Genomic DNA, 56,836 nt, shown 5'->3' with positions numbered 1-56,836 from the left:
GAGCGAACTCGGCACGGTGGTCACCACCTGGACGCCGTTTCTGCTGTTGGGTGTCGCGCTGCTGATTGCCTTGGGCTTTGAGTTCGTCAACGGCTTTCACGACACCGCCAACGCCGTGGCGACGGTGATCTACACCAACTCCCTGCCGCCGAATTTCGCCGTGGCCTGGTCCGGGTTCTTCAACTTCCTGGGGGTGTTGCTGTCGAGCGGCGCGGTGGCGTTCGGCATCATCGCCCTGCTGCCCGTAGAGCTGATTCTGCAAGTCGGTTCCTCCGCCGGTTTCGCGATGATCTTCGCGCTGTTGATCGCCGCGATCCTGTGGAACCTGGGCACCTGGTGGTTGGGTTTGCCGGCGTCTTCGTCGCACACCCTGATCGGCTCGATCATTGGTGTCGGCGTGGCCAATGCCCTGATGCACGGCCGTGACGGCACCAGTGGCGTGGATTGGGCTCAGGCGACCAAAGTCGGTTACGCGTTGCTGCTGTCGCCGCTGATCGGCTTCGCCTTTGCTGCGCTGTTGCTGCTGGCGTTGCGCGTCTTTGTCAAAAATCGCGCGTTGTACAAGGCGCCGAAGGGCGACACTCCGCCACCGTGGTGGATTCGCGGCATGTTGATTCTGACCTGCACCGGCGTGTCGTTTGCCCACGGCTCCAACGATGGCCAGAAAGGCATGGGCCTGATCATGCTGATTCTGGTCGGTACCCTGCCAATGGCGTATGCGCTGAACCGGACCATGCCAGCGGATCAGGCGTTGCAGTTCGCGGCCGTGGCCGAAGTCACCCAGCAAGCATTGATGAAAAATTCGCCACTGCCGGCACCCGCCGATCCACGCCCAGTGCTGACCGATTACATGCGCAGCAAGGAAGCCTCGCCGCAATTGATCCCCGCCCTCGCCGCACTGGCAGGCCACATCGGTAACGAAGTGAAGGGGTATGGCTCTCTGTCGAAAGTCCCGGCCGAAGCGATGGGCAACGTGCGTAACGACATGTACCTGACCAGTGAAACCATTCGCCTGATGGACAAGAACAAGGTCGGCAACTTCGACGCCGACACCACCGGCAAGCTGCAACTGTTCAAGCAACAAATCGACAACGCCACGCGGTTCATTCCGCTGTGGGTAAAAATCGCGGTGGCCATCGCACTGGGGCTGGGCACCATGGTTGGCTGGAAACGCATTGTGGTGACGGTCGGCGAAAAAATCGGCAAGACGCACCTGACCTACGCCCAGGGCGCCTCGGCAGAAACCGTGGCAATGCTGACCATCGGCGCCGCCGACATATTCGGCCTGCCGGTGTCGACCACCCATGTGTTGTCTTCAGGCGTGGCCGGGACCATGGTCGCCAACGGTGGTGGCTTGCAGATGAAGACCATCCGCAACCTGCTGATGGCCTGGGTGCTGACCTTGCCGGCGGCAATTGTGTTGTCGGGCAGTCTTTACTGGTTGTTCACCAAACTGTTCTGACCACACCGAACCTGTAGGAGCGAGGCTTGCCCGCGAAAGCGGTCTAACAGTCAATATCATCGTTGAATGTGAAGACGCCTTCGCGGGCAAGCCTCGCTCCTACAGGGATTTTTTTTGCCTGGCGAAAGCATTTCGTCGCAAATTCAGGGGATTGCGCCTTTATTGATCCACCACCCGCCGGATTGCACTTCAGTTTGCTAACGTGTGGCCGACTCATAAGAGACTCGATGCATTCAGGAGTGGAATCGTGAATCTGTATATCAATCAGCTTCAGCACAAAGCTGACTTTAAAGAAGCCATCTACGCCGGCGACATCTTCCTGAACACTCAGCTGCGAGCCGCCAAAGAGCTGTGCGCGTTCGCCCAGGAAAGCATCACCGCCGCCTTCGACGGCGAGACCAATCACCAGGCGCTGCACACGCTGATGCCGGTGGAAGAATTCGTGGTATTGGTGACTCGCCTCAAAGGCCAGTTCACCAACAGCCAGCGCGCCAAGGATCTGATCCTGTCGTTTATCGACGAGATCGGTGTCGACCCGCGTGAGTACATTTTCGACGTGCCGCGCATTCGCGTGGTGCCGAACTATGACTACTTGCACGCCGGTGTCAGCTACGCCTACAAGCCTCATCGCGACACGTGGTACGGCAGCGTCGATTGCCAGATCAACACCTGGATGCCGGTGCATACCATTCGCCCCGACCAGACCATGATGATCAACGCTGGCTACTTCGACGTGCCCGTGAAGAACACCTCCAGCGAATGGAGCCTCAACGACTGGATCAACAACCAGCGGCACAAGGCCAAGGACAACCTCAAAGAGGAAGTCCGCGTGCACCCGGTGCCGCTGGAGGCGATCAATACCGCGTCTGAAGTGCGCATCGCTGGCAATACCGGCGAGATGCTGATCTTCTCCGGCTCGCATCTGCACGGCACGGTCGCCAATCACACCGAACAAACCCGCTTCAGCGTGGACTTCCGCCTGATGCACCTCGACGACCTCAAGCACAAGCGCGGCGCGATCAACGTCGACAGTGCCTGCCCTGACGTCGGCGCCGGTTTCAAAGACTATTTCCACGCCCACGACTTTTCGAATTTCCAAGGAATTGACCAATGACCAAGCGTCGCATCACGCCTGCCGAGGCCCAGTACAACGAAACCCGTGCCAATGTCCTGAAACGGGTCGATGCCGAGTACGTGGCCGACGCGCCGTTCGTCTTCGCCAACCGCATCGGCGTGACCGCTGCTCTGTCGCGCATGGAACTGTTCAAGAAAGTCGCCGAAATTCCGGGCGCGATCATTGAGTGCGGCGTGTACAAGGGCAACTCGTTGATGCTCTACATGCACCTGTCGATGATCCTGGAACCCTACGCGATCAACCGTTCGATTATCGGCTTCGATACCTTCGAAGGCTTCCAGAGTATCGACAAGAAAGAAGACCCGGCAGACGTCAACGAAACCATGTTCTCCGACACCGACCAGTCGCTGATCCAGGACATGATCGATGCCAACGACCTGCTGCGCCCGGTCAACCGTATCCCGCGCTGCGAGCTGGTCAAAGGCGACATCGTCAAGACTGTGCCGGAGTGGGTCCAGACCCGTCCGGACCTGGTGGTAGCGATGCTGATCCTCGACACCGACCTGTACGAGTCGACCAAAGTCGCGCTGGAAACTTTCCTGCCGTACATGCCAAAAGGCGCGATCGTGGTACTCGACGAAGTGGCTTACCGCAACTTCCCGGGCGAAACCAAAGCCCTGCGCGAAGTACTCGACCTGAACAAGATCGAACTCAAGCGCCTGCCGTTCGATTCGTGCGTGGGTTACTTCCACGTCTGACACATAAACCTGTGGGAGCGGGCTTGCCCGCGATGGCGGCATGACAGACAACATTGATGTTGAATGTGCCTGCCTAATCGCGGGCAAGCCCGCTCCCACAGGTTGTGTGTTGTTTTTCAGGTTGTGGATTGGATGACTTGACCCAGCCGGTCCAGGATCAAAAGATCGCAGCCTTCGGCAGCTCCTACGGCGTAGGAGCTGCCGAAGGCTGCGATCTTTGCTTTTAAACCTCGCAAGCCCTGCGCACCATCAACCGCTCACGCACCACGTCGTAACCCCAGTGATAGACGTAGGTGTAGGGCAGGAAAAACAGCAGTACGCCGATGTCCAGCAGGAACGCCTGCCACAGGCTGACCTTCAGCCACCAGGCAATCAACGGCACGCCAAACGCGACCAGCCCACCTTCGAACAACAGCGCATGCACCACACGCACCCAAGCGTTACGCACAATGGCAAAGCGCTTGAGCAGCCGGTCGAACAGGCCGTTGAAGACCACGTTCCAAGCTAGGGCCAGGGCTGCAATGGCCATGGTGACCGCGCCCATTTCCAGCATGGGTTTGTCCATGATCCAGGCCAGCAGCGGGGTACAGATCAATATCGCCAGCAGTTCGAAACCGATGGCCTGGAAAATTCGTTCAGTGATGGATTTGTTGGCGTTCATGGCCAGACTCCCTGAGTGACTATGGTTGCCATGATCCGTTATCACGCCGATACTTCATAACCAATAACCATCGATCAAGGCGATAGTTCATGGCTTCCCACGAAGTGCTGCTGGCGTTTGTCCAGGCGGCGACTCAAGGCTCGTTTTCCGCCGCGGCGCGCAAGCTCGGTCGCAGCCAGTCGACCATCAGCGCCGCCGTGGCCAGCCTGGAAATCGACCTGAACCTTGTCCTCTTCGACCGCAGCAGCCGCAAGCCGAGCCTGACCCCGGCCGGGCACGTCATGTTGCAGCGGGCCGAGGAGATTCTGGCCGCCACCAGCCGTCTGGAAATGACCGCCAGCCAACTGTCCCAAGGCGTCGAGCCGAAGCTGACCGTGGCGATTTCCGACACTTACCAGTCCGACCGTTTTGAAGCGGCGCTCAGTGCTTTCGAGCAGCGTTATCCGGACCTGGAATTGGAATGCCTGATCGCCGAATGCGATGACCTGGTGGCACTGGTGCAACGCGGTCGAGCGCATGTCGCCTTCGCCGAGATGCAGGACAGCTATCCACCGGATCTGGTCAGTTCGACGGTGGACGAACGCACGGAAATCGCTCTGTTCGTGTCCCATGCGCACCCGTTGGCGAAGCAGAACGCAATCGATCAGGACGTGCTGCAACAGCACCGCGAGCTGCGTCTGGCGACAATCGTCAATCCGTACGAAAGCCGGGCAAAGGGGCGCGTCTGGTCGGCACCGAGTTATCTGATGTTGCTGGAAATGGCCCAGGGCGGGTTCGGCTGGGCGCCGCTGCCCCGCTGGTTGGTGGGGCGGTTCGGGGCCGGCTCACTGGTGGAACTGAATGTGCGCGGCTGGCCGAAAGCGGTGTACGTCGATGCGCTGTGGTCGCGCCTGCATCCGCCGGGGCCGGCGGGGAGTTGGTTATTGAGCAAGATGCTGGAGTGAAGGTCTTGCGGGCCCCTTCGCGGGCAAGCCTCGCTCCTACAGATTCGGGTCGAATCGCAGAGGTGTGATCAACTCAATCCTGTAGGAGCGAGGCTTGCCCGCGAAGGGGCCCGCAGGATCACATCACTCCAACGCCCGCAGCCGCCCCTCAATAAACCGCTGCTCCGGCACCTGCTGCGTCAATTCCAGCGCCCGCTCATACGCCGCCCGCGCCTCTTTCACCCTCCCCAACTGCCGGTAAAACTCTGCCCGCGCCGAGTGCGCCAAGTGGTAATCCAGCAATTCGCCCCGCGCCAGAATCCCTTCGATCAACATCAACCCGGCCAGCGGGCCATCGCGCTTGGCCAGCGCCGCCGCGCGGTTGAGCTCGATCACCGGTGACGGCACGGCCCGCAGCAGCACGTCATACAGACCAACAATCTGCGGCCAGTCCGTCTCCGCCGCCGTCGGTGCTTCGGCATGCACCGCCGCAATTGCCGCTTGCAGGCAGTAAGGCCCGAAACGCCGCGTCGTCAGTGCCCGCTCTACCAATGCACAGCCTTCGGCAATCAGCTCGGCGTCCCACAACGAGCGATCCTGTTCATCCAGCACAATCAGTTCACCGCTTGATGAGGTCCTGGCCGGACGCCGGGACTCATGCAACAGCATCAGCGCCAGCAGCCCCATCACCTCCGGCTCGGGTAGCAATTCCATCAACAATCGACCGAGACGAATCGCTTCGCGCGTCAGGTCTTCGCGGGTCAATTCGTTGCCGATAGACGCCGAGTAGCCTTCGTTGAACACCAGGTAAATCACCCGCAGCACGCTGTCGAGACGTTCGGGCAGTTCCGTCAGGGTGGGCACCTGATAAGGGATTTTCGCGTCACGAATCTTCGCCTTGGCCCGCACGATGCGTTGGGCGATAGTAGCCGGCGCCGAGAGAAAGGCCCGGGCGATTTCTTCGGTGGTCAGGTCACAGACTTCGCGCAGGGTCAACGGCACTTGAGCGTCCGCCGCCAATGCCGGGTGACAACAGGTGAAGATCAGCCGCAGGCGATCGTCTTCCACATCTTCATCACTCCAGTCAGCCTGCTCCAGCGCTTCCAGTTGAGCGATCAACATCGGCCGGGACGCATTAAAACGCGCACGCCGGCGCAACACATCGATGGCCTTGAAACGCCCGGTGGACACCAGCCAGGTGCGTGGATTGTCCGGCACACCGTCACGCTGCCAGCGTTCGACCGCAACGAAGAACGCCTCGTGCAGCGCTTCTTCGGCGAGGTCGAAATCGCCGAGCAGACGGATCAGGGTCGCCAGAATCCGCCGTGAGTCTTCGCGGTAGACCTGCTCGACTCGCGCCCGTACCGACTCGCCGGGCATCAGTGCGGCATGCCTTCGACGGGCTTTCGTTGCACGGGTTGCGGACTCATGAAAGAACTCCTGTTGTGACGGTTATTCAGGGATTGAGCTGGCGAACGGGCCGCACCTCGACACAGCCGACCCGGGCCGCCGGGATGTTGCCGGCGACCTGGAGGGCTTCATTGAGGTCCTTGGCATCGATCAAATAGAAACCGGCCAACTGCTCCTTGGTTTCAGCGAACGGGCCATCGGTGACCGACATTTTGCCGTTGCGCATGCGCACGGTGGTCGCGGTCTGCACCGACTCCAGCGCTTCGGCGGCGATCATCCGCCCGCTGCCCTGGATCGATTCGGCGTAGGCCATGCACTCGGCGTCCTGGGGGCTTTCGGGCAGCGAGTGCAATTCCTGCTCATTGCTATAGACCAAGCATAAATACTTCATGGGGGCTCTCCATTTCTTGGGGACTGTGCCCTGATCGAACGGATCAACTATGGCTGCGGATTGGCATTTTGGCGCCCTTTCCCGACGATCAGCCCGACGATCAGGGTTCCAGGTTGAACAGCGCCGCGCCGCTTGTCATGTCGAACGGCGCCGACCAGTGTTCGTGGACGATCTGCCATAGCCCCGCTTCCTGGCGGTAGCACGCGGTGACGCGCATCCAGCAGGCCTGGGTTTCACCCTTTTCATTGGTGCCGCCGCAATGCGCCAGCCAGTGCGCGAAAGCGATCTCCTGCGACGGCACGATGTCGATCTCGTGGAACTCGAAAATGTGCGGGCCCGGGCACATCTCCATGCATTCCTGCCAATGGGCACGGTAGGCCGCCTTACCCTTGAATTGCAGGGCTTTGACCGCGTCGAAGGAGACGATGTCGTCGGCGTACAGGGCCATGACCTTTTCCACGTCCTTGGCGATGACCGCCTGGCGATAGTTCTCGATCAGGTTATGGATTTGTGTCTGGGCATTCATGATGGTTCTCCGTGGTTTTTTTGTTGAAGACACCCTTAGTCGTCTGGCGAAATGCCAAATCGACAGCCGAAATAAAAATAATCCATGGGAGCAAATTCGCTAGAATCCGAAGCTCATTTCCGTTGGAAAAAGGACACTCCAGTGACAGCCCGACTCGTGCCTTACGAAAGCCTGAACGCCCTGCAGCGTCAACAGGTCGAGGCGATCGAAATCCACGCCGAACAAATCCGATTCTCCGGCGACATTCATGGTGCGTTGCATACCTTGCTCTCCAAGCCAGGCCCTGGGGTCAAAGGCTTTGCGCTGCTGGTGGAAGATGCTCCGGTGGCCTTCCTGCTGCTCAAGCGCCCGCCGGTGCTGCCGGCCTGGGCCGACGAACACAGCGCCACCCTGCACGCCCTGCAAGTCGATCGCCGCGCCCAAGGCAAAGGCTATGGCAAAGCCTGCCTGCAAGCCCTGCCCAAGCTTGCGCGCCAGGCCTGGCCGGAAATCAAAGGGCTGGAGTTGTCGGTGGATGCGGACAACGAGTCGGCGATCGCCCTGTATGCTAAATATGGCTTTGTCGACAGCGGCGAAGCGTACAAAGGCCGGATCGGTTATGAACGGCGGATGGGGCTGGTTTTCTGATTCGTAGAGGGATGAACGATGTTGAATTCAATCGAAGCGCTGGAAGCGATCTACGGCCTGCCCCATGACCGCGCGGTGCGCAAGCAGATCCCGTTTCTGAACGAGGACTATCAGGCAATGGTCCGCGCCTCGCCACTGGTGATTATCAGCTCGGTCGGCGCCGACGGCATGGACTGCTCGCCGCGTGGCGATACGCCGGGTTTCGTGCGGATTATCGATGAGCGCACGCTGGCGATTCCGGATCGCCCGGGCAACAACCGCATCGACACGCTGCGCAATGTCGTGCTCGACTCGCGGGTATCGCTGCTGTTCATCATCCCGGGAATCGGCGAGACACTGCGGGTCAACGGCACAGCGCAGATCAGCGCTGATCCCGGGTTGCTGGAGAGTTTTGCGGTGAATGGCAAACCGGCGCGCACGGTGATGCTGGTGACGGTGCAAGCGGCGTATTTTCACTGCTCGAAAGCGATTGTGCGTTCGGATTTGTGGAACCCGCACAAACACCTCGAACGCTCTGCCCTGCCGACCGCCGGGGCGTTTCACAAGCGCCTGAACGATGGGCAGTTCGATGCCGAGACGTATGACCGGGAAGCGCCGGTGAGAGCGCTGGATAGTCTTTACTGACACGACGCCCCCAACTTTACTCCTACAGCCTCTCTGGCTATGAACTGTAGGAATAATCTCTCAAAGAAAAAACAAAATTTCTTTCCTAGATTGAATACCTGGAAATCAATCCCTGTAAGACACTTCTGATTTTTTGTATAAGTATTGACGACCTGCGCATATCGACACTAGGGTTCAGTACATGAGTGCTATTACCTCTGAGCGGTGAGACGGGCCCAAGTAAAATACTTGCCACCTATTCCTTTGAAGTGAAGCCTCTCATAACTTATAAAACCTCTTGAGTTATATTCTCGCCATTGCACAGGGAGTAATAGGCAATGACCGCGCTCATAAAAACTTCGCAATCGAAAATATTCGACAATGAAATCTCCATATTAGATGGAAAAATCTCAATCCCAAAAAAATATCTACGCGAAAGAGCTTTTTTAGAAAGCACAAGCATTCTCGTTATTTCAGGTTCTTTAATCGAGGGAATTGGGACCATTCATTCCGATATCGACTGCATTATTCTATGCGATAAACGACCTAAAGCTAACAACATCAAAAACAGCCAACACGCCTTGGTTACAGATATAAATTATCACTACATCACCCAAGATGAAGAGGTTCATAACACAACAGATTTTTACGGTAACACCAGCATCCACATTGATGCTGACTATATAACATTTTCCGAACTGGAAGATATTATTAACAAGATCGAGAAAGCATTTGATGAGATCACTTATGATCAGCGCTTCCTCTATGGTCCAGTGTTGTCAAACACTGAAAACAACGTCATTCATAGATCATTAATTGGGCATGCATTGGAGAACGAGGAGAAATTCAATCGATTGAAATCCGGGATACCTCTGGAGAAACATATTTATGTAGCTCATCGTGAAAAACTTCCCGTATTTTATGCATTCCAGGATATCCAAGGCTGTTGGCAGTCGGGAAACCTTTGGATGGGTTGTGAGATAGCCCGGGATATGATGCTAAAGACAACAATGAGCTTTACCTACTTAACAGGCACAACAAACAAGCACTACAAGTGGGTTTATTCAAACGTATTCAGAGTTAATGGATTTGATGAAATTAAAAATAGATTCTTTACCTTGGCCAGACAGGGGGCGGTCACAGAGGCTGAATGCCGATCATACATTCAAGAAACGCTGGAATATATGGACCTGGTATTTTTGGCAATCGAAGAACTGCTAAAAAAGTCCAAAATTTACCCATCAACACAAAAGTCTCTTTCTGCACTGGATAAAGAATTCAACAAACGAAAACAAACAAAACACAAAATATCGATGTGCGAGTACTACTTCAGGAAAAAATATTTTGCTGCGGAAGGAACACCCTCTTTAATTAGTCTACTCAAAGAATGGGATTGAGGAGAGCGACTTACAAACACGGCCAACCTCGATACTTTTCAGGCCTTAACTCTATATTTATGATAAACACGGGTGATCAAACATGGAAATTACCCGAATAGCTATTCCGCTGATATTTTCCAGACTTGGGGAGATGATTGCATCACTACTTTACTTTTCCTTTATTGGACATTTTATAGTTGATTCACTTAGCTATGCCTCACTCGCATGGGCATTAATTTCTTTTATAACAGTAGTAGGTATTGGATTTTTCTCAACATCGCTGGTAAAAATAGCTGGATCCACTGACTTAAATGCGGACGGCATTGCACTCGATTTGATTATTTCATTTAGACTTGCAATTTCACTTGGCACAATCATTATTTTTTCTATATACATATCGAGCACTAGCGCATCAATACCATTTACAGACTACGGCAATTTCGAAGAACTTAAAGTATTACTAATACTCTCACTCTCCATTCCAGCCTTATACTTACAGATAGTTATTTTCAATTTTTTCAACGCTATCAAAAAAGCTCAATACGAGTTGATATACACATGGTTATTCAATGCCACTCTTGCGTTAATCTGCATCCTTTTTGCTTCGACGAAATCAAACACAAATATAATTCACTTCATACTCGCATATTCTGGTTTAAGGTGTTTCTTTGCTGGCCTTGCGTTCGCTTTTTTTAATTTAAAAATTCATCAATACATCTCCCAGTTCAGGCATTCACGAAACATCCCGACCACAGCATATGTGAATTACTTTACTAACGGCCTTCCAATGGCACTTTGTTTCGGCGGTGAAAGCCTGCTATTTTTTATTCTATCTTTCATCTCAAAAAACTTAGGCGATACAAGCTTATCCGCGTATCAGGCATCGCTCCATTTTTTAAGCATCGTATACATGATCTCAATTGGAGCGGGAAATGCTACAGGGATAGTTGTCGCACGGCACTATACCGCAATGGACCTCCACTCATTGAGCACAACCTATATTCAAGGGATAAAGTTCGGTTTTTTTATACTGACTCCATTTTTGTTAGCTTGTTTTTTCTTGAATGAAAATATATCAGAAATTTATACATCCGATGCAACGACGAGGCGATTGATCGAGGGCAATATCCTGACATCAATCCCATTTTTAATATTTGAATACGTTTATGTTGTAACTCGAATGACGTTAAGAAGTATGGGAGATTTCTGGATTCCCACGCTATTTACTATATTGCTACTCAACATCCTTGGCTTAATTCTTTCTATCGGACTGTTATCATTTTATGAATATAGCGTCAACTCCATATTCTTAGCACTAGTGTTTTGTTCGCTTCTTTTGATGTTGTTTCTACTTTGGCGCCTAGGAAGCATTTTATCTAGAAAGGTATTAGATCAGAAAAGATGCGGCATAAAGCTCGACGTTTAAAATGAGTTTTTAATCTTGCACATTATCGCGAGGACGCAACTATGATTCACGCAGATCCCGTTCCACACTCACTAAATCAGCGCACCAAGTCCATAACTATCATTAGCGAGCATCATGGTTGGCGAACATTGAGCGGTGTACAAACCAGCGATTATTACGCTTATCGTAACGCCATACTTGATGGCTGCCATCTTCAAAGGGCTTCTTTCGATCTCCGACACCCAGAAGAAATGATTTGTGATTTGAGTAACCTCGAGCCAATTTATGATGGTATGTCCGCTGAGAACATTGTGCTTATATGGAATTACTTAAACTTAAGCACAAACAAAATTAAGTTACGAGAGATACGTAGAATTAAAGGAGATGGGCTATCCCCAGAAATAGCCATTTCTGGCCCATCAAAATCCCTCCTTGGCAACTTGAAAAACTCACTTATTAGCGAGGCGTTTGCACACCTTCATAATGATAAACTCTCAGTTCTTATGAAAGAAACTAGTCGAGGCATCACCAAGAGCAGATTACTTATAAATACAAATAATGAGACCATGGAATTCCATAATAGATTCTGCGCCTTCTATAGCAAATATATATCCCATGAACATTGGGACAGTAGTTTCATTCTCAACACAAGATTTGTTTACGAGGATCATGCAATTTGGTCCAAACTCGAAAAAATAGCAAAAAATAAACTATTTTTACTATCGGCTGGTTTACCGCTTGCCCTTGGCTACTTGGCGGCAACTGGAGATCATAATATTTTCTTTTCTGAAGTGCATCGGCAAAACGACTCTAGCCTGCTGAGTAGAGATGACGCTTTTCAAGATATTTTCCCTACCCCCACCTCATCAGACGGACCATGGCTGATTATAGATAAAGCCTATACCGGAGGTAGTCTCAGGCAGGCGGCAAACATGATTAGAAAAAAATTTGGTTATGACGTCGAAGTCAAAACTGTAGCGCTATTCCCAAAATCACTCAGTGCCTTCATGAGCGCGGATTACGCTGTTTATGCTGGAAAACTATTTGAAGTCAAGTCTTATGCCCCACGATTAGACAGGGACCGTTGGCACATACAATTAATAATGGAACAGTCGATATGAGACCATTATTTAGACGCGAACACGTTCCCGAGTTAGAGGAATGCCTCTACGAGGCTAGAAAACAATTACGTCGTTATTGGGCGGGAACCCTGGCTTGCCTACCAGATTCCAAAACAAGAAACAACCGCTGGAATAACTCGCAAACCCAGTATGACTTAGATTGCCAGAGAATACTATATGACTGTCTTTCTAAGATAAGCATACGAGTCACGATATATTCTGAAGAGAACACTTCAGCGGTCACATATGGTGATATTGGAGATTTTTACCTGCTTATAGACCCTCTAGATGGAACGCACAACGCAGTTTTAGGCTTTCCTGCTTATACATCTAGCGTGGCACTTTACCATGAGGGAGCCTATGTCTTTGGTTGGGTTTATGATTTTTCAAGAGATTTAGTATACACCGCCGCATTAGGTGAGGGAGCTTATCTTCAGTCATCGATTATTGTAAAAAGACTTCAGACTCGTAAAGTTAATCGTATGGAAGACATGCGTATTTCTTTCCACCGCCCCAAAGAGGATAGAGAGAAAGTTATAATTGAAAAGCTTATATGGATAGCAAGTAAAGTCCGCGTTTACTCATGTTCCTCATTGGAAATTTGCCTTATTGCTGCAGGAGTTCTTGATGCCTTTATTGATATCGACACACCAGGACATGAGCGTAGTTGCGATATTGCCGCAGCAGAGTTGATCTTGAGAGAAGCAGGAGGTGCGCTATTTGATAGGACAGGCCACTCTAGACTTCCCCTACCTCCTTCGCCGGCTTCTCTTTCAGACAACGGAACTTTGATTGCCTTATCCTCCGCAAAACTGATACGACTTTTTCTGTAGTGCAAGATCGACTTAACTGGAGACAAGCAGCATGCTAATCGAAACTGTAAGTCTGAAACTTGAATTATTGTGCAATGGGGTAAGTTTCACCAAGGACTTTCTAGAATATTATCAAGCTCGAACAGATCACATCGAAAAAAGACGGCCCTATGGGACAGGTGACAGCATCATTCTTAATTCGAGCACTCGCACTCCGCAAGAAATCATTCTTGACGGGCAGATTATCGCAGCTGCAAATTACAATCCAGACTCAGACTACCGCATAACCTTAGAGAAAGAAACTCCAGTGCTCAAGCATGGAAATAGAACGATGAGAATTACATTTCCAAATAGACCTAGATCTTATGGAAAATATTTGAGCAATGGCGAGCTCTTTGAGAAACATATAACCGCCTATGGAGATTCGACACTCGGAATTTTTTCCCCAGGTCACTGTTATTATTTTAATGATGGAAATGAATGCAAGTTCTGCTCTTTGGGATCAGCAAGAGAAACCCTGTCTGATCATAAAATGCGAATAAAGGGCGATGTAGCGGGCGAAGCAGTAGCTATGGCCATCAAGGAGGAAAATGGTCGATATAAGAGAGTGCTATTAAACGGTGGCACAATTCCAAACTATGACAAAGGATACTCAATACATTTGGATTTACTGGAACAGGTAAAAAATACAAACCCGCAAAGCAGTTTGGAGTATCACTTAATTTCTATGCCTCCTAAGGACTTTCGTCTTTTTGATCGATTCAAGAAAATTGGCAACAATATGTCAATGAGCCTAGAGGTATTCAACCCGGATTTATTTCCAGAAATTTGCCCAGGGAAAGCTCGTGATTATACCCGCGAACGTTTCTTGGCCGCTTTCGAGGCCGCAGTGGATGTTTTAGGTCGTGGCAACGTATATGCAGGATTTGTCGCCGGCATGGAGCCACTAGAGTCAATTATTGAAGGCATCGAGTATTTTGGAGATATGGGAGTTGTACCTGCTGTTGCTGCATTTCACCCTGACGCCGGCTCGCAATATTCTAACAGGCAGCGACCCTCAGTAGATTTCCTGATGAAGCTTGGAAAGAAAATGTCAGAAATATATCGCAAAGAAGGGTTTCAACCATTAATTGAGGGGAGCGGTAGAAACTCGTTAGATACCGAAGCGTATTTGGGAGGATTTTTATGAATTTTCCTGCGAGGAAAGCTATATTTATCGCATTTGAAGGCACTGACGGCGCAGGAAAATCTACAGTTGCAAGGGCAACATATGACAAGGTTTTTGAGTCCTATCCCGAATTGAATTATATAGATAAAAATCGACCGCCTGTATCATCAGGGTATACGGAGTTTCATATGTCCCGCATACGTGAAATCCTTTGGGATTACCCGGACAATGCCCCTCTGGACCAATTAGGCGACAGGCACTGGATAAGCTTAATCGCCGCTTGGTTTCAGGCCACAGATTATGCCGCCATCAGGCCGTTAATGAACGCTGGTGTTAGTTGCATCGCAGATGGTTGGTACTACAAATACCTAGCACGCTTTTTACTTAAAGACACATACTTGGCTGAAGAGGCATTAGCGATATTTTCAACCATTAGAAAACCTGATGCCGTCATTTTTTTGGATGTCGACCCAGTTCTTGCAGCGAAAAGAAAAGGATCTTTTCGTCTTAGCGAGAGTGGGGCCTATGATGGCGGCAATGAAGATCGACTTAAAAGTTTCATCGCGTATCAAAATCGAGTTCGATCCAGTTATGAACAATGTGGTTTGGCAAATTGGGTAAGGATCGATACGACCGACCTTAGTGAGGAAGCCGTACTCGATAGAGCGGTGAGTGCAGTAAATAATATACTCAGCAAAACATAGAGCACAGTAGATGAAGGCTGCAATCTTCAGTCATGCGCGAAAATCAGCCTTGCCGATAAGGCAAGGCAGTCTTCGCTTCTTCCGCATACCCCATGACCCCGACCCGCTCACGCTCAAGGAAGTCTTTCACTGCCGACTTCAAGCCCGGGTGGCGCAGGTAATGCCAGGAATGGGTGATCACCGGTTCAAACCCGCGAATCAGCTTGTGCTCGCCCTGAGCGCCGGCGTCGAAACGCTGGAAGCCGTTGGCAATCGCGTAATCCATGCCTTGATAGAAACAGGTCTCGAAGTGCAAACGATCAAACTCCGCGAGGCAGCCCCAGTAACGACCATAAAAACTGTCGCCCCCGACCAGACTGAAGGCCATGGCCACCGGTCGTGAGCCTTGTTTAGCCAAAACCACACGAATCGATTCCGGCATGCGCTCGGCCAGCAGACTGAAAAATTCCCGCGTCAGGTACGGCGCTTGCCGACGCACCGCGTAGGTATTGGCGTAGCAGGCATACACAAAGTCCCACTGCGCCTGATCCAGTTGCCGCCCCTCCAGCCATTCGAAGTCGATGCCCTGCCCCGCCACTTGCTCACGCTCCTTGCGCATTTGCTTGCGCTTGCGCGAACTGAGGGCGTCGAGGAAGTCCTGAAAATCCCGATAGCCGCGATTCTGCCAGTGATACTGACAGCCAATGCGCTGCAACCAGCCTGGCTGTTCGGCCAATGCCGCGTCGGTGAATGGATCGGTGAAGTTGATATGGGCGCTGGAGAGTCCTTCGATCTCAAGGTAACCCGGCAGGCTCTGCAGGAGTTCGAAACCGTCCTCGATTGTCGCCGCCAGCAATCGCGGCCCACTGACCGGGCTGAACGGTACCGCCGTCAACAGTTTGGGGTAGTAGTCGATGCCGGCACGCTCACAGGCTTCGGCCCAGCCATGGTCGAACACGTACTCGCCGTAGGAATGCCATTTTCGGTAACTGGGCAGTGCGGCGATCAGGCGATCGCCTTCAACATGCAACAGATGCTCGGGCTGCCAGCCGGAATGCGGGCCGAGGCTGGCGCTGTCTTCCAACGCACTCAGAAAGGCATGGCGCAGAAACGGCTGAGTTTCCGGCACCAGCGCGTCCCAGGTGTGCGGCGCGATTTCGGACAGACTTTCCAGACGTTGCAGCGGCATCAGTATCCCCGACCATCATTTTCTACAGATGGGAGGAGTATCGCTTATCTGATTGCCTAACCCGAAACAAAAAAAACCCCGCCGAAGCGGGGTTAAACGAGAGGAGCTTTAACGGATGAAGAAAGAGCTCTTACAGCGTTTACTGCAATTTAGAACACGTATTGAGCGCGGACCACGAAGCCGTCACCGCTGTCATCACCGGTGCGACGGGCAGGCGTCGTGCCGCTGGCCGCAGTGGCATTGGTCACGTTGTCCGTCTTGGCCTTGAGGTAGGCGCCAGTGATTTTCACCGCTTCGTTGGCGTACCAGTTGACGCCCAGGGTGTGCACCTTGGCTTCGGCATCGCCTACATCGCGGGTCAGGCTGGCGGTGGTGATGTTGTCGTCTTCGACGGTCAGGCTGTCGTAACGATAGAACAGCTCCCAGGCGCCGATGGATTTGTTGGCTGGCTTGATCGCGTCGAACTTGCCGACTTTATAGCCACGGGCTTCGCCGGTGAGGGTGTAGGCACCCTGAACGTAGAAACCGTGACCCTTGATGTCTTCAAGGTTGCTGGCATCGGCCTTGGTTTTGCGGGCGATGTATTCACCCTGGATCGAGGCCGGGCCCATGGCGAATGCGGCTTCCAGGCCGTAAGCGTCGTCACGGTCATAAGAGCCGGCAGCCGAAGTGGAACTGCCACCCAGCACCGGACGGTTGCCGTTGGTACCGGCATCGTTGCCGCCGAGGGTTTCAACGCCACGCATGCCCATGCGGGTGCGATAACGCGAATCGAAGGCCGTGTCGGAGACATCACGGGACGCGACGTTCACACCGAAGTGCAGCACGTTGCCGGCGTCATGCATCGGCGCGAATACAAAGCGGCCGTTGACCTGTTTAACGCTGTTGCCATCGGTATCGTCGGTGTCTTTGCTGAACACGCCGGCGGAAGCGTAGAACGAATCAGCGAAGGTACTGGAGGCTTGCAGGCCCAGGCCATTCTGGTGGCTGTTCGCCCAATCGACCATGTCGTACGCAATGTTGCGTTCTGGCGCAGTGACCCACTTGGAGCTGGTGGCTTTTTCCAGGCCGAAGTCCGGGTCGAAACGACCGACTTTGATCGAGACCGGTTTGAAGCCGTTGTAGGCCAACGACGCTTCGTCGAAGTAACCGTTGTCGGAATCACCGCTGTTGTGGGAGAAGTCGTAGTTGATGGTGTAAGCCCAATCCGTGTACAGCACACCAGACAGCTCCAGGAAGCCACGACGGATGTAGGCAGCGTCGGCGGTATCGCCGTTTCTGGTGTAGACACCATCGAATTGGCTGTAGTCAGCCTGCAAGCGACCGCCGAGTTTGAAGCTGAATTCTTTATCGGTGGTGGCGACTTCGAGGCCGCCCTTGGTTTTGACTACGATATCGGCGCCGTCAGTGGTGACGGTGCCAGCGAAAGCCTGGGCGGTTACTGCCATGGCCAATGCGCTGGCGGCAAAACCGGCGAAGTGCTTACGGATCATCGAAGAGTTCCCCTAATTGGTGGTCTGTAGCTTGGAAACACGCGGGTCTGGCCCGCTTGTGTTGGGAGGGAATCTTGGAGGCGGGGTATTTCAGCCGGGTTGCTGATAGATAAAGATTTTATGACAGGGGAACTTTTTTACTTCGAATCGAAATAACAGAAAAGCAGCGTCAAGGGATGAGCTGCAAGCCGCAAGTTAGAGCGGCTGAAGGGGGTATTACGCGCGGGGAAACTACGGTTTGTTCTTCAGATGTTCGTTGGCAAGCCGTTCAGCCAGCGCATCCAGATCAGGCACCGGCGGCTCGGGCATTACCTTCAGGGTGGCCTGCATCAACCGCATCTGCCGAATGAACCGTCGGCAATTGGGGCAGAACATCAAATGATGCCGCACCATCAGTCGCTCTCGAAAACTCAACTGGCCATCGAGATAATCACTGGAGCGCGCCACTTGTTCCTTGCAGGTCAACATTCGCCGGTTTCCTCAAAATGCTCCACGGTCGCAAAGACCTTCAATCGTGCCCGATGCAGCAGCACACGCACATTGGAGAGCGAGATCTCCAGAAGATTACAGATCTCCTCCAGCTCCAGCCCTTGTCGTTCGCGTAACAGCAAAACACTGCTTTGCAGTTCCGACAGGCTGAGCAACGTGTGCTCCAGACATTCGCGCAGTTCGTTTTCGGTCAACAGGGCCTCAGGCGTGTCCTGATGCCAGGCGTATGGCGCCACCAGCCAATGACCATCAGTCGATGAAAAACGATCGTCATCGAGCGTGCCGTGAGGCGACGGCAGGTCATCGAGCAGCACTTCCCGGCGGTTTTGCTTGTAGCGGCTCTTGGCCGAGTTGGCGGTGATGGTCAGCAGCCAGGTCTTGAGGCTCGAACGCCCCTCGAACCCGCCGAGATTGCGCACCACCGACAGCCAGGCATCCTGTACTACCTCGTCGACGTGTCGGTTGCCGACGATGGCATAGGCCACCGCGCGCATGGCGCTCTGGTAAGTGCTGACCAGTTCCTTGAAAGCCCTCTGCTCGCCCGCCAGCAGGCGTTCGAGCAATAGGGTGTCGTCAGCTGCGGCCATGCAAACCTCGTTTCAGAACCATCGATGTTCCAGCATCAGACAACATTGTGGCGAGGGGGCTCGGTGGCGAGGGGGCTTGCCCCCGTTGGGTGGCGAAGCCGCCCCAAAATCAGCCAGCGTGGACATTCAGGCAAATCGCGGTAATGGGTTTACGACTGCTTCGCAGCCGAACGGGGGCAAGCCCCCTCGCCACAACAGCCCACTCACCACAAGCCCACTCACCACACAAGCATCAGCGCTTGCGCAGAATCACGCTGCCAATCGAGTAACCGGCGCCGAACGAGCTGAGTACCGCCAGCGAACCGCTGACCAGATCGTCCTGATTCTTGTGAAACGAAATCACCGAACCGGCGGAGCTGGTGTTGGCATAGGTGTCGAGAATCACCGGGGCTTCTTCTTCGGTGGCTTCGCGGCCCAGCAGCTTCTTGACGATCAAGTGGTTCATGCTGAGGTTGGCCTGGTGCAGCCAGAAGCGCTTCACGTCGCTGACGTTGAGCTGGTTTTCTTCCAGGTGCGTGGCGATCAGCTCGGCGACCATCGGGCAGACATCGCGGAACACCTTGCGGCCTTCCTGCACGAACAGCTTGTCGGGGGCACCGATGCCCTCTTCCGCAGCGCGGTTGAGGAAGCCGAAGTTGTTGCGGATGTTGTTGGAGAACTTGGTCAGCAGTTTGGTGCTGACCACGTCGAACTGGTACTTGGACGTCGCCAGATCCGCACGTTCGATGATCACCGCCGTGGCGGCGTCGCCAAAGATGAAGTGGCTGTCGCGGTCGCGGAAATTCAGGTGACCGGTGCAGACTTCCGGGTTGACCATCAGGATCGCCCGAGCCTGGCCCAGTTGCACGCTGTTGGCCGCCGCCTGGATACCGAAAGTCGCCGAGGAACAGGCGACGTTCATGTCGAAACCGAAACCCTGGATGCCCAGCGCTTCCTGGACTTCGATGGCGATGGCCGGATAGGCGCGTTGCAGGTTGGAGCAGGCGACGATTACACCGTCGATGTCAGCGGCGGTCTTGCCGGCGCGCTGCAAGGCTTGTTCGGCCGCGCCGATGGCCATCTGGCAAAGCACCGACCACTCGTCATTCGAGCGCTCGGGCAAGCGTGGTGCCATGCGTTGCGGGTCGAGGATGCCTTCCTTGTCCATGACAAAGCGGCTTTTGATGCCGGACGCTTTTTCGATAAACGCTGCGCTGGATTCGGTCAATGCCTGGATTTCGCCGCGCGCGATGGCGTCGGCGTTGTCGGCGTTGAACAGCGCGACGTAAGCGTTGAAAGACTGCACCAGCTCTTCATTGGAAATGCTGTTGGCCGGGGTGTACAGGCCGGTGCCGCTGATGACGACGTTATGCATGGTCGTTTCTCTAATCCGTTCAGGCAGAAAGCGCTGGCACCGACGTACCAACACACAAAGGGTCTATTCCAGGTCCGGACCGCAAACCTGGCATCGCTTTATTCCGATCCGCCCGGCCCGTGAAGGCTCAAAACCGCGGGGCTGGCGTTTATAGGCGCGAAGTTTGCCATAAACGCTGGCTTTTGGCGCCTTTTGCAAGAGCAAACGCCTGCCGCAGAGGCAACGAATTACCTGTAGGAGCCAGGCTTGCCGGCGAAGGCGTTCATGAGGACGCCTTCGCCGGCAAGCCTGGCTCCTACGAAAAGCGGTTCACGGTTATGGCTCGACCTGGCTCCATTGTTTGTTCAGGCGCTTGTCGGAGATCGGTACCTTGGTCCCCAATTGCTGCGCGAACAGCGAGACCCGGTATTCCTCCAGCCACCAGCGATAGAGTTCCAGTTGCGGATCGCGCTTGCCTTCCTGAGCGTGTTTGTTGGCGCGGGTCTGGTATTGGGCCCAGAGACCGGACAATTCGCCGCTCCAGACCCGGTCTTTCTGCACCTGAGCGCCGAGTTTTTCGAAACGTTGCTCGACGGCCTTGAGGTAACGCGGCAGCTCCTTGAGCCACGGCATCGGGGTTTCACGCACGAACCCCGGATACACCAGATGGCTGAGCTGCTGCTTGATGTCGTTCAAGGCCACGGCTTGCGCCAGGTCGATCTTGCCCTTGAAGCGTTTTTGCAGGCCGTGCCACAGCTTGAGAATCTCCAGCGTCAGCTTCGCCAGCCGTTCGGCGTGCTCGGTCCAGCCGCCACGTTTGCGCTCGGCCAGCGACGCCAGCCCGGCGCCATCGCGTGGCAATGGGTCTTCGCCCTCGAGAATGCAGCTGTCGAGACTGGCCAGCAGAATGTCTTCCACCAGGCTGTCGACTCGCCCCATGTCGCGATACATCAGGCCCAACTCGGTCAGCCCCGGCAACTTGCCGCGCAGGAACTTCGCCGGCTCCGCCAATTGCTGCATCAGCAAGCGCTGCAAGGCCCGACGATGCTGGAACTCGGCTTCGGCCGGGGTCGAGAATCGACCTTCCTTGACTGTGCCGCCCTCTTCCACCAGCGCCGGATACACCGTCATCGATAGCCCGGCGATTTTCTGCTGGGTTTTCTCGGCCACGGCGGCAAAGACTTTCGGCTCCACCGGCTGTTGGCTCTTCGCCGTTTGCGGCACCGCCAACGCAGCCTGGCTCGCCTCGGCAAAGCGTGCGGTCAGCTCGGCCAGGTCACGGCCTTCGCCGAGGAACTTGCCCTGACCGTCGACGATTTCCAGGTTCATCCGCAAATGACTGTCGACCTGTTGCGACGCTTCGGCCCACGCCTCATCGCTGACCCGCGCACCGGTCATGCGCAATAACTCACGGCCCAGCGCCAGAGGCAACGAGCCCTCGGCAAACGTGATGCGCTGCAACGCGGCTTTGACGAAGTCCGGCACCGGCACGAAATTCTTGCGCAGGGCCTTGGGCAGGTTGCGCACCAGCGCAATGCACTTGGCCTCGATGACGCCCGGCACCAGCCATTCCAGTCGTTCCGGCGGCAGCATCGGCAACAGCGGCGCCGGCACGCGCAAGGTCACGCCGTCGCGAGGATGGTTGGGTTCAAAGTGATAACTCAGCGCCAGTTCCAGATCACCGATGTGCAGGGTGTCCGGGTAATGCGCAGCGGTGACTTCGCTGGCTTCGCGCGCCAGCACGTCCTCTTCGCGCATGATCAGCAGCTGTGGGTCTTGCTGACTGTTGACCCGGTACCAACTGTCGAAGGTCGCGGTCTGGTGAATCTCTGCTGGCAGTCGCGCATCGTAGAAAGCGAACAAGGTTTCTTCGTCGGCGAGGATATCGCGGCGGCGCGCCTTGGCTTCCAGTTCGTCGAGCTGTTCCAACAACTGTGCATTGGCAGACAAACACTTGGCCTTGGATTGAATCTCGCCGCGCACCAGACCTTCGCGAATAAAAAACTCACGAGACACCACCGGGTCAATTGGCCCGTAATGCACCGGTCGGCGACCCACTACGATAAGCCCGAACAGGGTGATTTGCTCGAAGGCCACGACCTGCCCGCGCTTCTTCTCCCAATGGGGTTCGAAGTGGTTTTTCTTGATCAGATGCCCGGCCAGCGGCTCGATCCAGTCGGCGTCGATCTTGGCGACCATCCGCGCGTAAAGCTTGGTGGTTTCCACCAGTTCGGCGGTCATCAGCCATTGCGGACGCTTCTTGCCCAGGCCCGACGATGGGTGAATCCAGAAGCGCCGCTGACGGGCACCGAGGTAATCGCCGTCTTCGGTTTTCTGGCCGATCTGGCTGAGCAATCCGGAGAGCACGGCTTTGTGCAGTTTCGGGTAGTCCGCCGGTTCTTTGTTGAGGCTCAACTGCATGTCGCGGCAGATCAGGCTCAACTGGCGATGGGAGTCGCGCCACTCGCGCAGGCGCAGGTAATTCAGGAAATTCTTGCGGCACCAGTTGCGCAGCGGGCTGGCGGTCAACGCCTGGCGTTGTTCTTCAAAACCACGCCACAGATTGACCAGCCCGGCGAAGTCCGAATCCACGTCCTTCCATTGCGCGTGCGCCTGATCCGCCGCTTGTTGGCGCTCTGGCGGACGTTCGCGGGGGTCCTGAATCGACATGGCACTGGCGACGATCAGCACTTCCTGCAAGCTGCCAAGTTTCGCTGCTTCCAGCAGCATGCGACCCATGCGCGGGTCCACCGGCAGCCGTGCCAGCTGGCGACCAAGCGGCGTCAACTGACTGTTGCGGTCCACCGCCGAGAGTTCTTGCAGCAGGTTGAAACCATCGCTGATGGCCTTGCCATCCGGCGGCTCGATAAACGGGAAATCGGTGATCTCGCCGAGGCGCAGATGGAGCATCTGCAAAATCACCGCCGCGAGGTTGGTACGCAGGATTTCCGGGTCGGTGAATTCCGGGCGGCCGATGAAATCTTCTTCGCTGTAGAGGCGGATGCAAATGCCCGGTTCGACCCGCCCGCAACGGCCTTTGCGCTGGTTGGCACTGGCTTGGGAAATCGCTTCGATGGGCAGGCGCTGAACCTTTGCGCGGTAGCTGTAACGGCTGATGCGCGCGGTGCCACTGTCGATCACGTAACGGATGCCCGGCACCGTCAGCGAGGTTTCGGCGACGTTGGTCGCCAGTACCACGCGGCGTCCAGGGTGAGACTGGAAAATCCGCTGCTGCTCGGCCGGCGACAGCCGCGCGTACAACGGCAGAATCTCGGTGTGTTTGAGCTGGGCCTTGCGCAGCATGTCGGCCGCATCACGAATCTCGCGCTCGCCAGGCAGGAACACCAGCACGTCGCCGGGGCTCTTGCGCTCGCTGCGTTCGAACGCGGCAATCTCGTCGAGGGTGGCGAGGATCGCCTGATCCACGGTCAGGTCATCCTCGACGCGGTTGCCCTCCTCGTCCTGCTCCAGGGTCAGCGGGCGGTACCAGGTTTCTACCGGGAAGGTACGACCGGAGACCTCGACGATCGGCGCATCATCGAAATGCTTGGAGAAACGCTCCAGGTCGATGGTGGCCGAGGTGATGATGACTTTCAGGTCCGGCCGGCGCGGCAACAGGGTTTTCAGGTAACCGAGCAGGAAGTCGATGTTCAGGCTGCGTTCGTGGGCTTCGTCGACGATGATCGTGTCGTAGCGTTCGAGGTAGCGGTCGTTCTGGGTTTCCGCCAGCAGGATGCCGTCGGTCATCAGTTTGATCAGGGTGTTGGAATCGCTCTGATCCTCGAACCGCACCTGATAGCCGACCAACGCGCCCAACGGCGTCGCCAATTCTTCAGCGACCCGGCTCGCCACGCTGCGGGCGGCGATTCGACGGGGCTGGGTGTGGCCGATCAGGCCATGCTGGCCGCGGCCGATTTCCAGACAGATTTTCGGCAACTGGGTGGTTTTACCCGACCCGGTTTCGCCGGCAATGATCAACACCTGATGCTTGAGCAGCGCCTCTTTGATTTCGTCGCGCTTGGCGGCGATTGGCAGACTGTCGTCGTAACGAATCACCGGCAGGCTGGCGCGCCGCGCTAACACCTGATCGCAAGACGCCTGCGTGCGCGTCACCCACTGGGCCAGTTTGGCCTCGTCAGGTTTCTTGCGCAGCTCCAGCAACTGCCGCCGCAGCCGGTGGCGGTCGGCGAGCATGGCGTGATCGAGGTTTTTCAGCAGTTTGTCGATTGAAGGCGATTCGTCAGTCATCAGGTACGCAAAAGTCGTCTAGTGGCGCAGGGGGCGGATTGTCGCAGATTTAGGGGACGGAGTGACGCGCTTTTGTGGCGAGGGAGCTTGCTCCCGCTCGGCTGCGAAGCAGTCGTAATCCTGTCATCGCGGTTTGCCTGAAACTTCGAGATGAATGGTTTTGGGGTCGCTTCGCGACCCAGCGGGAGCAAGCTCCCTCGCCACGGTGTTCACTCAGGTGGGCTACTCGTTATCGAGGCCTTTGCGGCGGTAGGGGAACACATCAATCACCTTCCCCGCCCGAATCGCCTCCTGCAAACTCTTCCAGTAATCGGCGTTGTACAACTCGCCATGCAACTGATCGAACAACTTTCGTTGCCCCGAATCGGCAAACAGAAACGGTGGAAACTCTTCAGGAAATACATCCAGCGGCCCGATCGAGTACCACGGTTCGGAAGCCATTTCGTCTTCCGGTGTACGCGGTTGCGGGATGTGGCGGAAGTTGGCTTCGGTCAGGAAGCAAATCTCGTCGTAGTCATAAAACACCACACGACCGTGACGGGTGACGCCAAAATTCTTCAGCAACATGTCGCCGGGGAAAATGTTCGCCGCCGCCAGTTGCTTGATCGCCAGACCGTAATCCTCCAGCGCCTCGCGAACCTGCGCCTCGTTGGCGTGTTCCAGATAAAGGTTCAACGGCGTCATCCGGCGTTCGGTCCAGCAGTGGCGAATCAGCACCGTGTCACCTTCCAGCGATACCGTGGACGCGGCCACTTCGAGCAACTCTTCCAGGCATGCCGGCTCGAACTTGCTCAACGGGAAACGGAAGTCGGCGAACTCCTGGGTGTCGGCCATGCGCCCGACCCGGTCGACGCTTTTCACCAGGCGATACTTTTCGATCACCGTGGCGCGGTCGACGTTTTTCGACGGCGAGAAGCGGTCCTTGATGATCTTGAAGACGGTATTGAAGCCCGGCAGGGTAAACACGCTCATGACCATGCCGCGCACGCCGGGGGCCATGATGAACTGGTCGTCAGTGTTGGCCAGGTGATTGATCAGCGCCCGGTAAAACTCGGACTTGCCATGCTTGTAGAAGCCGATCGAGGTGTACAGCTCGGCGATGTGCTTGCCCGGCAGGATGCGTTTGAGAAAGCCGATGAATTCCGCCGGCACCGGCACATCGACCATGAAGTACGAACGGGTGAAGGAGAAGATGATCGACACCTCCGCCTCGTCAGTGATCAGCGCATCGATCTGGATGCCCCGGCCTTCGCGGTGCAGCAGCGGAATCACCAGTGGCCATTGCTCGTCGGGGGTGTAAATGCGCCCCACCAGATAGGCGCCCTTGTTGCGGTAAAGCACCGAGGAAAACAGTTCGACGCTCAGCTCCGGGTCCTTGCAGACCCAGTCCGGCAGGTTCTCGCGCAATTGCGCTTCGAGTCGACGCAGGTCGCCGGCCAGATCGGCGTAATCTTCGCTGAAGCGGTAGTCGGCAAAGATGCTCGTGAGCATGCCGGACAACTGCCCCTGCGGCTTGTAGGTGCGGGTTTGCGCGGCCCGGGCCCGGCGCAGGCTCGGCCGCGTGGTGTGGATGAACATGCAGCCATCGCTGATAAGGTCGTGGCTGAACAGGCCGCAGAAAATCGAGTTGTACCAGGTCTCGGACAGTTCATCGTCGAAGCGCAGGTCGATCAGGCTGATGTAAGCGCTTTTGACCAGCGGCCAGTTGCTGACGTCCATCAGCACATCGGTCTCGAACGAAGCATGCAAGCGCCCTACCGTTTCGCCGACCTTTTCTTCGTAGAGGTTGATCCGCGCCGCCGACGCGACTTGCGTCTCCTGCCATTGAGCCTGCTCGAAACGGGCTCGGGCGCCGTCGGTGATCCGGCGGAAATGCTCGCGATAATCGTCAAAGCCGTCGAGGATCATTCGGGCGATGTCGGCGGCTGGCCATTGCTGCGGCATGGTGAGACCTCGGCGGCTGTTCTTGTCGTTGGAGCCTGAGCTTAGTGGCCCTGTGTGACGCAACGCAACCATTGCCTTGTGCCCCGACTGACGCGACACTTGCGCGCCAATCAAGGAAGGAAAGTGCTGTGAACCCCGTCGATATCCTGCGTATGTTGTCGCTTGCCGCCATTTGGGGTGCGAGTTTTCTGTTCATGCGCGTTATTGCCCCAGTGATTGGCACAATCCCCACTGCTTTTTTTCGCGTGTCGATTGCCGCCGTCGGGCTGCTGGTGATCCTTGGGCTGATGCGCATCAGCTGGGATTTCAAAGGCAAATTCAAGACGGTGATGCTGCTGGGGATGATCAACTCCGGGATCCCAGCGACCCTCTATTCCGTGGCCGCCCAGGTGCTGCCGGCCGGTTACTCGGCGATTTTCAACGCCACCACGCCACTGATGGGTGTGCTGATCGGTGGATTGTTCTTTCATGAAAAACTCACTGCAGCCAAGCTCGGCGGGGTGTTTCTCGGACTGTTCGGCGTTGGCATCCTCACCCGCGCCGGGCCGGTGGCGTTCAACATGGAACTGCTGATGGGCGCACTCGCGTGCCTGATGGCCACCACCTGCTATGGTTTTGCCGGGTTCCTCGCCCGGCGCTGGCTCGACCATGCCGGCGGCCTCGACAGTCGCCTTTCGGCGCTGGGCAGCATGCTCGGCGCGACATTGTTGTTGCTGCCGTTGTTTGGCTACAGCGTGATCAGCCAGCCACCGGTGAGCTGGGGTGGCTGGAGTGTCTGGCTGTCATTGCTGGGGTTGGGTTTGGTCTGCACAGCCTTTGCCTACATTATTTACTTCCGTTTGCTGACGTCGGTTGGCCCGGTGAAATCGATGACCGTGACCTTCATGATCCCGCCGTTCGGCGTGTTGTGGGGGGCGCTGTTGCTGGATGAGCCGCTGTCGATGGCGCACCTTTATGGCGGGGTGTTGATTGCGCTGGCGTTGTGGCTGGTGTTGAAGCCGGCGGTGGTGAAGGCGCCTGAGGTGGTTGCCCGGTCGTGATGTGGTGTTGCTGATGACGCCTTCGCGGGCAAGCCTCGCTCCTACACCGGAAATGCATTCCCCCTGGAGCTGCCGAAGGCTGCGATCTTTTGACCTTGCTCTGCGGCGGCTCCGAAAAGATCGCAGGCTACGCCAGCGCCTACACTGGATCGGTGTTACGACGAAGATCCAGTGCAGGAGCTGTGCCTGGAGCGGCCTTTCAGTTTCAAGCACTCTTACGGAACACAAACACCAGGCCGACGATGATCAGCACCATCCCCAGCAGGCTCAACATCGCCAGTCGGTTGCCAAAGATCAGATAATCCATCACCGCCGTCACCGCCGGCACCAGGTAAAACAGACTGGTGACATTCACCAGATTGCCCCGGGCGATCAGTCGATACAGCAGCAGCGTCGCCAGCACTGATACCACCAGCCCCATCCACAACACCGGCACGAAGAACCCCATGCTGTGTTCGATGTGAAACGGCTGGAACGGTACGAAGATCCCGCAGAGCAACAACCCCGCCAGATACTGTACCGGCAGTGTGCCGAGAGGATTGTCGGTGATGCGTTTCTGCATGATCGAACCGAACGTCATGCTCACCAGCGCCAACAGACCGAAGAGCATCCCGGGCAACGACATGCCGGCCAAGCCGATACCCTGATAGACCACCATGATCAACCCGGCCAAGCCCAGCGCCAGACCGAACAGCCGGCTTATTGATCGATGCCGCTCCATGATCACTACGGTGAGAATCGGTTGAACGCCCATGATGGTGGCCATCATCCCCGGCGTGACCTTCAGGTCCAGGGCCAACAGATAGAAAATCTGATAAGCCCCCAGCAACACCACGCCCGTGGCCATCGCATACAACATCGGCTTGCCGCCCTTGGGTAGTTTCAGCTTGAGCAACGGCATCAACAGCACCAGCCCGCACAAGGCAATGGCGAAACGAATCAGTAAAAAGGCGAAGGGTGACGCGTGCGCCAACCCCCATTTGGAGAAGATCGCGCCGCTGCTCCACAGCAAAACGAACAGGCTCGTGGACGCCGCCGCGAGCGCGGATTTTTTCGAAAGGACAAACATGAATACCACCTGTAGTCAGGCAAAAAGCCAACTCAGCCGAAGCTGAAATTCAGTAGTTTTTTCAGGCGGGCGCTTTTTCAGACAGGCATGGGAACAGCAGAAAAAAGCTGATCAGCCCGAGAAGCCAACGCCTGGCGGTGATACGACTGCGCACACCGGCGTGCTACTGACAGGTGGGGGGTAATGACTGATCTGCGCAGGCTGCTGATTCCCGCACGGCACGATGCCAGCGTTGACCGCTGAATCGACTACCGCATTGATGGGGGAAGCTGGCATGGGCTGATCTTTTTTTGATGGGTGAAGGGGGGGTTCAGGAAACCACCGAGCGCCGACTATAACCAGCGTGTGACATGGATTGCAATGAGTTAACGTCAGAGCCGAGAAACAGGAGCCTGACACGATCCCTGTGGCGAGGGGGCTCGCCCCCGTTCGGCTGCGAAGCAGTCGTAAACCAGGCATTGCATTGGTTCTGAAAGAGATGGATCGCTGTTTTTTGGGGCCGCTTCGCGACCCAACGGGGGCAAGCCCCCTCGCCACAGGTCACTCAGTAATCGGTCTCAACCAAACAGCCAATACCCCAACAACGTCAACACCACCACCGCCAGCACCGGCCGCAGCACGCGGTAAGCCTTGGGATTACGACGCTTCCACTGTTTGACCACACCGCTGAACTTGTCGCTGAAGTTCTTACTCCAGGCATAGGCCTGATTGATCCCGCCAACGCGTTCATCGTCAAGGTTCTGGGGTGCAGTGGCGCGCCCCAGCCAGCCGCTGATCGAGCGGTTGATACGGGTCATGAGGCGGTTGCTCATCGGTCGCTCGATGTCGCAAAACAGGATGACCCGGGTTTGCTCGGTTTCGTTCTTGACCCAGTGCACGTAGGTTTCATCGAACATCACGTCTTCCCCATCACGCCAGGCATAGACCTGACCATCGACGAAGATGCGGCAATGATCGGAGTTCGGTGTCGACAGCCCCAAGTGATAACGCAAAGAACCGGCGAACGGATCGCGATGCGGGTTGAGGTGACTGCCACCGGGTAGCAGCGCAAACATGGCGCCTTTGACGTTGGGAATACTGCTGACCAACGCCACGGTTTTCGGGCACAAGGCTTTGGCCGATGGCAGGGGTTTGTCGTACCACTTGAGATAGAAGCGCTTCCAGCCCTTCTTGAAGAACGAACCGAAACCGGCGTCGTTGTTCTTTTCGGCGGCGCGAATGTAGCCCTCGTCGAACAAGTGCATGGCTTCGTCGCGGATAACTTCCCAGTTGTCCCTGAGCACGTCCAGCTCCGGGAACTTGCTGCGGTCCAGGTAGGGTTTGGATGGCACGCCAGAGAACAGGTACATCAAGGCGTTATAGGGTGCAAACAGAGCCGAGTGGTTGACGAACTGACGCAAGACCGGCAAACGCGCCTTGCCACGCAAGTGCACATAGAGCGTGCTGCCGAGGAACAGCAACAACACCGAAGCCTTCGCGACAAAGGAAAAGTTCATCTACAACTCCTTGATAGTAGGTAACTTTGCACAACGCCATTTACCCGACGTGGCAGTCGGCCATGATAAACACTACCGGCCTCGGGAAATACCCGCCTCACTCAACATTCAGTGTTAAGGATTACGCAACAAACACTTATTAACACAAGGTTCCTGAACGGGGGCTGACCTGACAACCGCAGAACCTGTAGGAGCGAGGCTTGCCCGCGAAGAACGCACCGCGGTTTTTCAGGTATCACGCGTCATCGTTCTTCGCGGGCAAGCCTCGCTCCTACCCGTTTGGCTGCGAAGCAGTCGTAAACGTTATTGCTGATTCTCCTGTTCGGTAAACAGATCACTGAACAGCATGCTCGACAGGTAGCGCTCGCCGGAGTCGGGCAGAATCACCACGATGGTCTTGCCCTGCATTTCCGGGGTTTCGGCCAGCCGCACAGCCACCGCCATGGCGGCGCCGCACGAGATACCGCTCAAAATCCCTTCTTCCTGCATCAGGCGCAGGGCCATCGCCTTGGACTCATCGTCGCTGACCAGTTCGACCCGGTCGACCATCGACAGATCCAGGTTCTTCGGCACAAAACCAGCGCCGATGCCCTGGATTTTGTGAGGGCTCGGCTTGATCTCTTCACCTGCCATCGCCTGTGTGATCACTGGAGACACCACCGGCTCCACGGCCACCGAGATAATCGGCTTGCCTTGGGTATTCTTGATATACCGCGAAACCCCGGTGATGGTTCCACCCGTTCCGACGCCCGCCACCAGTACGTCGACTGCACCGTCGGTGTCGTTCCAGATTTCCGGCCCGGTGGTTTTTTCGTGGATGGCCGGGTTGGCCGGGTTTTCGAACTGCCCCGGCATGAAGTAGGTCGATGGATCACTGGCGAGGATTTCGGCGGCCTTCTCGATCGCGCCTTTCATGCCTTTGGCCGGTTCCGTCAACACCAGTTCGGCACCCAGGGCCTTGAGCACCTTGCGTCGTTCGATGCTCATGGACGCCGGCATGGTCAGCATCAACCGATAACCACGGGCAGCGGCAACGAATGCCAGGCCGATGCCGGTATTGCCCGAAGTCGGTTCGATGATGGTCATGCCAGGCTTGAGTTTACCGGTGCTTTCGGCGTCCCAGATCATGTTCGCGCCGATCCGGCACTTGACCGAATAGCCGGGGTTGCGCCCTTCGATCTTGGCCAGGATGGTGACACCGCGCGGGGCGATACGGTTGATCTGAACCAGCGGCGTATTGCCAATGGAATGGGCGTTGTCAGCATAAATACGGCTCATGGCTGGGTCCTTGTACAGCGTTGAATTAGCTGTCCAAGGTATGCCTGTTACCCGTGGTCGTCCAGTCAGTCGAACGTCCGCTTACCCCCGCAGTCAATCGCTTTATACCGCCAGAGATTTGCCGCCATGAAGCGTCGATACAGTTGGCCCCTGTGGACCCTCGCCGGCCTCGTTCTGCTGCTGGTTGCCCTGCACATTGCCCTGCCCTACGTGGTGCGCGATTACCTCAACGAAAGATTGGCGAACATGGGTGACTACCGCGGGCAGATTACCGACGTAGACCTGGCCCTGTGGCGCGGCGCCTACAAAATCAATGGACTGAAAATCGTCAAGGTCAATGGCAAGGTTCCCGTGCCTTTCGTCAACGCGCCATTGATTGACCTCTCCGTCAGCTGGCACTCGCTCTGGTATGACCACGCGGTGGTGGCCGAGGCGCAGTTCGACAAACCCGAGGTGAACTTCGTCGACGGCGGTGCCAACAAGAAAAACTCCCAGACCGGTGAGGGCACCGACTGGCGGGCACAATTGGAAAAGTTGCTGCCGATTACCCTGAACGAAGTGCAGATCAACGACGGGCGGGTCACCTTCCGAAACTTCAATTCAAAACCGCCCGTGAACATGAATGCCACTCAGGTCAATGCCAGCATTTACAACCTGACCAACGTGGTCGACACCAAAGGCAAACGCGATGCCCGATTCGACGGCAAGGCTCTGTTGCTGGGGCATGCACCGCTGGAAACCACGGCGACCTTCGATCCGCTGAGCGACTTCCAGGACTTCGAATTTCGCCTGCGCGCCAGGAACCTTGAACTCAAACGCATGAACGACTTCGCCTCGGCCTACGGCAAGTTCGACTTCAATGCCGGCCATGGCGACGTGGTCATCGAAGCCGAAGCCAACAAGGGCCAACTCACCGGCTACATCAAGCCGCTGTTGCGCGACGTCGATGTGTTCAATTGGCAGCAGGACGTGGAAAACAAGGACAAAGGGATATTCCGTTCCATCTGGGAAGCACTCGTCGGGGGTACCGAGAATGTGTTGAAGAACCAGCCGAAAAACCAGTTCGCCACTCGCGTCCAGCTCAGAGGCAGCGTGCATCAACGAGATATCAGCGCATTCGAGGCGTTTTTGCAGATTTTACGTAATGGTTTCATCGAGGCGTTCAATGCCCAGTACGAACGGCCGAAACCGGATGCCGGTTAGGACTTGCGTGTGACGGTGTAACGACCGGTTTCTTCCGCTGCCCGCGCCGGGTTTGTTTGCTGCTGCAAGAAGTCCCAGCCCAGGCAAGCCAGGGCCAACGACCGCGGCACAGCTTCACGACCACTGCTGTAGCGACTGATACTGCGGGCACTAACCCCCAACGCCTCTGCCGCCTGGTTCAACGGTAGCCCGGTGCGAGCACGCCAATCGATGAAAATACGGGTATTTTCATCTGCCGCGTTTTGCGCCAGAGCATCCAGATACAGCGTGTCTGCGCCTATCTGGACATCCAGTTCGGGCCACTCCACACACCAGCCATCGTCACCCAAAGCGGCGCCTTCAAAAGCATGCTCCTCCAGCAATGGTTGCAACCCCGGGTACGAACGCAGATCACGACTTAAATCCAGGCTCAGTTGCTGACCATCGATAAAGGTCAGCGCCAGACGGTAATCCGGCAGTACCTGTACTGCCGACAGACGGGGTCGTTTCATGGGTAACATCGTTTCCAATCCTCCAGCAATTGCACCTGATGGGCCCTGACCCACTCTAGCGCTTCCTTGATGATCAGCGGCGGCGCCTTGCCCATCATCACTTCGACGGTTACCAGGCTGAGCATCACATCCAGCCCGCCACCTGTCAGATGTGCATGGGGCGGCGGATGATCCTTCTCGCGCAACTGAATGCGGTACGTATCGCGAAATCGGTATTTAGTAGACATGCCCCGCAAGCTATCGCCAAAATGGCGATAGCTCAATACTGGCTAGCGGCCGAGACTGAGTCAAGATGTGACGCCCCATTCAGAGACTGAATAAGCCGTCTGCGTTCACAGTCGACCGGGCACCGCGTTATAGTCGGGTACTACAATTATTGCGCCCCGCCCTGCCTCGTTCAGGTCGGCGTTACCGTTCGAGGATTAGCAGATGAAGTTCGAAGGCACCCAGGCCTACGTCGCCACCGATGACCTGAAGCTGGCGGTCAACGCCGCCATCACTCTGGAACGGCCACTGCTGGTCAAGGGCGAGCCAGGCACCGGCAAGACCATGCTCGCCGAGCAACTGGCCGAGTCCTTCGGCGCCAAGTTGATCACCTGGCACATCAAATCCACCACCAAGGCGCATCAAGGCCTGTACGAGTACGACGCGGTCAGCCGCCTGCGCGATTCGCAGCTGGGCACGGAAAAGGTTCACGACGTTCGCAATTACCTGAAGAAGGGCAAGCTCTGGGAGGCTTTCGAGTCCGAAGAGCGGGTGATCCTGCTGATCGATGAAATCGACAAGGCCGACATCGAGTTCCCCAACGACTTGCTGCAAGAACTCGACAAGATGGAGTTCTACGTTTACGAGATCGACGAGACCATCAAGGCCAAGAAGCGCCCGATCATCATCATTACCTCCAACAACGAGAAAGAGCTGCCGGACGCCTTCCTGCGCCGCTGCTTCTTCCACTACATCGCCTTCCCGGATCGCGTCACGATGCAGCGAATCGTCGACGTGCATTACCCGAACATCAAGAAAGACCTGGTCAGCGAAGCGCTGGACGTGTTCTTCGACGTGCGCAAGGTGCCGGGCCTGAAGAAGAAGCCATCGACCTCGGAATTGGTGGACTGGCTGAAATTACTGATGGCCGACAACATCGGTGAAGCGGTACTGCGCGAGCGCGATCCGACCAAGGCCATTCCGCCACTGGCCGGCGCCTTGGTGAAGAACGAACAAGACGTGCAATTGCTTGAGCGTCTGGCGTTCATGAGCCGTCGCGGCACTCGATAAGGTCAACGCCATGTTGCTCAACCTGTTCAATGAAATGCGTGCCGCCAAAGTGCCGGTCTCGGTGCGTGAGCTGCTGGACCTGATCAACGCGCTGAAACAGCGCGTGACCTTCGCCGACATGGACGAGTTCTATTACTTGTCGCGGGCGATCCTGGTGAAGGACGAAAAGCATTTCGACAAGTTCGACCGGGCCTTCGGTGCCTACTTCAACGGCCTGGAAAAGCTCGACGATCACCTCCAGGCGTTGATTCCGGAAGACTGGCTGCGCAAGGAATTCGAGCGCTCCCTGACCGATGAAGAGCGGGCCGCGATCCAGTCCCTCGGCGGCCTGGACAAGCTGATCGAAGAGTTCAAGAAGCGCCTGGAAGAACAGAAAGAACGCCATGCCGGCGGCAACAAGTGGATCGGCACTGGCGGCACCAGCCCATTCGGTTCCGGTGGCTTCAACCCGGAAGGCATTCGGGTCGGCGATGCCGGCAAGCGTCAAGGCAAAGCGGTCAAAGTCTGGGATCAGCGCGAGTACAAGAACCTCGACGATTCGGTCGAACTGGGCACACGCAACATCAAGGTCGCCCTGCGGCGCCTGCGTAAATTCGCCCGTCAGGGTGCGACGGAAGAACTGGACATCGACGGCACCATCGACCACACCGCGCGCGATGCCGGGTTGCTGAACATCCAGATGCGTCCGGAACGCCGCAACACCGTCAAGTTGCTGCTGCTGTTCGACATCGGCGGCTCGATGGACGCCCACGTGAAGATCTGTGAAGAGCTGTTTTCGGCCTGCAAGACCGAGTTCAAGCACTTGGAGTACTTCTACTTCCACAACTTCATTTATGAATCGGTGTGGAAGAACAACATGCGTCGCACCTCTGAGCGCACCGCCACCCAAGACCTGCTGCACAAGTACGGCGCCGACTACAAAGTGATCTTCATCGGCGATGCCGCCATGGCGCCCTATGAAATCACTCAGGCCGGCGGCAGCGTCGAGCACTGGAATGAAGAAGCCGGGTACGTGTGGATGCAGCGCTTCAAGGAAAAGTACAAGAAGCTCATCTGGATCAACCCATATCCGAAAGACACCTGGGGCTATACCTCATCGACCAACATCGTGCGGGATTTGATTGATGACCAGATGTATCCGCTGACGTTGCGGGGGTTGGAGGAAGGGATGCGGTTTCTTTCCAAATAATTATGTTGTCTGGACGGACGCCTTCGCGAGCAAGCCTCGCTCCTACAGGTTTCGGTGTTCGTGCATCACGCATTAACCCTGTAGGAGCGAGGCTTGCTCGCGATGCTTTTAGCTGTTCAGAAAGCGGCGTAAATATTCGACGTGTTCGCGATGAGCGACATCCTGCACCACCGGCCTCAACCGCACCTTCGATCCCGGCAAACACTGCGCCAATCGCGCCAAGGCCAATGGCGTCAACGCCCCCAGGCGCGGATAACCGCCAATGGTCTGCCGATCATTGAGCAGCACAATTGGCTGCCCGTCCGGCGGCACCTGGACCGCGCCCAGCGGGATACCTTCGGAAATCATCGGCTTGCCCTGATACTGCAACGCCGTTCCCAGCAAGCGAATGCCCATGCGATCGGCGCGGCTGTCGAGGGTCCAGATGCTGTTGAATGCGTCGAACAAACTCTGTCCACTGAACTCGCCGATCTGTGCACCGAGCACCAGGTCCAGCGGCGCATCGAGTTTGAAATCCGGCACCTGTTCGGCTGCCAACTCTCGCAGCAGTAGCAGCGAGCTCCCCGAGTAGCTCAATTGCGCCTCTTTGGCCAACGCCCGACCCATGCCATCCAGCCCACCGAGCTCCTCACGGACCACCGTTGCGCTACTGCCCAACACCTTTGGCGCATCAAATCCACCCGGGGCCGCCAAATAAGCCCGAGCGCCAAGCAGTGGCTGGGTGAATTGCAATTGCTGACCTTTGTTCAGCCTGAAACTGCGCCACGGCGCCAATGCCTCGCCATCGATTTGCGCCCCCAGATCCGCCCCGGCCAATGCCAGCACGCAATCTTCCTGAGCAACGACCGTAAACCCGCCGAGGGTGATTTCGATCACCGACGCATCCAGCCCATTGCCCAGCAGCCAATTGGCCCACGACATCGATCGCCAATCCGCTGCCCCGCCCTGGGTCACGCCCAGATGCCGCACGCCAAACCGCCCGGCGTCCTGCAACAGGCACAGCGGTGTACTTGCTTCAATCGTCAGTCGGCTCATACCAGGGCCTCCAACGGCGTGTCATCACCGCCAAGGTTGATGAACTCGGCATGGCTGACCGCTTCGAAGCGCACGGTGTCGCCCGGTTGCATCAGGCTGTAACCCTCGCGCTCGCGGTCGAACAATTTGGCCGGGGTACGGCCGATAAGGTTCCAGCCGCCAGGGGACACCACCGGATAAGCCGCCGTCTGGCGTTCGGCGATACCAACACTGCCGGCAGCCACTTTTTTGCGCGGAGTATTCATACGCGGTGCAGCCAACACTTCCTCCACCAATCCCATGAAGGCGAACCCCGGCGCGAAGCCCAATGCGAACACTTGATACTCGCGCTCGCTGTGACGACGGATGACCTCTTCCACCGCTAATCCGCTGCGCTGAGACAGCAAGCTCAGTTCCGGGCCGACGCTCAGGTCATACCAGACCGGCAACACATGGCATCTACCGCTGGCCCGAGCGTTGGGCGACAGATCAATCAAGGCTTCAGCGATCAACTCTCGCGCCTGGGCCGGATTCAGCGCCGTCAGATCGTAATGCACCATCAACGTTGTGTAGGACGGCACCAGATCGATCAAATGGCGGGCGAAGGCTTCTCGCAGACGCTCGCTGGCCGCGAGCATCCACGGCATATTGGCTTCGCTGATTTCATCGAACAGACGCACCATCAGGCAATCCAGCGCCACCACTTCTACCCGTGGCTTCATGATGCACTCTGCTGATTCAAGGCTTCACGAATGCGCTGCACGGCGGCCACCGAACTGGCGTTGTCGCCGTGCACACACAAGGTATTGGCCTGCAAGTGCAAGGCGCTGCCATCGCTGGCCGTGAGCATGCCACCGCGGGCAATGATCAGCGCCTGTTCAATGATCTTCTCGGGATCGTGATGCACGGCTCCCGGCAGTTGCCGCGAGACCAGTCTGCCGGCGCTGTCGTAAGCGCGATCGGCGAAGGCTTCGAACCACAGTGTCACGCCGTATTCATCGCCGAGTTGCTGCGCGGCACTGTTGTCGCGGGTCGCCATCAGCATCAATGGCAGCGTCCGGTCATAGGCCGCCACGGCCTGAATCACCGCGCGCAGTTGCGCCGGGTTGGCCATCATGTCGTTGTACATCGCGCCGTGAGGTTTGACGTAACTCACCCGCCCGCCCTGCGCCCGGCAGATGCCATCAAGGGCGCCGATCTGGTAATGCAACAGGTCCTGCAGTTCCTGGGCGGTGTAAGCCATGGAGCGGCGACCGAACCCCACCAGATCCTGATAGGCCGGATGAGCGCCAATCTGCACGCCGTGGCTCAGGGCCAGGCTGACGGTCTTGCGCATGATGCTCGGGTCGCCGGCGTGGAAACCACAGGCGATGTTGGCGCAGTCGATGAAGGGCATGACCTCGGCGTCCAGACCCATTGTCCAGTTGCCGAAGCTCTCGCCGATGTCGCAGTTCAATAGCAGGCGGTTCACGGTGAACACTCCTGTAGGCTTTTATCTTCTTAGCTGAAGGACATATGCCCCTCAGATTATCAGTTACCGGACATTCGGTTATTGAGCGTCGAGTTGCTTGCCACGGGTTTCCGGCAGGCTCAGGGCCGCCAGGATCACTACCCCGTAGGACACCGCCGCGAAAGCCCCGATTCCCACACTCAGTGGCACCTTCTGGCTGAGCAAGCCGATCAACAGCGGGAACAACGCCGCCAATGCCCGACCGATGTTGTAGCAAAAACCTTGGCCCGAGCCGCGTATGCGCGTCGGAAACAGTTCGGTCAAAAACGCGCCCATGCCGCTGAAAATCCCCGAAGCAAAGAAGCCCAAGGGGAAACCCAGCCAGAGCATCACACCGTTACTGACCGGTAATTGGGTGTAAAGCAAAACAATGGTGAACGAGCCGACCGCGAACAGAATGAAGTTCTTTTTACGACCGAGGATGTCAGTCAAATACGCGCTGATCACGTACCCGACGTAGGACCCGACGATCACCATCGCCAGATAGCCACCGGTGCCGAGTACGCTCAAGCCCCGTTCGTTTTTCAGAAAGGTCGGCAGCCAGGAAGTGATCGCGTAGTAACCGCCGAGGGCGCCGGTGGTCAGGATCGAAGCGCGGATAGTGGTGAAAAGGATGCCCGGGGCGAAAATCTCGTAGAACTTGGCTGGGTTGCTTGGCTCTTGCCTGGCTTTGGCTTCGCGGTAGATTTCCGGGTCCTTGACCAGGCGGCGGACGAAGATCACGAAAACCGCCGGCACGATGCCAAGGATGAACAATGCCCGCCAGGCGTCTTCCGGCGGTAATACGGAAAATAGCAGCGCATACAGAATCGCCGTCATCCCCCAGCCCAGCGCCCAACCCGATTGCACCATACCGACCGCTTTGCCACGGTCCTTGGCGCGAATCACTTCGCCAATAAGCACAGCGCCGGCGGTCCATTCACCGCCGAAACCGAAGCCCATCAACGTGCGGCTGATCAACAGTTGTTCGTAGTTCTGGGCAAAGCCGCAGAGGAAGGTGAAGAACGCGAACCAGAGCACCGTCAGTTGCAGGGTGCGTACCCGACCGATGCGGTCAGAGAGAATCCCCGCCACCCAACCACCGATGGCCGAGGCGATCAGGGTGCTGGTGTGAATCAGCCCGGCTTCGCCAGTGGTAATACCCCACATGGCAATCAGGGTCGGCACCACGAAGCTGAGCATCTGGGTGTCCATGCCGTCCAGGCCATAGCCGATCTTGCAGCTCCAGAATGTACGACGTTCCTGCTTGTTGATGTTGTGGTACCAATCGAAGGGTCCCGGGCGAGCCGTGGCTTTGGGAACGAGGGTGTCGGGCGCACTCATGGCAAGTCTCCGTGCAAATTTTATTGGTATTGTTCTGAGCCCCGACGACGCCTATCGTGGGAACCGGATGTGTCGATTTTTGGACGCTTGGCCCTGCTGCGTCCAACTAATAAAAACCCGACCAAGGCATAAGAAAAAGTTGATCCCATGAACCTGAAGTTTCTCGAGACCTTTGTCTGGGTCGCCCGACTCAAGAGTTTTCGCCTGACGGCAGACAAGCTCTTCACCACCCAGGCGTCGATTTCCAGCCGCATTGCCGTGCTCGAAAGTGAGCTGGGGGTGAAGCTGTTTCTGCGCGATTCTCGCGGCGTGAGCCTGACGCCCGAAGGCCTGAAAGTGCTCGAATACGCCGAGCAGATGATGGACACGATGCAGGCGCTCAAGCACTCGATCGAGACGCGTTCGAGTAAGGTCGGGCGGGTCCGGATCGGCGTCATGGACACCGTCATCCACACCTGGCTCAGCCCCTTGGTGGCGCAGATGATGGATCATTACCCGCTGGTGGAAATCGAGTTGGTGGCCGATACCGCGCTCAACCTCTGCGATCAGCTGCAAAAAGGCTTTCTCGACCTGATCCTGCAAACCGACCTGTTGCGTCAGGAGAGCGTGCGCAGCCTTGAGCTGGCCAGTCACCCGATGGGCTGGATTGTGGCGACTAACTCGATCTACAACCGCGAATATTCAGGGATTGCCGACCTGGCGCGGGAACGGATCATCACCTATTCGAAAAACTCCCGCCCCCATCAGGATATCTTGAGCCTGATGCAGGCCAACGGGGTCATGGCGCCACGGCTGAACTGTGTGAACTCAGTGTCGGCGATCACCCGCTTGCTGCGCGACGGCTTCGGCATTGGCGCGCTGCCGCCAGTGCTGGTGGCCGAGGAATTGGCGCGGGGGGAATTGACCTTGCTGGCCATCGATCAACGGCCGCCGAATTTGCAGGTGGTGGTGTCGTGGCGGGTTGGCGTGGAATGGGTCGAGGAGATTGTGACGCTGTGTCAGCAAGTGCTGGAGGGGTATGCGCGCAAGGTGGGTGAGGGTTACATCATCCTGGCTGATTGACCACTAACCGTGGCGAGGGGGCTTGCCCCCGATGGGTCGCGAAGCGGCCCCAAAACCGGCTACCTTGATGCGTCATGTAAATCGCGTTTACCGGTTTTACGGCTGCTGCGCAGCCGAACGGGGGCAAGCCCCCTCGCCACAAAAGCCCGCTCGGCAGCGATCAGTCAGAGGCCGCGCAAATCCCGCTCTTCGATCGGCCGGCTCTGGCGCAGACGCTTGCCGCCCAGCACCACCCAGTCGATCAGTCGGAACAGGCATTCAATGCCGAACGACAGCAGCAACGCACCGCTCATGCCCCAGATCATCGCTTCCGGCGTCAGCAGGATCTGGTAGCTGTAGCCATTCCAGGTTTCCTTGCGAATATCCGGATCGGCGGCCAGGGCCACTTGCAGGACGCGGATGTACCACGGGCCCTGCATGGCCTGGAATTGCTTGTCGAGGGCCAGTTGACGGGTGAGCAAGGTGCTCAGGCTGTCGGCATCGCTGCGAAAGATCGGGTCTTCGCTGGCCCGGTAATGGGCCACGAGCGCTTGCATGTCACCCTTGAAAAACTGATTGGCGGTGCCCTGAAAACCGCTCAAACCGGTCTGCGCCTCGATCAGATGCGCCTCGACCCGCTTGGCATAGTCATTGATGAACCCAGGCACCTGGACACCGATCAACAGGCCCGCCGCGAACAACACCAGCCGTAGATAACTGAGCAACATGGGGGATAGATCCTTATTCGGTCTTGCCCTGGCTGACGCATTCACCGCGTCGCCAGAGGCTCCATTGGCCCGGTTCGTAGCGGGTCCAGGTTTCGTTTTCGGTCAAGGGTTCGGTGGCGATCACCGTGACCACGTCATTGGGTGTGGTCTCGGCCTGGAAGTCGACGATCACATCGACGTCCTTCAAACGCGCCGGGCCGAACGGTGCTCGGCGGGTGATCTGCGCCAGTTTGCTCGAGCAGTAGCAGAACAGCCAGTCGCCGTCGCTGAGCAAGCAGTTGAACACGCCTTTGCTGCGGTACTCGGCGCAGGCGGCCACCAGGTCCGGCAACAGTGCTTCGATCTCTACCGGCTCGGGAAACGCTGCACGCACCCGGTTGAGTAAATCGCAGAATGCCGCTTCGCTGTCGGTATCGCCAACGGGGCGGTAAAAACTGGCGGTCGGGTTGAAATCGGCCAATTGGCCGTTGTGGGCGAAACACCAGTTGCGCCCCCACAACTCGCGCACGAACGGGTGGGTGTTGGACAGGCACACTTTGCCGACGTTGGCCTGGCGAATGTGCCCGATCACCACTTCGCTCTTGATCGGATAGCGCTGCACCAGGTTCGCCACTTCCGACTCGCTGCTCGCCGCCGGGTCCTGGAACAGCCGCAGGCCACGGCCTTCATAAAAAGCGATGCCCCAGCCGTCACGGTGCGGCCCGGTGCGGCCGCCGCGCTGCATCAGCCCGGTGAAGCTGAACACGATATCGGTCGGGACATTGGCGCTCATGCCCAATAACTCACACATGCTCGGACTCTCGATTCAATGCAGGGGCACGGTTATAGACGCGGTTCGACCCGCAAACGCTGAGGGTTGCTCGGCACCGGTGGCCGGCCGTAACGATCATCGCCGGCACCGCCGAAAGGCTGATCGTCGTCAGGCTCGTCGGCCCGCGCCGCTGCCTTGGCGGCAGCCGCCTGTTCCTTGCGAGCGTTGGAGGCGCGCTCGATGGGAAAACGGATGGCCACGAACACCAGATAAATGCCGAAGGCAATCATGCCGTACATGAACAGATCGGAAACCGCCCGCCAGGCGTTGTTGCCGACCTTGAACAGCAAGTCGAGGGCCGTAATGGCGATGGCCGGGGCGACCTTTTCTTTCACCGGGTCGATGATGGTCGGGCTGAACAGCAACACCGCCACCAGCAGCCGCAGCGGCTCACGCAGCCAACGCCACATCCAGCGGGTGATGCGCATCCACACCAACAGGCAGCCTAAAGCGGCAAAGGCGTAGAGGCCCCAAGCGATCAGATAGTCGTTCTCGGTCATGGTGTCCATGGCAAGGCAGGCAAAGAGGCGCTTATAGTAACGACTTTTCGCACGTCAGGCTTGTCCCAATACCAGTCGGGCAAGACACAGACTCTGTGAGAGCGGGCTTGTGGTGAGGGGGCTGTTGTGGCGAGGGAGCTTTTGTGGCGAGGGAGCTTGCTCCCGTTGGGCTGCGAAGCGGCCCCAAAAAAGGAACTGCTGCGCAGTTCAGCGGGAGCAAGCTCCCTCGCCACAGAAAAGCCCCCTCACCACAAGCCCGCTCCAACAGGTTGCGAAGCCCTTATTCCGTACATTGTTCGAGAGCCATTCATGCCCCTATCCGCCAACGTCACCAGCGCTCCAATTGCCCACAAGGCCGACGGTTGCGACCCGTATGCCTGGCTGCAGGAGCGCGACACCGACGCGGTGCTCGATTACCTGAAAGCTGAAAACCGCTATCAAGAGGCGCAAACCGCCGATCAGGCCGGCCTGCGTGAAACCCTGTTCGAAGAGATCAAGGGGCGGATTCTCGAAACCGACCTGTCGCTGCCCTCCCCCTGGGGTCCGTACCTGTATTACACGCGCACCACTGCGGGCGACGAATATGCCCGCCACTACCGCTGCCCGCGTCCGGCCGATGGCAGCCTGCACATCGACGAAAGCCAGGAACTGCTGCTGCTTGATCCGAACGTGCTGGCCAAGGGCGGCTTCTTTTCCCTGGGCGCGTTCAGCATCAGCCCGGACCACCAGCGTCTGGCCTACAGCATCGACTCCAGCGGCGAAGAGATTTACACGCTGTTCGTGAAGGAATTATCCAGCGGCCGCGTCAGCGAACTGGAATTCCAGGACTGCGACGGCAGCATGACCTGGGCCAATGACAGCCTGACGCTATTCTTCGGCGAACTCGACGACACCCATCGCCCGCACAAACTGTTCCGCTACCGGCTGGACGGCACCGCGGCTGAAGAAGTGTTCCATGAGCCGGACGGCCGATTCTTCCTACATTGCTATCGCTCAAGCTCCGAACGGCAACTGCTGTTGTCGCTGGGCAGCAAGACCACCAGCGAAGTCTGGGTGCTCGACGCCTCGCTGCCGCATCAGGCCTTTACCTGCCTGGCGCCGAGGGTTGAAGAACACGAATACGATGTCGACCACGGCAAACTCGATGGCGAGTGGACGTGGCTGATCCGCACCAACCGCGACGGCATCAACTTTGCCCTGTACCAGGCCGCCGATACGGGCGTCGCGCCGACCGAAGCGGACTGGAAGAACCTGATTCCCCACAGCGACACAGTGATGCTCGAAGGCATGAGCCTGAACGCCGAGGCCATGACCCTGAGCCTGCGCGAAGGTGGCCTGCCGATCATCGAAGTCCGCCCACGGGACTTGGTGCCGTATCGCGTGCAATTGCCGGACGCGGCCTACAGCCTGCATGTGCAGAACAGCCTGGAATTTGTCAGCGACCGGATCCGTCTGCGCTACGAAGCCTTGAACCGTCCGGCGCAGATCCGCCAACTGATTCTGACCACCGGCGAGCAGAAAGTCCTCAAGGAAACCCCGGTGCTCGGCCCGTTCGACGCCGACGCGTACGTCAGCCAGCGACTGTGGGCGACGGCACCGGACGGTACGCAAGTGCCGATCAGCCTGGTGGTCAAACGCGAGTTCCTCGGCAAGCCGACGCCGCTTTATCTGTACGGCTACGGCGCCTACGGCGAAAGCCTCGACCCGTGGTTCTCCCACGCGCGCCTGAGCTTGCTGGATCGCGGCATGGCGTTTGCCATCGCCCATGTACGCGGTGGCGGTGAGCTGGGCGAAGCCTGGTACCGCGCCGGCAAGCAGGAACACAAACACAACACTTTCAGCGATTTCATCGCGTGCGCCGAACACCTGATCGCCAACGGTTTCACCACCCCATCGCAGCTGGCGATCAGCGGTGGCAGCGCCGGTGGTTTGCTGATCGGCGCGGTACTCAATCAACGGCCGGAGCTGTTCGGTGCAGCGATTGCCGAAGTGCCGTTCGTCGACGTGCTCAATACCATGCTCGACCCGGAGCTGCCGCTGACCGTCACGGAATACGACGAGTGGGGCAACCCGCAAGAGCCGGACGTCTATGATCGGATCAAGGCCTACGCCCCGTACGAAAACGTCACCGCGCAAGCCTATCCGGCAACGCTGGTGATCGCCGGCTACAACGACAGTCGCGTGCAGTACTGGGAAGCGGCCAAGTGGGTGGCGAAATTACGCGCGACCAAAACCGACACCAATCCCCTGCTGCTCAAGACCGAATTGGGTGCCGGGCATGGCGGGATGAGCGGTCGTTATCAGGGATTACGTGATGTAGCCCTCGAATACGCATTTGTTTTCAAGGTTTTGGGCATCGCCTGAGGAACTTGGCCCGGCGTACCGGTCTTAACACCAGACACTGGGCGCGATCCCTTGTAGGAGCGAGGCTTGCCCGCGAAGGCATTATCACGGCCGACATTGATGTTGAATGTCAGGGCCTCTTCGCGGGCAAGCCTCGCTCCTACAAGGGGGCGGTGACTGGAACAGCAACAGACACAAGAAAAAGACCGTGACGACATGTCAGAACCGACCTTACTGAACAACGAAATTCGCGACTGGCTGATGGACTGCGGCCTGTTCGATCAACTGCTGCCGGCAGACTTCGCGGCAGCTTCGGGTTACTTCAGCATCAGCACCATTCCCGAAGGCGAAGAGATTTTCCATGAGGGCGATGCTGGCAGTTTCATGTGCATCATCCACACCGGCCAGGTCGCGGTGCAGAAGACCAACAGCGACGGGCAACGAGTGACCATGGCCACCTTGCGCAGCGGTCGGGCGTTCGGCGAAATGGCTGTGCTCGACGGTGAACGACGCTCAGCCAGTTGCGTGGCCGCGAGCAATTGCCAGTTGCTCAACCTGGGCAAGGACTCCCTGGAAAAGATGCTCAACGACTCGCCGAAAATCGCCGCCAAGATCATCCGCGCCCTCGCCGTCTCCCTCTCCAAACGCTTGCGCATGGCCGACGGGCAACTGCTCTTGCAGCAGGTCTAGCCTCCCGGCGTTTTGATTTTCGTCGTGCTCGGTTCAAGGCCTGGCAAAGTCTGGTCCTTGGGTGGATTGGGCATTTCGATCGGCGGCAACAGCGGTGCTCCGCCACTGCCGGTGCCGGCCTTGGGCACGCTGGTCGGGGTGATCTGCGGATACGGCGTCGGAGTGGCGGTGCCGGGTGAGCCGGGCATCGGCACAGGGCTGGTGGGGATGGTTTGCGGTTCCTGGGCCTGCACTGCAGTTATCGAGAGCGCGGCCAAGGCAATGACCGTTAGAATGGTGCGCTTCATCAATGGCTCCGTTGGCCTTGTGGTCTTTTTGCAGGCTACTCCCAACTGCGCGTGTTTGCCTTCCCCCATCTGTCAATTTCTCCTCAAGAGCGCCCCATGAAACGTTTCGTTCTGCTCGACACCACCCCCATCCCTGAAAACGGCGGTGCCCTGTGCCTGTTCGAATACGGCGAGGACTTCGTCATCAAGATTCAGGGTGGCGACGGCGGGCAGTTGATGAACACTCGCATGCACGGCTCCGAAGATGCCTTGGCCGAAATCCCCTGCCGCAAGGTCGCCGGCCGGCCGAATTCGCGAGTATTGATCGGTGGCCTGGGCATGGGCTTCACCCTGGCCTCGGCGCTCAAGCATTTGGGCAAGACGGCTGAAGTGGTAGTCGCCGAACTGGTGCCCGGCGTGGTGGAGTGGAATCGCGGGCCGCTGGGCGAGAAGGCCGGTAACCCGCTGCTTGACCCGCGCACCGTGATCCGGATGGAAGACGTGGCCAAGGTGCTGCAAGCCGAGCCACAAGGTTTCGATGCGATCATGCTCGACGTCGACAACGGCCCCGAAGGTTTGACCCAGAAGGCCAACAGCTGGCTCTACTCCGCCGGCGGCCTGAGTGCCTGCGCCAAGGCCCTGCGGCCAAAAGGCGTGCTGGCGGTGTGGTCGGCCAGCGCCGACCGGCAGTTTTCCGACAAGCTGAAAAAAGCCGGTTTCAAGGCCGAGGAAGTGCAAGTCTTCGCCCACGGCAACAAGGGCACCCGCCACACCATCTGGATTGCCGAGAAGCTCAAGGGCTGAGCGTGGGCCTGTCATCACTTATTTACTAGGCCGCGTTGCGCCTGAAAACGAGCCAGGCAAGGCGCAGTCCGCTGGTAATGGTCGCTCCCTTGCCAAGGACTGCAACGCAGCCTGGCTCGTTTTCAGGCACAACCCGAAGGGCCGGTCTGCTGTGGCGCAGGGCTGCGTTGCTCGGAGCTCGTTTGGAATGACCAAACCACGCTCCTCGCGCCTTGCCCTGCGCCACAGCAGACCCGGCGCGGCCTAGTAAATAAGTGATGACAGGCCCTACACTCACGTCATAACCGTCATTAGTCTTTTTACAAAGGTGAACCCATGAGTTCGTCCACCCCAACCAACACATCGAAGCTGGACCGCATCCTCGCCGATAACCAGCGCGACAAGGAAATGGGTTACCGCGACAAGGCCCTGAAGATGTACCCGCACGTGTGCGGCCGCTGCGCCCGTGAATTCTCCGGCAAACGCCTGAGCGAACTGACCGTGCATCACCGCGACCACAACCACGACAACAACCCTCAGGATGGCTCGAACTGGGAGCTGTTGTGCCTGTATTGCCATGACAACGAACACTCGCGCTATACCGATCAGCAGTATTTCGACGAAGGCTCGCTGAGTACGCCGAAGATTGCCAAGGCGACGCACAACCCGTTTGCGGCGTTGGCGGGGTTGATGAAGAAAGAAGACTGAAGATATTCGTTGGACATGCTGGCCTCTTCGCGGGCAAACCTCGCTCCTACAGGTTTACGCGACAACCGCGTATGACATTGAAACCTGTAGGAGCGAGGCTTTCCCGCGAAGGCTATCTCCCTGACACCACCAATCTCCAAACTGAACACCCCTCCCCCAATCCCCGTATAATCGCCGTTTTTTCCCCGAAGGCACCCCGCTCGTGGCAGACAAACGGTACAGCTGCATTGGTTTGTATAACCCCAAATCACCGGAGAACGTCGGTTCGGTCATGCGCGCCGCCGGCTGCTATGGCGTGGCGTCGGTTTTTTACACCGGCAAGCGCTATGAGCGCGCCGCCGACTTCGTCACCGACACCAAGCGAGTCCACTACGACATCCCGCTGATCGGCATCGACGACCTGAAGAAAATCCTGCCCTTGGGCTGTGTCCCGGTCGCCGTGGAACTGGTCGACGGCGCCCGCTCGCTGCCGGAATACACTCACCCGGATCGCGCCCTCTACATCTTCGGCCCCGAAGACGGCTCGCTGGATAAAGAGATTCGCGAGTGGTGCGAAGACGTGGTCTACATCCCGACCACCGGCTGCATGAACCTGGCGGCCACCGTCAACGTTGTGCTGTACGACCGCATGGCCAAGGGCAACAACACCCGCTCCGGGCCAAAATTCCGCTGAAGTGCCGCATATTCGATGGAACAAGCCGCTCGCCCAGGCAGTCAGCTAAATATCTATTGCTGAAGCAACTCTTCCCTGCCTGGAGACAGATCATGCGCGAGTTCAATCCTGTAGAACGTATCGAAACCACCCCGTTCCAGAGCCCTTCCGAACAGAACGTTCATGGTTGGGAACGCGCCGGCTCCCTGGCGGGTGGCGTGGTCATGCTAAGCAAAGGTCTGCGACGCGGCGGCGTGTTCGGATTGATTGAAATAGCCATCGGCGGCATCGCCCTCGCCCGAGGAATCACCGGGCATTGCTCGGCGAAAAGACTGTTGGAAAAGAACCGTCAGGACATGGACAACGCACGCGCGCGAATCGAGCGCGCCGGGGATGAGCTGGCCCGCATGAAAGCCAATGCAGAAGCAGCGACCAGCACGGCGACCGTGACGGGAAATGATTCGTTGAACTCGCCGAAGGCTGGGGTCTGATCCGGAATCGATGCAGAGGCTCAGTGCCTCTTCGCGGGCAAGCCCGCTCCCACAGGATTTTTGGCGTACACAACATGTGTGAACACCGCCAATTACTGTGGGAGCGGGCTTGCCCGCGAAGGCGGTGCTACTGAAGCAAATCGGTATCAAGCACCTTGGAAGACTCGCCAATAACGCTTTGCGCGAGCTGAATGAATTCCTTGGTATCCACACTTTCCAAATGCATCGCCCCACGCAGCACATCATCCAGCGAGCGCTTGTTGCGGGTTTTCAGGCGAATCTCGCGGTCCAGTTCCTGTAGCAACACCACCGCTTTGGCCACCTGCGCCGGGTTGATCTGTTCACCGCGCAACGTGCTGACCTTCTGGCTGTCCTTGACCAACTTGCTGTGCAGGCTTTCATACCGCTCATCACTCATGCCGCCTGCGCGGCGCACCAGTTCGATGGCGTAATACTCGGCAAACCCTTCGCTGATCCAGTCACTGTGCTGGCTGTCGTTGATCCGCCCGAACACCTGAGCCAATTCACGCACCAGCGCACTGGTGCCGCTTTCGCTGACCAGCGGCAGGCGGCTATTGAGGTAGATCGATTCATGGGCGCCCAGGCTGCCGCGCCACATCGGGTCGTTGCCGCCGACAATCAGCAACTTGCCGGGATGACGCGGAAAAACCGCCTGCACTTGCGGCCAGACAAAGGTCAGCAGCGTCAGCACGTCCATGCGGCGCATGCCCTGCCCCTGTGGCGAGGCGACGGTGACTTCGGTTTCCCCCAGCCGCGTGCGACGGCTGCCGAGGTGGCCGGCGAGTATCCAGCCAGTGGGACGGTCGAACAGGCGCGAGGCGTTATCGATCCGGAACTTGTTCTTGCCGATCCGCGGCCAGGCGGTTTCGACGCTTTTCCAACCGCTGGGCAATTCGAACTCAAGGCGTGAAACCAGTTCGATGCCGTCCTGCTGATCGAGTTTGGCCGCAGGCACCAGGTCATCGCCACGCATCAGCGCCCAGTTCGGCGTCATGCGGGTGTCGAAGCTGCCGCTCTTGCGCCCATGGCTGATGCTCACGCGGTAGGTCAGGCTGGCCTTCTCGGCGGTTGGGCGCCAGACACCACGGGCCTGTTTGCCCGGTGAGAGCTGCCATTGGCCATCGGCCTTGAAATCACTGTAGTGACTGCCGTCGCCCAAGTCGAAATCCAGACTGCGCACCGCCGAGCCCTGGGCCAGGGTCAGGCGTACTTCGGCCTGATCGCTTTGCGGCAACAGGCGCACGTGATAATCCAGATCGACTTTCTTCGCCGCCCACACGGGCGAACTCAGGGCCAGCAGCCCGACAGTCAACGCCCGCAGCACTCCCACCGCCATACACACCCCTATTGTGGCCAGCGAGCTTGCTCGCACCGGGCTGCGTAGCGGCCCCAAATTCTTGTAATCACCGCCGATTGTGTGGCAATGAATTAACCCGCACGAAAAATCAGATGGTCTTCCCAATCGTCTTCGGCCACGCTGCCCTCGGCGAGCATGCGCCCGGACTGGGAAATACGCTCGTGGTGCACCGCATCGCGATCACCGCACACCAGGTGATGCCAGAGCGGCAGGTCCTTGCCTTCGCTGACCAGTCGATAACCGCAGGTCGGCGGCAGCCATTTGAACTCATCGGCCTTGCCCGGCGTGAGCTGGATGCAATCGGGCACAAAGTCGCGGCGGTTGGGGTAATCGGTGCACTGACAGGTTTTGAGGTCCAGCAATTTGCAGGCGATACGCGTGTAGTAGACGCTGTTGTCGTCTTCGTCCTCGAGTTTTTGCAGGCAGCACAGGCCACAGCCATCGCACAGCGATTCCCATTCCTCTTGATCGAGTTGATCGAGGGTTTTGCGTATCCAGAACGGTTCGACTTTGGCGGCCATGGCTCAAGCATCAACATCAGGTGGTGAAAAGACCGCCAGTCTAGTGCCAAGGTACCGGCGGGCCAAGCATTGGCGACTGCCGGTACAACGGAACTTGTCAGTTATAGCGCCCCCAAGTAGCTTTGCCGTCGCAAGGAGCCATGCTCAAATGCCATTAACGCTCAACCGCGTTGCATTCAGGTGAACTACCCAAGCTCTCGAAAAACCTCATCGCTCAGCTCAACTGCGCCCGCAGGTTTCAGACGAACCTCACTTTCAAACGTAAAGGAATCTCTTGATGAGTGCTAATCCACGCGTTGCCGACTACGCCATTCACCCTCAGTTCACTGATCGCTGGTCGCCCCGCGCGTTCACCGGCGAAACCATTCCCGTCGAGACCCTGCTGAGCTTCTTCGAAGCCGCGCGCTGGGCGCCATCGGCGTACAACTCGCAGCCTTGGCGGTTTCTTTACGCACGTCGCGACACGCCGAACTGGGAGCGTTATCTGGGTCTGCTGAACGAGTTCAACCGCAGCTGGGCGCAGCACGCCTCGGCGCTGGTGATCGTGGTCTCGAAAACCACCTTCGCGGTACCTGGCGCCACTGAAGAAACACCAGCACTGTGGCACACCTTCGACACGGGTTCGGCCTGGGGCCACCTGGCGCTGCAAGCGAGTATCAGCGGCTGGCACACCCACGGCATGGCCGGCTTCGATCAGGAACTGACCCGCAAAGAGCTGAACATTCCTGAAGGTTATGCACTGCACGCGGCGGTGGCGATCGGCAAACTGGGCGACAAGGCGACACTGGCCGAGTACCTGCAAGCGCGCGAAGAGCCAAGCCCGCGTCGTCCGTTGAGCGAGTTGGCGGCCGAGGGTGATTTCACCCTCTAAACGCGCCGGACTCGATCGTTCCCACGCTCCGCGTGGGAATGCATCCCGTGACGCTCTGCGTCACATCCGAAGCGGAACGCGGAGCGTCCCTGGCGACATTCCCACGCGGAGCGTGGGAATGATCAGCTGGGTGAATTCAATACCCGCGTGAAAAATCCACTTCCCCGCGCAACGCTTCACCCGCCTGATACGCCCGCAGGTTTTCGACGAACAACTTCACCATCATAGGCGGCGAAGTCGGTGCCGAACTGTGTCCCGTCAGCAGCAGGCCCCACGCGGTCCAGAACGGATGGCGTTGCGGCAGCGGTTCCTGACGGCAGACGTCGATCACGGCCCCGGCCAGATGCCCTTCCTTCAAGGCTTCCACCAGATCTGCATCGACCACCGCCACGCCGCGCCCGACGTTGATGAACAACCCGGTCGGCTTGAACTGCTTGAACAGTGCGGCGTCGTACAGGTCGTGAGTATTCGGGGTGTTCGGCAGCAGATTGATCACGTAATCCACCTTACCGACCAGACGCGGCAAGTCGCTCAGCGCGCCGACTTCGACAAACGGCGTCTGCTCGCGAGCTTCGCTGGCGATGCCATATAACTCGACGCCAAACGGTAGCAGAAACTGCGCCACGGTCTGACCGATGTCACCGGTGCCGACGATTAACACCTTGCGCCCGGCCAGGCTTTGACCCTGGCGGTTGTCCCATTTACGCTCGACCTGGCTGACCAGGCGCGCCAGTACTTCGCGCTCGTGGCCGAGCATGTAAGTCAGTACGTATTCGGCCATGACCTGACCGAAAATCCCTACCGCGCGAGTCAGGCGATAGTGCCGTGGCAGGCCGTCGGCCAGCAACGGCGTGATGCCGGCCCAGGTCGACTGCAGCCATGCTGGCGTGTGGCCCTGACGCAACAGCGTCGCCAGCAGGTCCGGCTGACCGAGCCATACCTGGCAATCGGCGGCCTGACGGGCCAGTTCGGCGGAGTCACCGCTGGTCAGTACTTCCAGATCAGGCGCTGCCTGACGCAGCAGTTGGGCGTACACAGGGTGGTCGTGTTCAGCAATCAGCACGCGCATGGTTCAAACCTTTCAAAAACAGTGCAGACGGCCGCCGACGGAGTCTCACCCCATCGCCCTGGCCATCGCCAAAATCATTCCAGTGTTTCACAAAGGCTCTGAACAGAGCCTGTCTGACGATTACATCGGGTCGTTGCGTCGTAGCAATTCTTCCGGCAGATGCTCGATGTATTCGTCTTCGGCCGGCGGCATTTGCAGGTGATAGCCTTGTTTTTCGAGGTTTTCCAGCACCACAGTGATGTCTTCGCGTGACAGCTTGCGCTCGGGCGTCAGCACCAGATCGAAAGCGTGATGCGGTTTGCCGAAGGCCGCCATCAGACTTTCCGGAACGCGCTCCAGTGCATCGCTTTTGAGCACATAGAGGTACATCTCGTTTTTCTTCAGGCTTCGATAGATGGAGCAAATACGTTTCAAGGCTGTTCTCCGGCGGTGGCCAGGCTGTCTAGCAGCGCTTGGCCCATCAATTCGCGGCGCCAGCCACGCAGCGAATCAGGCAATTGGTAAGGACCATTGGGGAAACCGCTCTTGAGCAGCGCTTCCAGGGTTTTCTTGCGCAGCATCAGTTCTGGGGCGATGTTCAGTCGCTCGGCTTCGGCCTGGCCGATCGCGCGCAGCTGTTTGACCAGCGCGGCGGCGTCCACCGGCAACGGCTCCGGCACCGCCGGTGGCCATTGATCAGGCGACACACTGCCAGAGCGCTTGATCAGATCAAGCAGAAATTCGCCGTCCTGACGCACGGTACGCGGGTGCATGTCTTCTATTTTCGCCAGCGCGCCGAGGTTGTCCGGCTGCGTGCGCGCCAACGGCCACAGGGAATGCTCACGGACGATACGGTTGCGTGGCAGATCGCGGGCACGGGCTTCGCGTTCGCGCCAGGCGCAGAGTTCACGCAACACGGCGAGTTGGGCACGGGACAGCTTCCAGGCCAGTTTGGCGTCGCGATAGACCTCATACGGATCGACCTCGCGACGCAGATTGGCCACCAGTTCGGCACCGTCTTCCAAAACCCAGGCGTATTTTTCGTCAGAAAGTTTCGGACGCAGCTGTACGAAAACTTCCGCCAGGTGCAAGGCATCTTCGGCGGCGTAGCTGATCTGGGTGTCGGACAGTGGACGTTGCAGCCAGTCGGAACGGGTCTCGCCCTTGGGCAGGTCGATGCCGAGCACTTCCTGCACCAGCCGCGAATAGCCCATGGAAAAACCGAGGTTCAGGTAAGCGGCGGCCAGTTGGGTGTCGAACAGCGGCGCCGGCAGGCTGCCGGTCAGGCGCAACAGAACTTCGAGGTCTTCGCTGCACGCATGCACGACTTTGACCACAGCCGGGTTTTCCAGCAACGCGGCCAATGGCTGCCAATTGTCGATAGTCAGCGGGTCAATCAGGTAAGCGCGTACGCCATCACCGATCTGCAGCAGGCCTGCGATCGGGTAAAAGGTGTCGACCCGCATGAATTCGGTGTCGAGGGCAACGAATGGCAGTTGCTGCCACTCGGCGCAAAACTGACCGAGGCTATCGTTGTCGCGAATCCAGTGAATATCGATGGCCACACGGCTCTCCCTTGAAGAATGGCGCGCAGTATATATCGCCCCCGGCGATTTCCGCGCATTCACTGAACAAGAGCTTTAGCGAAAATACCTGCTGAACCGCAAGAATAGTCTGACAGGAGGAGACTAGCTGCCCTTACGCAGCACGTAGACCCGCATCCGCGCACAACCCGGCAGGAAGTCTTGATGGCTGAGCAAGCGGAAACCCGCCTGCCTGAACTCCGCCTCAAGCTCGGCCTTGCTCGCCTGTGGCTGGGACTGTGCACCGTTCACACCCGATTGGCGCAGTTTGAAATGCGCATCAACCCGCACCGCCACAATCACGGTGTCGCGACTGACCCGATGGAACTCGCCCAGCAGGGCCAACCGATGCTCAGGACTGGTGATGTGTTGAAACAGTTGCATGCAAAAAATGCAGTCCACCGCGTTCGCCGACAAACCGATGGTGAAGGCTGAACTCTGAAAGGTCTTGATCCGCTCCAGCAGGTGCTGCGGATGGTGGGTGCGGGCATGATCGAGCATGTCCTGAGACGGATCGCTCGCAAGAATCACCCGATTCGCATGTTCGGCCAGAATCGACCAGAAGCGCCCTACACCGCAGGCAACATCAAGAATCAATCCCGGTTCGCCAGCGACCTGAAGCGCATTACGCACCAGTTGCTCGTCGCGCCAGAACGTCAAACGCCCCGCCAGCCCACGCGGTCGCGACTGAAGGCAGACGCGGGCATGTTCCTGATCGTAGCGCCGGGCGAACTCCAGTTCGATGGCGGATGGGGGCAGCGCGGACATGTGCAAGGGCTCTTGTTGGACGTTTCAGACGCCGCAGGTTAGCGGTCGCTACGTGAAAAAAAGGTCAGTTCACTCATTCTTTGGCCAGCACACCGTCGATCACTGCACCGCGGCATCCGGCAAACATGTCCAGTTGCGGGTCGTAGACCTTGCTGTTGACTTCCAGCAGGCCGAGCATGGAATGGAACAGGTTGTCCTGGCTCAAGGGCTTTTCACGACTCAGTTGCAGGCAATGGGTGTCCACCGAGAACGATTTTTGATAGCTGTCGGAGAACCACGCCAGCATCGCTACATGCTTCTGTTGTTCCGGCGCCAGCATGTAAGGCGTGCCATGAAGGAACAGGTTGTATTCGCCCAGCGATTCGCCGTGGTCCGACAGATAAAGCATGGCGGTATCGACTTTGTCCTGATTACTGCGCAACAGATCGATCAGGGTCGACAGCACGTGGTCGGTGTACACCAACGTGTTGTCGTAGCCATTGACGATACTTTCGCGGCTGCAATTGTTCAGTGCATTGCTTTCACACACTGGGGTGAAGTGTTCGTACTCTTTGGGGTAGCGCTTGAAATACTCCGGACCGTGACTGCCCATTTGGTGCAGTACCAACACGGTGTCTTTATCCAGGGTGTCGATGAAGTGCTGCAAACCTTGCAGGAGAATTTCATCGCGGCACTCGCTATTGGCACACAACGCCGGGTCTTTCAGGTTACTCACGTCGTCGACAGTGACCCGATCGCAGGTGCCTTTGCAGCCCGACTGGTTATCGCGCCAGATCACCTCGAGACCGGCGTGCTTGAGCACATCCAGCAGACCTTCCTCGTTCTTCGCCTTGCTGGCGTTGTAATCCTTGCGGCCCATGTTGGAGAACATGCAGGGCACCGACACGGCCGTTTCCGTACCGCAAGAATGCACATCGGTGAAGGCAATCAGGCCGGCCTCTTTATCCAGTTTGGGTGTGGTGTCGCGGTTATAACCCAGGATGCCGAAGTTCTCGGCCCGGGCACTTTCGCCCACCACCAGTACCGTCAGGGATTTACGGCCGTGGGCTTGCCAGGCAGGATTTCTCTGGGCATCTTCACCGAGTTTGATAAAGGGTTGCCGGGCTGAAACCACTTGCTCACGCAAATAACCGACCGAGGCACCGATGTAGTTGCTTGGCACCACCATCAGGCGCAACTCATGGTGGTTGCGAAACAACGACGACAGGCCTTGATAGTTGACCAGGGCGACACCACCGATCACCGCAACCGATGCGACACTCACCAACACTTTACTTAATAACTCACGGTGCCAGCGACGGTAATTGACGGGGATCTGCCACAACAACCACGACGGCAATATTCCGAGAAGCGCAATATAAACAAACAACTTCACGGACAGTAAGTCGCGCACTTCCGTGGCATTGGTTTCTGCGAAGTTACGCAACATACCGGCGTCGATCAGCACACCATATTGGCTCATGAAATACGCCACGCCGGCACTGACCAAAAAGATCAGCGTCAACAGCGGTTTCATCACCGGCCGGAATGCCAGCAAGGTCAGCACAATGTTGAAGACCGCCAGGATCATCACCCCGAATGCGACACGCATGGCGATGCCTTGACCGTCTGCTGCGGTGATATCGAAGAGGTGTTGCCAGAGAACTGAATTGAACCCAGCCAATAAAAAGGCACTGGCAATCAACGTCACCCATTCGGGGCGCACGGCTTTGAACTTCAACATGACGATTGGCTGTTCCTGAAAGAAGTGCCCGCGGCAAATGTGAAAATTTCATTTACCGCGACAACACAAATTTTAAGCAGCCAACCATCAATTTTTCGTGAAAAAGAAGCCAACGATTAGTTGGCTCATGGCATAAGGCTCAAACTTTCAATAATGCAGATTCGTTTCAGGCCTGATGCAGATACCAGCGCCAATCCTGCTCACCGACTTCACCCATGAACTGCCGGTACTCGGCACGTTTCACCGCCAGATACACGCCAAGAAACTCACTGCCGAAGGCCTCACGCGCCCAGTTCGAAGCTTCCAATGCTCGCAACGTGGTCAACCAGTCGGTCGGCAACAACTCCGTGGCCTGGGCGTATCCATTGCCCTCGACCGGAGCCCCTGGGTCCATCTGCTCACGGATGCCGCGATGAATGCCGGCCAGGATCGCCGCAGCCGCCAGGTACGGGTTGGCGTCGGCACCACAGATGCGGTGCTCGATATGCCGGGAGAATGCCGGCCCGCCGGGCACCCGCAAACTCACGGTGCGGTTGTCCACGCCCCAGGTGGCCGCCAATGGTGCGTAGCTGTTGGTCTGGAAACGACGGTACGAGTTGGCGTTCGGACAGAACAGCAGCAACGAATCGAGCAACGTGCTGAGCATTCCGCCGACCGCTTGTTTAAGCAGCGGCGTGCCGTCCGGGGCTTCGCTGGCGAACAGGTTATTGCCGTCCTTGTCCGCCAGGCTGACGTGCATGTGCATGCCAGTGCCGG

At 57.5% G+C, this 56,836-nt stretch carries 56 protein-coding genes (2 of these 56 only partly in view); 24 read left to right on the top strand and 32 right to left on the bottom strand.

Translation table 11 applies throughout. The annotated features are described in order from the left end of the window. From PMI18_RS19205 to PMI18_RS19215, 3 genes are all read left to right on the top strand, one after another. Positions 1-1,462: the 3' portion of an inorganic phosphate transporter gene (locus PMI18_RS19205; protein WP_007898749.1), read on the top strand. It extends 155 nt beyond the left edge of the window; the window shows 1,462 of its 1,617 coding nt (coding positions 156-1,617); its start codon lies beyond the left edge, outside the window; it ends in the stop codon at positions 1,460-1,462. Positions 1,463-1,709: 247 nt separating this feature from the next. Beyond that, positions 1,710-2,576, top strand: coding sequence for a hypothetical protein (locus PMI18_RS19210; protein ID WP_007898748.1), 867 nt, complete (start codon positions 1,710-1,712; stop codon positions 2,574-2,576). Further along, a complete protein-coding gene (locus PMI18_RS19215) occupies positions 2,573-3,295 on the top strand; it encodes a TylF/MycF/NovP-related O-methyltransferase (protein WP_007898747.1) in 723 nt (240 codons plus the stop codon). Before PMI18_RS19210 ends, PMI18_RS19215 begins: the two co-directional genes overlap by 4 nt. Positions 3,296-3,518: 223 nt before the next feature. Here PMI18_RS19215 and PMI18_RS19220 read toward each other — a convergent pair whose 3' ends face one another. Next, on the bottom strand, positions 3,519-3,956 hold the full coding sequence (locus PMI18_RS19220) for a multidrug/biocide efflux PACE transporter (RefSeq protein ID WP_007898746.1): 438 nt from the start codon (positions 3,954-3,956) through the stop codon (positions 3,519-3,521). A gap of 89 nt (positions 3,957-4,045) precedes the next feature. Between PMI18_RS19220 and PMI18_RS19225 the strand changes: the two genes are divergently transcribed. Then, positions 4,046-4,900: a LysR family transcriptional regulator gene (locus tag PMI18_RS19225; protein ID WP_007898745.1), complete on the top strand. Its 855-nt coding sequence runs from the start codon at positions 4,046-4,048 to the stop codon at positions 4,898-4,900. A gap of 123 nt (positions 4,901-5,023) precedes the next feature. Here the strand turns inward: PMI18_RS19225 and PMI18_RS19230 are convergent, their stop codons facing one another. The 3 genes from PMI18_RS19230 to PMI18_RS19240 form a co-directional block, all read right to left on the bottom strand. Then, complete coding sequence (locus PMI18_RS19230) at positions 5,024-6,259, bottom strand: RNA polymerase sigma factor (RefSeq protein ID WP_007898744.1); 1,236 nt, start codon at positions 6,257-6,259, stop codon at positions 5,024-5,026. Between the two features lie 76 nt (positions 6,260-6,335). Beyond that, positions 6,336-6,680 (bottom strand): YciI family protein, encoded by a 345-nt coding sequence (locus PMI18_RS19235; protein ID WP_007898743.1) that lies wholly within the window; start codon positions 6,678-6,680, stop codon positions 6,336-6,338. 100 nt (positions 6,681-6,780) lie between these two features. Further along, positions 6,781-7,206 (bottom strand): YybH family protein, encoded by a 426-nt coding sequence (locus PMI18_RS19240; protein WP_007898742.1) that lies wholly within the window; start codon positions 7,204-7,206, stop codon positions 6,781-6,783. A 141-nt stretch (positions 7,207-7,347) separates the two neighbouring features. Between PMI18_RS19240 and PMI18_RS19245 the strand changes: the two genes are divergently transcribed. The 8 genes from PMI18_RS19245 (at position 7,348) to PMI18_RS19275 (ending at position 15,025) form a co-directional block, all read left to right on the top strand. Beyond that, a complete protein-coding gene (locus tag PMI18_RS19245) occupies positions 7,348-7,833 on the top strand; it encodes a GNAT family N-acetyltransferase (RefSeq protein WP_007898741.1) in 486 nt (161 codons plus the stop codon). An 18-nt stretch (positions 7,834-7,851) separates the two neighbouring features. Then, entirely contained in the window at positions 7,852-8,457 is a 606-nt protein-coding gene (locus PMI18_RS19250) for a pyridoxamine 5'-phosphate oxidase family protein (protein WP_007898740.1), read from the top strand. A 317-nt stretch (positions 8,458-8,774) separates the two neighbouring features. Further along, entirely contained in the window at positions 8,775-9,833 is a 1,059-nt protein-coding gene (locus PMI18_RS19255; RefSeq protein ID WP_007898739.1) for a hypothetical protein, read from the top strand. Positions 9,834-9,915: 82 nt separating this feature from the next. Beyond that, complete coding sequence (locus tag PMI18_RS19260) at positions 9,916-11,241, top strand: MATE family efflux transporter (protein ID WP_007898738.1); 1,326 nt, start codon at positions 9,916-9,918, stop codon at positions 11,239-11,241. Positions 11,242-11,282: 41 nt separating this feature from the next. Next, a complete protein-coding gene (locus PMI18_RS19265; protein ID WP_007898737.1) occupies positions 11,283-12,341 on the top strand; it encodes a hypothetical protein in 1,059 nt (352 codons plus the stop codon). Next, positions 12,338-13,174 carry an inositol monophosphatase family protein gene (locus PMI18_RS30190; RefSeq protein WP_007898736.1) on the top strand — a complete coding sequence of 279 codons (837 nt, stop codon included), beginning with the start codon at positions 12,338-12,340 and terminating at the stop codon, positions 13,172-13,174. Before PMI18_RS19265 ends, PMI18_RS30190 begins: the two co-directional genes overlap by 4 nt. 31 nt (positions 13,175-13,205) lie before the next feature. After that, positions 13,206-14,342, top strand: a complete 1,137-nt coding sequence (locus PMI18_RS19270) for a radical SAM protein (RefSeq protein WP_007898735.1) — start codon at positions 13,206-13,208, stop codon at positions 14,340-14,342. Continuing rightward, the gene (locus PMI18_RS19275; protein WP_007898734.1) at positions 14,339-15,025 is read left to right on the top strand and encodes a dTMP kinase; all 687 of its coding nucleotides are present in this window, start codon (positions 14,339-14,341) and stop codon (positions 15,023-15,025) included. The genes PMI18_RS19270 and PMI18_RS19275 overlap by 4 nt, the downstream gene beginning before the upstream one ends. A gap of 43 nt (positions 15,026-15,068) precedes the next feature. Here PMI18_RS19275 and PMI18_RS19280 read toward each other — a convergent pair whose 3' ends face one another. From PMI18_RS19280 to aceK, 7 genes are all read right to left on the bottom strand, one after another. Beyond that, complete coding sequence (locus PMI18_RS19280; RefSeq protein WP_007898733.1) at positions 15,069-16,193, bottom strand: GNAT family N-acetyltransferase; 1,125 nt, start codon at positions 16,191-16,193, stop codon at positions 15,069-15,071. A 149-nt stretch (positions 16,194-16,342) separates the two neighbouring features. Further along, on the bottom strand, positions 16,343-17,686 hold the full coding sequence (locus PMI18_RS19285) for an OprO/OprP family phosphate-selective porin (protein WP_007898732.1): 1,344 nt from the start codon (positions 17,684-17,686) through the stop codon (positions 16,343-16,345). Positions 17,687-17,917: 231 nt separating this feature from the next. Next, on the bottom strand, positions 17,918-18,154 hold the full coding sequence (locus tag PMI18_RS19290) for an anti-sigma factor family protein (protein WP_007898731.1): 237 nt from the start codon (positions 18,152-18,154) through the stop codon (positions 17,918-17,920). Beyond that, entirely contained in the window at positions 18,148-18,762 is a 615-nt protein-coding gene (locus PMI18_RS19295) for an RNA polymerase sigma factor (protein ID WP_007898730.1), read from the bottom strand. Before PMI18_RS19295 ends, PMI18_RS19290 begins: the two co-directional genes overlap by 7 nt. Before the next feature lie 232 nt (positions 18,763-18,994). Beyond that, the gene (locus PMI18_RS19300; protein ID WP_007898729.1) at positions 18,995-20,116 is read right to left on the bottom strand and encodes a beta-ketoacyl-ACP synthase III; all 1,122 of its coding nucleotides are present in this window, start codon (positions 20,114-20,116) and stop codon (positions 18,995-18,997) included. 315 nt (positions 20,117-20,431) lie between these two features. Next, positions 20,432-24,343 (bottom strand): ATP-dependent RNA helicase HrpA, encoded by a 3,912-nt coding sequence (gene hrpA, locus PMI18_RS19305; RefSeq protein WP_007898727.1) that lies wholly within the window; start codon positions 24,341-24,343, stop codon positions 20,432-20,434. A gap of 222 nt (positions 24,344-24,565) precedes the next feature. Then, positions 24,566-26,287 carry a bifunctional isocitrate dehydrogenase kinase/phosphatase gene (gene aceK / locus PMI18_RS19310; protein WP_007898726.1) on the bottom strand — a complete coding sequence of 574 codons (1,722 nt, stop codon included), beginning with the start codon at positions 26,285-26,287 and terminating at the stop codon, positions 24,566-24,568. Positions 26,288-26,415: 128 nt separating this feature from the next. Between aceK and PMI18_RS19315 the strand changes: the two genes are divergently transcribed. Beyond that, the gene (locus PMI18_RS19315) at positions 26,416-27,327 is read left to right on the top strand and encodes a DMT family transporter (protein ID WP_007898725.1); all 912 of its coding nucleotides are present in this window, start codon (positions 26,416-26,418) and stop codon (positions 27,325-27,327) included. Between the two features lie 205 nt (positions 27,328-27,532). Here PMI18_RS19315 and PMI18_RS19320 read toward each other — a convergent pair whose 3' ends face one another. The 3 genes from PMI18_RS19320 to cysK all read right to left on the bottom strand — a co-directional run bounded on the left by PMI18_RS19320 (position 27,533) and on the right by cysK (position 31,170). Beyond that, positions 27,533-28,396 carry a DMT family transporter gene (locus PMI18_RS19320; protein WP_007898724.1) on the bottom strand — a complete coding sequence of 288 codons (864 nt, stop codon included), beginning with the start codon at positions 28,394-28,396 and terminating at the stop codon, positions 27,533-27,535. A gap of 557 nt (positions 28,397-28,953) precedes the next feature. Next, the gene (locus PMI18_RS19325) at positions 28,954-29,892 is read right to left on the bottom strand and encodes an aspartyl/asparaginyl beta-hydroxylase domain-containing protein (protein WP_007898723.1); all 939 of its coding nucleotides are present in this window, start codon (positions 29,890-29,892) and stop codon (positions 28,954-28,956) included. Positions 29,893-30,195: 303 nt separating this feature from the next. Continuing rightward, positions 30,196-31,170 (bottom strand): cysteine synthase A, encoded by a 975-nt coding sequence (cysK, locus tag PMI18_RS19330; protein ID WP_007898722.1) that lies wholly within the window; start codon positions 31,168-31,170, stop codon positions 30,196-30,198. Positions 31,171-31,296: 126 nt separating this feature from the next. Here cysK and PMI18_RS19335 point away from each other — a divergent pair, with 126 nt between their 5' ends. Further along, positions 31,297-32,373: a DUF748 domain-containing protein gene (locus PMI18_RS19335; RefSeq protein WP_007898721.1), complete on the top strand. Its 1,077-nt coding sequence runs from the start codon at positions 31,297-31,299 to the stop codon at positions 32,371-32,373. Here the strand turns inward: PMI18_RS19335 and PMI18_RS19340 are convergent. Both PMI18_RS19340 and PMI18_RS19345 read right to left on the bottom strand, forming a co-directional pair. Further along, positions 32,370-32,873, bottom strand: coding sequence for a DUF2442 domain-containing protein (locus tag PMI18_RS19340; RefSeq protein ID WP_007898720.1), 504 nt, complete (start codon positions 32,871-32,873; stop codon positions 32,370-32,372). The genes PMI18_RS19335 and PMI18_RS19340 overlap by 4 nt on opposite strands. Further along, a complete protein-coding gene (locus PMI18_RS19345) occupies positions 32,861-33,091 on the bottom strand; it encodes a DUF4160 domain-containing protein (protein WP_033036230.1) in 231 nt (76 codons plus the stop codon). Before PMI18_RS19345 ends, PMI18_RS19340 begins: the two co-directional genes overlap by 13 nt. 202 nt (positions 33,092-33,293) lie before the next feature. Here PMI18_RS19345 and PMI18_RS19350 point away from each other — a divergent pair, with 202 nt between their 5' ends. Together PMI18_RS19350 and PMI18_RS19355 are read left to right on the top strand one after the other, a co-directional pair. Next, on the top strand, positions 33,294-34,139 hold the full coding sequence (locus tag PMI18_RS19350) for an AAA family ATPase (RefSeq protein WP_007898718.1): 846 nt from the start codon (positions 33,294-33,296) through the stop codon (positions 34,137-34,139). 10 nt (positions 34,140-34,149) lie between these two features. Next, positions 34,150-35,328: a vWA domain-containing protein gene (locus PMI18_RS19355; protein WP_007898717.1), complete on the top strand. Its 1,179-nt coding sequence runs from the start codon at positions 34,150-34,152 to the stop codon at positions 35,326-35,328. A gap of 108 nt (positions 35,329-35,436) precedes the next feature. Here PMI18_RS19355 and PMI18_RS19360 read toward each other — a convergent pair whose 3' ends face one another. The 4 genes from PMI18_RS19360 to PMI18_RS19375 form a co-directional block, all read right to left on the bottom strand. Beyond that, positions 35,437-36,363 (bottom strand): biotin-dependent carboxyltransferase family protein, encoded by a 927-nt coding sequence (locus PMI18_RS19360; protein WP_007898716.1) that lies wholly within the window; start codon positions 36,361-36,363, stop codon positions 35,437-35,439. Further along, complete coding sequence (gene pxpB / locus PMI18_RS19365; protein WP_007898715.1) at positions 36,360-37,064, bottom strand: 5-oxoprolinase subunit PxpB; 705 nt, start codon at positions 37,062-37,064, stop codon at positions 36,360-36,362. The genes PMI18_RS19360 and pxpB overlap by 4 nt, the downstream gene beginning before the upstream one ends. Beyond that, positions 37,061-37,813 carry a 5-oxoprolinase subunit PxpA gene (locus PMI18_RS19370; protein WP_007898714.1) on the bottom strand — a complete coding sequence of 251 codons (753 nt, stop codon included), beginning with the start codon at positions 37,811-37,813 and terminating at the stop codon, positions 37,061-37,063. The genes pxpB and PMI18_RS19370 overlap by 4 nt, the downstream gene beginning before the upstream one ends. A 78-nt stretch (positions 37,814-37,891) precedes the next feature. Further along, positions 37,892-39,175, bottom strand: coding sequence for an MFS transporter (locus PMI18_RS19375; protein WP_007898713.1), 1,284 nt, complete (start codon positions 39,173-39,175; stop codon positions 37,892-37,894). Between the two features lie 147 nt (positions 39,176-39,322). Between PMI18_RS19375 and PMI18_RS19380 the strand changes: the two genes are divergently transcribed. Continuing rightward, the gene (locus PMI18_RS19380; protein ID WP_007898712.1) at positions 39,323-40,237 is read left to right on the top strand and encodes a LysR family transcriptional regulator; all 915 of its coding nucleotides are present in this window, start codon (positions 39,323-39,325) and stop codon (positions 40,235-40,237) included. 164 nt (positions 40,238-40,401) lie between these two features. Here the strand turns inward: PMI18_RS19380 and PMI18_RS19385 are convergent, their stop codons facing one another. Genes PMI18_RS19385 through PMI18_RS19395 form a run of 3 tightly spaced genes read right to left on the bottom strand, consistent with a single transcriptional unit; the run spans position 40,402 to position 42,264 of the window. Further along, the gene (locus PMI18_RS19385; RefSeq protein ID WP_007898711.1) at positions 40,402-40,944 is read right to left on the bottom strand and encodes a DUF2937 family protein; all 543 of its coding nucleotides are present in this window, start codon (positions 40,942-40,944) and stop codon (positions 40,402-40,404) included. Between the two features lie 13 nt (positions 40,945-40,957). After that, positions 40,958-41,734 (bottom strand): class II glutamine amidotransferase, encoded by a 777-nt coding sequence (locus PMI18_RS19390; RefSeq protein ID WP_007898710.1) that lies wholly within the window; start codon positions 41,732-41,734, stop codon positions 40,958-40,960. A gap of 32 nt (positions 41,735-41,766) precedes the next feature. Then, the gene (locus PMI18_RS19395) at positions 41,767-42,264 is read right to left on the bottom strand and encodes a hypothetical protein (protein WP_033036227.1); all 498 of its coding nucleotides are present in this window, start codon (positions 42,262-42,264) and stop codon (positions 41,767-41,769) included. 300 nt (positions 42,265-42,564) lie between these two features. On the opposite strand from PMI18_RS19395, the gene PMI18_RS19400 reads away from it, so the two are divergent. Both PMI18_RS19400 and PMI18_RS19405 read left to right on the top strand, forming a co-directional pair. Further along, positions 42,565-44,619 carry a S9 family peptidase gene (locus PMI18_RS19400; RefSeq protein ID WP_007898708.1) on the top strand — a complete coding sequence of 685 codons (2,055 nt, stop codon included), beginning with the start codon at positions 42,565-42,567 and terminating at the stop codon, positions 44,617-44,619. A 195-nt stretch (positions 44,620-44,814) separates the two neighbouring features. After that, positions 44,815-45,288 (top strand): cyclic nucleotide-binding domain-containing protein, encoded by a 474-nt coding sequence (locus tag PMI18_RS19405; protein ID WP_007898707.1) that lies wholly within the window; start codon positions 44,815-44,817, stop codon positions 45,286-45,288. Here PMI18_RS19405 and PMI18_RS19410 read toward each other — a convergent pair. Beyond that, on the bottom strand, positions 45,285-45,575 hold the full coding sequence (locus PMI18_RS19410; RefSeq protein WP_033036225.1) for a hypothetical protein: 291 nt from the start codon (positions 45,573-45,575) through the stop codon (positions 45,285-45,287). The two genes, PMI18_RS19405 and PMI18_RS19410, sit on opposite strands and share 4 nt — an antisense overlap. A 96-nt stretch (positions 45,576-45,671) precedes the next feature. Here PMI18_RS19410 and PMI18_RS19415 point away from each other — a divergent pair, with 96 nt between their 5' ends. The 4 genes from PMI18_RS19415 (at position 45,672) to PMI18_RS19430 (ending at position 48,188) form a co-directional block, all read left to right on the top strand. Next, the gene (locus PMI18_RS19415) at positions 45,672-46,358 is read left to right on the top strand and encodes a spermidine synthase (RefSeq protein ID WP_007898703.1); all 687 of its coding nucleotides are present in this window, start codon (positions 45,672-45,674) and stop codon (positions 46,356-46,358) included. Positions 46,359-46,673: 315 nt separating this feature from the next. Continuing rightward, positions 46,674-47,045 (top strand): YajD family HNH nuclease, encoded by a 372-nt coding sequence (locus PMI18_RS19420; protein ID WP_007898702.1) that lies wholly within the window; start codon positions 46,674-46,676, stop codon positions 47,043-47,045. A gap of 202 nt (positions 47,046-47,247) precedes the next feature. After that, positions 47,248-47,718: an RNA methyltransferase gene (locus tag PMI18_RS19425; RefSeq protein WP_007898701.1), complete on the top strand. Its 471-nt coding sequence runs from the start codon at positions 47,248-47,250 to the stop codon at positions 47,716-47,718. Positions 47,719-47,810: 92 nt separating this feature from the next. Next, on the top strand, positions 47,811-48,188 hold the full coding sequence (locus tag PMI18_RS19430) for a YgaP family membrane protein (RefSeq protein ID WP_007898700.1): 378 nt from the start codon (positions 47,811-47,813) through the stop codon (positions 48,186-48,188). A gap of 127 nt (positions 48,189-48,315) precedes the next feature. Here PMI18_RS19430 and PMI18_RS19435 read toward each other — a convergent pair whose 3' ends face one another. Next, positions 48,316-49,545, bottom strand: a complete 1,230-nt coding sequence (locus PMI18_RS19435) for a hypothetical protein (RefSeq protein ID WP_007898699.1) — start codon at positions 49,543-49,545, stop codon at positions 48,316-48,318. Positions 49,546-49,637: 92 nt separating this feature from the next. Next, positions 49,638-50,087, bottom strand: coding sequence for a YcgN family cysteine cluster protein (locus PMI18_RS19440; protein ID WP_007898698.1), 450 nt, complete (start codon positions 50,085-50,087; stop codon positions 49,638-49,640). Positions 50,088-50,364: 277 nt separating this feature from the next. On the opposite strand from PMI18_RS19440, the gene PMI18_RS19445 reads away from it, so the two are divergent. Then, positions 50,365-50,958 carry a nitroreductase family protein gene (locus tag PMI18_RS19445; protein WP_007898696.1) on the top strand — a complete coding sequence of 198 codons (594 nt, stop codon included), beginning with the start codon at positions 50,365-50,367 and terminating at the stop codon, positions 50,956-50,958. A 136-nt stretch (positions 50,959-51,094) separates the two neighbouring features. Here PMI18_RS19445 and PMI18_RS19450 read toward each other — a convergent pair whose 3' ends face one another. The 6 genes from PMI18_RS19450 to PMI18_RS19475 form a co-directional block, all read right to left on the bottom strand. Further along, a complete protein-coding gene (locus tag PMI18_RS19450; RefSeq protein WP_007898695.1) occupies positions 51,095-52,027 on the bottom strand; it encodes a D-2-hydroxyacid dehydrogenase in 933 nt (310 codons plus the stop codon). Positions 52,028-52,147: 120 nt separating this feature from the next. Next, positions 52,148-52,441: a YcgL domain-containing protein gene (locus tag PMI18_RS19455; protein WP_007898694.1), complete on the bottom strand. Its 294-nt coding sequence runs from the start codon at positions 52,439-52,441 to the stop codon at positions 52,148-52,150. Beyond that, positions 52,438-53,571 (bottom strand): ribonuclease D, encoded by a 1,134-nt coding sequence (rnd, locus tag PMI18_RS19460; RefSeq protein WP_007898693.1) that lies wholly within the window; start codon positions 53,569-53,571, stop codon positions 52,438-52,440. The genes PMI18_RS19455 and rnd overlap by 4 nt, the downstream gene beginning before the upstream one ends. A 123-nt stretch (positions 53,572-53,694) precedes the next feature. Then, positions 53,695-54,357 (bottom strand): class I SAM-dependent methyltransferase, encoded by a 663-nt coding sequence (locus tag PMI18_RS19465; protein WP_007898692.1) that lies wholly within the window; start codon positions 54,355-54,357, stop codon positions 53,695-53,697. Between the two features lie 73 nt (positions 54,358-54,430). Beyond that, entirely contained in the window at positions 54,431-56,080 is a 1,650-nt protein-coding gene (locus tag PMI18_RS19470) for a phosphoethanolamine transferase (RefSeq protein ID WP_007898691.1), read from the bottom strand. Between the two features lie 166 nt (positions 56,081-56,246). Further along, positions 56,247-56,836 carry the 3' portion of a glutamine synthetase family protein gene (locus PMI18_RS19475; RefSeq protein WP_007898690.1) on the bottom strand. 793 nt of this gene lie beyond the right edge of the window, so only the last 590 of its 1,383 coding nucleotides appear in the window; its start codon lies off the right edge, out of view — the gene reads right to left on this strand; its stop codon occupies positions 56,247-56,249.

Source organism: Pseudomonas sp. GM102, assembly GCF_000282555.1.
Taxonomy (GTDB): Bacteria; Pseudomonadota; Gammaproteobacteria; order Pseudomonadales; family Pseudomonadaceae; genus Aquipseudomonas.
The sequence above is the reverse complement of the archived record's forward strand: the minus strand, read 5'-3'. Positions and strand labels throughout refer to the sequence as shown.

Coding starts and splice junctions, on each gene's coding strand:
- PMI18_RS19295 (WP_007898730.1), bottom strand. CDS start 18,762: ATGGCCGCAGCTGACGACACCCTATTGCTCGAACGCCTGCTGGCGGGC.
- PMI18_RS19445 (WP_007898696.1), top strand. CDS start 50,365: ATGAGTGCTAATCCACGCGTTGCCGACTACGCCATTCACCCTCAGTTC.
- PMI18_RS19220 (WP_007898746.1), bottom strand. CDS start 3,956: ATGAACGCCAACAAATCCATCACTGAACGAATTTTCCAGGCCATCGGT.
- PMI18_RS19415 (WP_007898703.1), top strand. CDS start 45,672: ATGAAACGTTTCGTTCTGCTCGACACCACCCCCATCCCTGAAAACGGC.
- PMI18_RS19410 (WP_033036225.1), bottom strand. CDS start 45,575: ATGAAGCGCACCATTCTAACGGTCATTGCCTTGGCCGCGCTCTCGATA.
- PMI18_RS19360 (WP_007898716.1), bottom strand. CDS start 36,363: ATGAGCCGACTGACGATTGAAGCAAGTACACCGCTGTGCCTGTTGCAG.
- PMI18_RS19260 (WP_007898738.1), top strand. CDS start 9,916: ATGGAAATTACCCGAATAGCTATTCCGCTGATATTTTCCAGACTTGGG.
- PMI18_RS19275 (WP_007898734.1), top strand. CDS start 14,339: ATGAATTTTCCTGCGAGGAAAGCTATATTTATCGCATTTGAAGGCACT.
- PMI18_RS19215 (WP_007898747.1), top strand. CDS start 2,573: ATGACCAAGCGTCGCATCACGCCTGCCGAGGCCCAGTACAACGAAACC.
- PMI18_RS19395 (WP_033036227.1), bottom strand. CDS start 42,264: ATGGACACCATGACCGAGAACGACTATCTGATCGCTTGGGGCCTCTAC.
- pxpB (WP_007898715.1), bottom strand. CDS start 37,064: ATGAAGCCACGGGTAGAAGTGGTGGCGCTGGATTGCCTGATGGTGCGT.
- PMI18_RS19355 (WP_007898717.1), top strand. CDS start 34,150: ATGTTGCTCAACCTGTTCAATGAAATGCGTGCCGCCAAAGTGCCGGTC.
- PMI18_RS19255 (WP_007898739.1), top strand. CDS start 8,775: ATGACCGCGCTCATAAAAACTTCGCAATCGAAAATATTCGACAATGAA.
- PMI18_RS19320 (WP_007898724.1), bottom strand. CDS start 28,396: ATGTTTGTCCTTTCGAAAAAATCCGCGCTCGCGGCGGCGTCCACGAGC.
- PMI18_RS19235 (WP_007898743.1), bottom strand. CDS start 6,680: ATGAAGTATTTATGCTTGGTCTATAGCAATGAGCAGGAATTGCACTCG.
- PMI18_RS19450 (WP_007898695.1), bottom strand. CDS start 52,027: ATGCGCGTGCTGATTGCTGAACACGACCACCCTGTGTACGCCCAACTG.
- cysK (WP_007898722.1), bottom strand. CDS start 31,170: ATGAGCCGTATTTATGCTGACAACGCCCATTCCATTGGCAATACGCCG.
- PMI18_RS19405 (WP_007898707.1), top strand. CDS start 44,815: ATGTCAGAACCGACCTTACTGAACAACGAAATTCGCGACTGGCTGATG.
- PMI18_RS19440 (WP_007898698.1), bottom strand. CDS start 50,087: ATGGCCGCCAAAGTCGAACCGTTCTGGATACGCAAAACCCTCGATCAA.
- PMI18_RS19345 (WP_033036230.1), bottom strand. CDS start 33,091: ATGTCTACTAAATACCGATTTCGCGATACGTACCGCATTCAGTTGCGC.
- PMI18_RS19435 (WP_007898699.1), bottom strand. CDS start 49,545: ATGGCGGTGGGAGTGCTGCGGGCGTTGACTGTCGGGCTGCTGGCCCTG.
- PMI18_RS19465 (WP_007898692.1), bottom strand. CDS start 54,357: ATGTCCGCGCTGCCCCCATCCGCCATCGAACTGGAGTTCGCCCGGCGC.
- PMI18_RS19340 (WP_007898720.1), bottom strand. CDS start 32,873: ATGTTACCCATGAAACGACCCCGTCTGTCGGCAGTACAGGTACTGCCG.
- PMI18_RS19250 (WP_007898740.1), top strand. CDS start 7,852: ATGTTGAATTCAATCGAAGCGCTGGAAGCGATCTACGGCCTGCCCCAT.
- PMI18_RS19420 (WP_007898702.1), top strand. CDS start 46,674: ATGAGTTCGTCCACCCCAACCAACACATCGAAGCTGGACCGCATCCTC.
- PMI18_RS19380 (WP_007898712.1), top strand. CDS start 39,323: ATGAACCTGAAGTTTCTCGAGACCTTTGTCTGGGTCGCCCGACTCAAG.
- PMI18_RS19335 (WP_007898721.1), top strand. CDS start 31,297: ATGAAGCGTCGATACAGTTGGCCCCTGTGGACCCTCGCCGGCCTCGTT.
- aceK (WP_007898726.1), bottom strand. CDS start 26,287: ATGCCGCAGCAATGGCCAGCCGCCGACATCGCCCGAATGATCCTCGAC.
- PMI18_RS19325 (WP_007898723.1), bottom strand. CDS start 29,892: ATGAACTTTTCCTTTGTCGCGAAGGCTTCGGTGTTGTTGCTGTTCCTC.
- PMI18_RS19225 (WP_007898745.1), top strand. CDS start 4,046: ATGGCTTCCCACGAAGTGCTGCTGGCGTTTGTCCAGGCGGCGACTCAA.
- PMI18_RS19265 (WP_007898737.1), top strand. CDS start 11,283: ATGATTCACGCAGATCCCGTTCCACACTCACTAAATCAGCGCACCAAG.
- PMI18_RS19390 (WP_007898710.1), bottom strand. CDS start 41,734: ATGTGTGAGTTATTGGGCATGAGCGCCAATGTCCCGACCGATATCGTG.
- PMI18_RS30190 (WP_007898736.1), top strand. CDS start 12,338: ATGAGACCATTATTTAGACGCGAACACGTTCCCGAGTTAGAGGAATGC.
- PMI18_RS19350 (WP_007898718.1), top strand. CDS start 33,294: ATGAAGTTCGAAGGCACCCAGGCCTACGTCGCCACCGATGACCTGAAG.
- PMI18_RS19300 (WP_007898729.1), bottom strand. CDS start 20,116: ATGCATAACGTCGTCATCAGCGGCACCGGCCTGTACACCCCGGCCAAC.
- PMI18_RS19470 (WP_007898691.1), bottom strand. CDS start 56,080: ATGTTGAAGTTCAAAGCCGTGCGCCCCGAATGGGTGACGTTGATTGCC.
- PMI18_RS19430 (WP_007898700.1), top strand. CDS start 47,811: ATGCGCGAGTTCAATCCTGTAGAACGTATCGAAACCACCCCGTTCCAG.
- PMI18_RS19375 (WP_007898713.1), bottom strand. CDS start 39,175: ATGAGTGCGCCCGACACCCTCGTTCCCAAAGCCACGGCTCGCCCGGGA.
- PMI18_RS19385 (WP_007898711.1), bottom strand. CDS start 40,944: ATGTTGCTCAGTTATCTACGGCTGGTGTTGTTCGCGGCGGGCCTGTTG.
- PMI18_RS19230 (WP_007898744.1), bottom strand. CDS start 6,259: ATGCCCGGCGAGTCGGTACGGGCGCGAGTCGAGCAGGTCTACCGCGAA.
- PMI18_RS19270 (WP_007898735.1), top strand. CDS start 13,206: ATGCTAATCGAAACTGTAAGTCTGAAACTTGAATTATTGTGCAATGGG.
- PMI18_RS19400 (WP_007898708.1), top strand. CDS start 42,565: ATGCCCCTATCCGCCAACGTCACCAGCGCTCCAATTGCCCACAAGGCC.
- PMI18_RS19240 (WP_007898742.1), bottom strand. CDS start 7,206: ATGAATGCCCAGACACAAATCCATAACCTGATCGAGAACTATCGCCAG.
- PMI18_RS19280 (WP_007898733.1), bottom strand. CDS start 16,193: ATGCCGCTGCAACGTCTGGAAAGTCTGTCCGAAATCGCGCCGCACACC.
- hrpA (WP_007898727.1), bottom strand. CDS start 24,343: ATGACTGACGAATCGCCTTCAATCGACAAACTGCTGAAAAACCTCGAT.
- PMI18_RS19290 (WP_007898731.1), bottom strand. CDS start 18,154: ATGTTGACCTGCAAGGAACAAGTGGCGCGCTCCAGTGATTATCTCGAT.
- PMI18_RS19285 (WP_007898732.1), bottom strand. CDS start 17,686: ATGATCCGTAAGCACTTCGCCGGTTTTGCCGCCAGCGCATTGGCCATG.